The organism is Gelidibacter pelagius, assembly GCF_017581925.1.
Taxonomy (GTDB): Bacteria; Bacteroidota; Bacteroidia; order Flavobacteriales; family Flavobacteriaceae; genus Gelidibacter; species Gelidibacter pelagius.
In genome coordinates, this window is sequence record NZ_JAGEVG010000008.1 from 1 (window position 1) to 57,671 (window position 57,671).

49 protein-coding genes (1 of these 49 running past the window's edge) are annotated in these 57,671 nt (G+C 38.1%); 15 read left to right on the forward strand and 34 right to left on the reverse strand.

From position 1 onward, the window contains the following. Positions 1-317: 317 nt before the first annotated feature. From J4051_RS07885 to J4051_RS07900, 4 genes are all read right to left on the reverse strand, one after another. Positions 318-2,204 (reverse strand): vWA domain-containing protein, encoded by a 1,887-nt coding sequence (locus J4051_RS07885; protein WP_208233327.1) that lies wholly within the window; start codon positions 2,202-2,204, stop codon positions 318-320. An 81-nt stretch (positions 2,205-2,285) separates the two neighbouring features. After that, on the reverse strand, positions 2,286-3,356 hold the full coding sequence (locus J4051_RS07890) for an AMP-binding protein (protein WP_208233328.1): 1,071 nt from the start codon (positions 3,354-3,356) through the stop codon (positions 2,286-2,288). A 91-nt stretch (positions 3,357-3,447) separates the two neighbouring features. Further along, positions 3,448-4,434, reverse strand: coding sequence for a CPBP family intramembrane glutamic endopeptidase (locus tag J4051_RS07895; protein ID WP_208233329.1), 987 nt, complete (start codon positions 4,432-4,434; stop codon positions 3,448-3,450). A gap of 6 nt (positions 4,435-4,440) precedes the next feature. Further along, the gene (locus J4051_RS07900; RefSeq protein ID WP_208233330.1) at positions 4,441-5,475 is read right to left on the reverse strand and encodes an o-succinylbenzoate synthase; all 1,035 of its coding nucleotides are present in this window, start codon (positions 5,473-5,475) and stop codon (positions 4,441-4,443) included. Positions 5,476-5,614: 139 nt separating this feature from the next. On the opposite strand from J4051_RS07900, the gene J4051_RS07905 reads away from it, so the two are divergent. Together J4051_RS07905 and J4051_RS07910 are read left to right on the forward strand one after the other, a co-directional pair. Then, positions 5,615-6,613, forward strand: coding sequence for a sterol desaturase family protein (locus J4051_RS07905; protein WP_236027311.1), 999 nt, complete (start codon positions 5,615-5,617; stop codon positions 6,611-6,613). A gap of 110 nt (positions 6,614-6,723) precedes the next feature. After that, positions 6,724-7,515: an SDR family oxidoreductase gene (locus J4051_RS07910; protein ID WP_208233331.1), complete on the forward strand. Its 792-nt coding sequence runs from the start codon at positions 6,724-6,726 to the stop codon at positions 7,513-7,515. Positions 7,516-7,518: 3 nt separating this feature from the next. Here J4051_RS07910 and J4051_RS07915 read toward each other — a convergent pair whose 3' ends face one another. From J4051_RS07915 to J4051_RS07950, 8 genes are all read right to left on the reverse strand, one after another. After that, complete coding sequence (locus tag J4051_RS07915; RefSeq protein WP_208233332.1) at positions 7,519-8,196, reverse strand: metal-dependent hydrolase; 678 nt, start codon at positions 8,194-8,196, stop codon at positions 7,519-7,521. Positions 8,197-8,779: 583 nt separating this feature from the next. Further along, complete coding sequence (gene menA, locus J4051_RS07920) at positions 8,780-9,682, reverse strand: 1,4-dihydroxy-2-naphthoate octaprenyltransferase (RefSeq protein WP_208233333.1); 903 nt, start codon at positions 9,680-9,682, stop codon at positions 8,780-8,782. 18 nt (positions 9,683-9,700) lie between these two features. Continuing rightward, a complete protein-coding gene (locus tag J4051_RS07925) occupies positions 9,701-10,540 on the reverse strand; it encodes a 1,4-dihydroxy-2-naphthoyl-CoA synthase (RefSeq protein ID WP_208233334.1) in 840 nt (279 codons plus the stop codon). A gap of 21 nt (positions 10,541-10,561) precedes the next feature. Beyond that, positions 10,562-11,392, reverse strand: coding sequence for a CvfB family protein (locus J4051_RS07930; protein ID WP_208233335.1), 831 nt, complete (start codon positions 11,390-11,392; stop codon positions 10,562-10,564). 99 nt (positions 11,393-11,491) lie between these two features. Next, positions 11,492-11,833 carry a DUF2853 family protein gene (locus J4051_RS07935; protein WP_208233336.1) on the reverse strand — a complete coding sequence of 114 codons (342 nt, stop codon included), beginning with the start codon at positions 11,831-11,833 and terminating at the stop codon, positions 11,492-11,494. 85 nt (positions 11,834-11,918) lie between these two features. Beyond that, positions 11,919-13,676, reverse strand: a complete 1,758-nt coding sequence (menD, locus tag J4051_RS07940) for a 2-succinyl-5-enolpyruvyl-6-hydroxy-3-cyclohexene-1-carboxylate synthase (RefSeq protein WP_208233337.1) — start codon at positions 13,674-13,676, stop codon at positions 11,919-11,921. 169 nt (positions 13,677-13,845) lie between these two features. Next, complete coding sequence (locus J4051_RS07945) at positions 13,846-15,006, reverse strand: chorismate-binding protein (protein WP_208233338.1); 1,161 nt, start codon at positions 15,004-15,006, stop codon at positions 13,846-13,848. Between the two features lies 1 nt (position 15,007). Next, positions 15,008-15,433, reverse strand: coding sequence for a PaaI family thioesterase (locus J4051_RS07950; protein ID WP_208233339.1), 426 nt, complete (start codon positions 15,431-15,433; stop codon positions 15,008-15,010). Between the two features lie 261 nt (positions 15,434-15,694). On the opposite strand from J4051_RS07950, the gene J4051_RS07955 reads away from it, so the two are divergent. After that, entirely contained in the window at positions 15,695-16,339 is a 645-nt protein-coding gene (locus J4051_RS07955) for an alpha/beta hydrolase (RefSeq protein ID WP_208233340.1), read from the forward strand. Positions 16,340-16,379: 40 nt separating this feature from the next. Here the strand turns inward: J4051_RS07955 and J4051_RS07960 are convergent, their stop codons facing one another. From J4051_RS07960 to dnaK, 3 genes are all read right to left on the reverse strand, one after another. Then, complete coding sequence (locus J4051_RS07960; RefSeq protein WP_208233341.1) at positions 16,380-17,585, reverse strand: NAD(P)/FAD-dependent oxidoreductase; 1,206 nt, start codon at positions 17,583-17,585, stop codon at positions 16,380-16,382. Positions 17,586-17,758: 173 nt separating this feature from the next. Then, a complete protein-coding gene (locus J4051_RS07965; RefSeq protein ID WP_208233342.1) occupies positions 17,759-18,706 on the reverse strand; it encodes an NAD(P)H-dependent flavin oxidoreductase in 948 nt (315 codons plus the stop codon). A gap of 358 nt (positions 18,707-19,064) precedes the next feature. Next, positions 19,065-20,975 carry a molecular chaperone DnaK gene (dnaK, locus tag J4051_RS07970; protein WP_208233343.1) on the reverse strand — a complete coding sequence of 637 codons (1,911 nt, stop codon included), beginning with the start codon at positions 20,973-20,975 and terminating at the stop codon, positions 19,065-19,067. A gap of 175 nt (positions 20,976-21,150) precedes the next feature. Between dnaK and J4051_RS07975 the strand changes: the two genes are divergently transcribed. The 8 genes from J4051_RS07975 to J4051_RS08010 all read left to right on the forward strand — a co-directional run bounded on the left by J4051_RS07975 (position 21,151) and on the right by J4051_RS08010 (position 30,664). Continuing rightward, positions 21,151-21,672 carry a hypothetical protein gene (locus tag J4051_RS07975; protein WP_208233344.1) on the forward strand — a complete coding sequence of 174 codons (522 nt, stop codon included), beginning with the start codon at positions 21,151-21,153 and terminating at the stop codon, positions 21,670-21,672. 310 nt (positions 21,673-21,982) lie between these two features. Further along, entirely contained in the window at positions 21,983-23,407 is a 1,425-nt protein-coding gene (locus J4051_RS07980) for an L-serine ammonia-lyase (RefSeq protein ID WP_208233345.1), read from the forward strand. Positions 23,408-23,652: 245 nt separating this feature from the next. Then, positions 23,653-25,131 (forward strand): GDSL-type esterase/lipase family protein, encoded by a 1,479-nt coding sequence (locus J4051_RS07985; RefSeq protein WP_208233346.1) that lies wholly within the window; start codon positions 23,653-23,655, stop codon positions 25,129-25,131. Next, on the forward strand, positions 25,128-26,423 hold the full coding sequence (locus J4051_RS07990) for a GDSL-type esterase/lipase family protein (RefSeq protein WP_208233347.1): 1,296 nt from the start codon (positions 25,128-25,130) through the stop codon (positions 26,421-26,423). Before J4051_RS07985 ends, J4051_RS07990 begins: the two co-directional genes overlap by 4 nt. Then, complete coding sequence (locus J4051_RS07995; protein ID WP_208233348.1) at positions 26,416-28,074, forward strand: MBOAT family O-acyltransferase; 1,659 nt, start codon at positions 26,416-26,418, stop codon at positions 28,072-28,074. The genes J4051_RS07990 and J4051_RS07995 overlap by 8 nt, the downstream gene beginning before the upstream one ends. A 191-nt stretch (positions 28,075-28,265) precedes the next feature. After that, positions 28,266-29,084: a 3-methyl-2-oxobutanoate hydroxymethyltransferase gene (gene panB, locus J4051_RS08000; protein WP_208233349.1), complete on the forward strand. Its 819-nt coding sequence runs from the start codon at positions 28,266-28,268 to the stop codon at positions 29,082-29,084. 156 nt (positions 29,085-29,240) lie between these two features. After that, positions 29,241-29,948 carry an RluA family pseudouridine synthase gene (locus J4051_RS08005; protein WP_208233350.1) on the forward strand — a complete coding sequence of 236 codons (708 nt, stop codon included), beginning with the start codon at positions 29,241-29,243 and terminating at the stop codon, positions 29,946-29,948. A 155-nt stretch (positions 29,949-30,103) separates the two neighbouring features. Next, positions 30,104-30,664, forward strand: a complete 561-nt coding sequence (locus tag J4051_RS08010; protein WP_208233351.1) for a hypothetical protein — start codon at positions 30,104-30,106, stop codon at positions 30,662-30,664. A 67-nt stretch (positions 30,665-30,731) separates the two neighbouring features. Here the strand turns inward: J4051_RS08010 and J4051_RS08015 are convergent, their stop codons facing one another. The 14 genes from J4051_RS08015 to J4051_RS08080 all read right to left on the reverse strand — a co-directional run bounded on the left by J4051_RS08015 (position 30,732) and on the right by J4051_RS08080 (position 46,264). Next, a complete protein-coding gene (locus tag J4051_RS08015) occupies positions 30,732-31,625 on the reverse strand; it encodes an IS1595 family transposase (protein WP_208233352.1) in 894 nt (297 codons plus the stop codon). An 86-nt stretch (positions 31,626-31,711) separates the two neighbouring features. Next, a complete protein-coding gene (locus tag J4051_RS08020; RefSeq protein ID WP_236027312.1) occupies positions 31,712-32,575 on the reverse strand; it encodes a sensor histidine kinase in 864 nt (287 codons plus the stop codon). Positions 32,576-33,234: 659 nt separating this feature from the next. Continuing rightward, positions 33,235-33,738 carry a hypothetical protein gene (locus J4051_RS08025; protein WP_208233353.1) on the reverse strand — a complete coding sequence of 168 codons (504 nt, stop codon included), beginning with the start codon at positions 33,736-33,738 and terminating at the stop codon, positions 33,235-33,237. A gap of 205 nt (positions 33,739-33,943) precedes the next feature. Further along, complete coding sequence (locus J4051_RS08030) at positions 33,944-34,795, reverse strand: 5-oxoprolinase subunit C family protein (protein WP_208233354.1); 852 nt, start codon at positions 34,793-34,795, stop codon at positions 33,944-33,946. After that, a complete protein-coding gene (gene pxpB, locus J4051_RS08035) occupies positions 34,788-35,522 on the reverse strand; it encodes a 5-oxoprolinase subunit PxpB (RefSeq protein ID WP_208233355.1) in 735 nt (244 codons plus the stop codon). Before pxpB ends, J4051_RS08030 begins: the two co-directional genes overlap by 8 nt. 4 nt (positions 35,523-35,526) lie before the next feature. Beyond that, entirely contained in the window at positions 35,527-36,279 is a 753-nt protein-coding gene (pxpA, locus tag J4051_RS08040) for a 5-oxoprolinase subunit PxpA (protein WP_208233356.1), read from the reverse strand. 360 nt (positions 36,280-36,639) lie between these two features. After that, positions 36,640-37,866, reverse strand: coding sequence for an Nramp family divalent metal transporter (locus tag J4051_RS08045; RefSeq protein ID WP_208233357.1), 1,227 nt, complete (start codon positions 37,864-37,866; stop codon positions 36,640-36,642). Continuing rightward, a complete protein-coding gene (locus J4051_RS08050; RefSeq protein WP_208233358.1) occupies positions 37,859-38,980 on the reverse strand; it encodes a DUF2891 domain-containing protein in 1,122 nt (373 codons plus the stop codon). Before J4051_RS08050 ends, J4051_RS08045 begins: the two co-directional genes overlap by 8 nt. A gap of 83 nt (positions 38,981-39,063) precedes the next feature. Further along, positions 39,064-39,201 carry a hypothetical protein gene (locus tag J4051_RS08055; RefSeq protein ID WP_208233359.1) on the reverse strand — a complete coding sequence of 46 codons (138 nt, stop codon included), beginning with the start codon at positions 39,199-39,201 and terminating at the stop codon, positions 39,064-39,066. A gap of 134 nt (positions 39,202-39,335) precedes the next feature. Beyond that, a complete protein-coding gene (locus J4051_RS08060; RefSeq protein ID WP_208233360.1) occupies positions 39,336-40,874 on the reverse strand; it encodes a YifB family Mg chelatase-like AAA ATPase in 1,539 nt (512 codons plus the stop codon). A gap of 370 nt (positions 40,875-41,244) precedes the next feature. After that, the gene (locus tag J4051_RS08065) at positions 41,245-42,399 is read right to left on the reverse strand and encodes a hypothetical protein (RefSeq protein ID WP_208233361.1); all 1,155 of its coding nucleotides are present in this window, start codon (positions 42,397-42,399) and stop codon (positions 41,245-41,247) included. Positions 42,400-42,409: 10 nt separating this feature from the next. After that, entirely contained in the window at positions 42,410-42,811 is a 402-nt protein-coding gene (locus tag J4051_RS08070) for a hypothetical protein (RefSeq protein WP_208233362.1), read from the reverse strand. 4 nt (positions 42,812-42,815) lie between these two features. Then, positions 42,816-43,664 (reverse strand): hypothetical protein, encoded by an 849-nt coding sequence (locus tag J4051_RS08075; RefSeq protein ID WP_208233363.1) that lies wholly within the window; start codon positions 43,662-43,664, stop codon positions 42,816-42,818. Then, entirely contained in the window at positions 43,661-46,264 is a 2,604-nt protein-coding gene (locus J4051_RS08080) for a hypothetical protein (RefSeq protein WP_208233364.1), read from the reverse strand. Before J4051_RS08080 ends, J4051_RS08075 begins: the two co-directional genes overlap by 4 nt. Positions 46,265-46,620: 356 nt before the next feature. On the opposite strand from J4051_RS08080, the gene J4051_RS08085 reads away from it, so the two are divergent. Continuing rightward, the gene (locus tag J4051_RS08085; RefSeq protein WP_208233365.1) at positions 46,621-48,096 is read left to right on the forward strand and encodes an SLC13 family permease; all 1,476 of its coding nucleotides are present in this window, start codon (positions 46,621-46,623) and stop codon (positions 48,094-48,096) included. A 417-nt stretch (positions 48,097-48,513) separates the two neighbouring features. On the opposite strand, the gene J4051_RS08090 is transcribed toward J4051_RS08085, so the two are convergent. The 5 genes from J4051_RS08090 to pabB form a co-directional block, all read right to left on the reverse strand. Then, complete coding sequence (locus J4051_RS08090; RefSeq protein ID WP_208233366.1) at positions 48,514-49,476, reverse strand: YheT family hydrolase; 963 nt, start codon at positions 49,474-49,476, stop codon at positions 48,514-48,516. 266 nt (positions 49,477-49,742) lie between these two features. Continuing rightward, positions 49,743-51,365: an adenine deaminase gene (gene ade, locus J4051_RS08095; RefSeq protein ID WP_208233367.1), complete on the reverse strand. Its 1,623-nt coding sequence runs from the start codon at positions 51,363-51,365 to the stop codon at positions 49,743-49,745. After that, positions 51,366-52,676 carry a tRNA lysidine(34) synthetase TilS gene (gene tilS, locus J4051_RS08100; RefSeq protein ID WP_208233368.1) on the reverse strand — a complete coding sequence of 437 codons (1,311 nt, stop codon included), beginning with the start codon at positions 52,674-52,676 and terminating at the stop codon, positions 51,366-51,368. Continuing rightward, positions 52,676-53,311 carry a hypothetical protein gene (locus tag J4051_RS08105; RefSeq protein ID WP_208233369.1) on the reverse strand — a complete coding sequence of 212 codons (636 nt, stop codon included), beginning with the start codon at positions 53,309-53,311 and terminating at the stop codon, positions 52,676-52,678. The genes tilS and J4051_RS08105 overlap by 1 nt, the downstream gene beginning before the upstream one ends. A gap of 31 nt (positions 53,312-53,342) precedes the next feature. Further along, positions 53,343-54,632 carry an aminodeoxychorismate synthase component I gene (gene pabB, locus J4051_RS08110; protein WP_208233370.1) on the reverse strand — a complete coding sequence of 430 codons (1,290 nt, stop codon included), beginning with the start codon at positions 54,630-54,632 and terminating at the stop codon, positions 53,343-53,345. 81 nt (positions 54,633-54,713) lie between these two features. Between pabB and J4051_RS08115 the strand changes: the two genes are divergently transcribed. The 3 genes from J4051_RS08115 to J4051_RS08125 all read left to right on the forward strand — a co-directional run. Continuing rightward, positions 54,714-55,604, forward strand: a complete 891-nt coding sequence (locus J4051_RS08115) for an aldose 1-epimerase family protein (protein WP_208233371.1) — start codon at positions 54,714-54,716, stop codon at positions 55,602-55,604. A 190-nt stretch (positions 55,605-55,794) separates the two neighbouring features. Beyond that, positions 55,795-57,147, forward strand: a complete 1,353-nt coding sequence (locus J4051_RS08120) for a DEAD/DEAH box helicase (protein ID WP_208233372.1) — start codon at positions 55,795-55,797, stop codon at positions 57,145-57,147. A gap of 10 nt (positions 57,148-57,157) precedes the next feature. After that, positions 57,158-57,671 carry the 5' portion of a S1/P1 nuclease gene (locus J4051_RS08125; RefSeq protein ID WP_208233373.1) on the forward strand. The gene runs 266 nt beyond the window's last position, so the window shows 514 of its 780 coding nt (coding positions 1-514); the start codon lies at positions 57,158-57,160; its stop codon lies beyond the right edge, outside the window.

A 57,671-nucleotide genomic window follows, 5' to 3' on the forward strand; every position in this document is an offset into this window, starting at 1 on the left:
TCTCGAAAACAAGGAACAGGAACATTTCCACTCTCAAATCCTTAAAAAAGGATACCCTTTAAAATAGACATGCGGATTTTAGGAGCTATCGGGAAAGAACAAAGATTTGATTGAACTAAATAGACAACATCTGCTGTTTATATTATAATTGTCCAAGTACTCTCCTATAAGTAATTTCTAAAAAGAAATTGTCATTTTAAAAGTCCTGTAACAATCCATCTTTTTAATGGGTTTGTTAATTTTTATTTTTTTATAGGCCACTAATGATAGTTAGTAAAAAAAAGCGACTATAAGCCGCTCTTCTTTCGCCACATTTCTTATAAACTTTGATAAGACTCCACTAATCTTATAAATTCTGATCTGTAGCCGTTAGCATCACTTCCTCTACCTTGTTTCGCCATTTCTGCAACATCCTTTAGAGTCGCCTTATTATCAAATTTCGATTCTCTAAGTTGCATTCCCAACATGGCCACTGAAGAGGCAAATTTGAGATCTTCTGAAGGTTCAGAAACTTCATCCTTTTGAACGTGTACCATTTCGATACTCTTATTGCCATCGGGTTTTTTATATCTAAATTTTACCGTAAACAATTCATCAGAATAATTAGTTGTTACTGTTGGCTTCGTATACTTCAAATCGTCTACATCCTTCAAATAATCACTTTCTACACCCGTAGGAATAACTTCATAAAGCGCTGTAACTGTATGACCGCTTCCCAATTCGCCCGCATCTTTTGTGTCATCAATGAAATCTTCATCGGCCAACAATCTATTTTCATAACCTATCAAACGGTAGGCTTGGACTTTGTTAGGATTAAACTCAATTTGGATTTTCACATCTTTGGCAATGGTGTATAAAGTGCCACCAAATTCTTTACCGAAGGTTTTTTGTGCCTCTTGCATCGTATCAATATAAGCGTGGTTTCCGTTGCCCTTATTGGCTAATGTTTCTAATTTTGAATCTTTATAATTTCCAAAACCGAATCCCAATACCGATAAGAACACGCCGCTTTCACGCTTCTCTTCAATCAGTTTCTCCATGTCCTTATCACTGGATACACCAACATTAAAGTCGCCGTCAGTAGCAAGAATCACACGATTGTTTCCATTTCTAATAAAATTCTCCTGAGCAATCTTGTACGCCAATTCAATACCTGCACCACCAGCTGTTGATCCACCTGCACTTAAATTGTCCAAAGCATTGCTAATTTTTTCTTTATGTGCACCAGAAGTTGGCGGCAATACCATGCCAGCCGCTCCGGCATAAACCACAATCGCTATCTTATCTTTTTCTCTTAATTGATTGACCAATAGTTTAAATGCCGATTTCAATAATGGAAGTTTATTTGTACTATTCATAGATCCAGACACATCAATCAAAAAAGTCAAGTTTGATGCTGGTAATTCTTCATTTTTATAGGTTTTGCCTTGAAGGCCTATTTTTACAATTTTAGTATCTACATTCCATGGGGTTTTTGCAACCTCTGTATGGATCGAAAAAGGATGCTGATCTGTGGGCTGTGGATAATTATAGTTGAAATAATTGATCATTTCTTCAATCCTTACGGCATCTGCAGGGATTTTCTGTCCGTTATTGATCATCCGTCTAATATTACTATAAGACGCTTTATCCACATCAATTGAAAAGGTCGACAAAGGAGAAAGCGAAACACGTTCAAATTGATTTTCAACGATTTCGGCATAAGAATCTTCGTTTCCTATTTCAGGGTGATGTGGTTTATAATTGTCTCTCTGCGTATCAATAAGTATTCCCCGTCTTCTATACTCATGTGGAGCAACCTGACCATTCTTTCTTTTAGTGAGAGATGACGATTGTTCACGTCTTACTGAGCCTGTTAAAAACGACTTCCTATTGTTTCCATAACCCACAATTACCACTTCTTCCAAGGCAGCGCTATCTTCTTCTAAAGTAACATTGAGCACCGTTTCTTTTCTAAGCTTAAATTCTTGGGTCTTGAAGGCAATATAACTGAACTGAAGGATGTCACCCTCGGTCGCCATTATGGTATATTTACCATCAAAATCGGTTTGAGTTCCTGTTGTGGTCCCTTTTATAACGACATTGACTCCTGGCAATGGCAATCCATCAGAAGACGAACTCACTATTCCAGTAATCGTTTTTTGCTGTGCTTGTAATTGTATTGAGATAATTAATACAAAGACGAACTGTATGACTGTTTTCATAATAATTGATTTTAGTTTACAGTAAAACTATACTCTAAAACCATCTTATAAAACCAGAAATGAGTGAAGTGGACGTTTTGCTTAGTGAACGTCTGTTTTCAACAATTTAAGTGTTTCCTTACGTTGGATTTTACCAGTTGCGGTTTCCTTAAACTTAGGAAGGAAATAAATTTCTTTAGGAATTTCTAATTTGTCCAGCTCTCTAAAAGTTGAAGTTTTCAGAGTGTTTTTATCACTTTCTACAATAATGATGAGTTTTTCACCTAAGTCTGAATCTGGTTCAGAAGCGATAAAAAAGCGCTCTTTGATTTGATCCACAAGTTTGGCTTCAATTTGTTCGGGAAACAATTTCACACCTCCTGAATTGACCATATTATCAAGGCGACCAATCAATTCAAATTCTGTAGCTGAATGCAATTTCACCACATCAGTGGTAATTAACCGCTCTGACGTCACTTTTGGAGCGTCAATAATCAAACAGCCCCTATCATCTTGTGAAATTTTTACTTTTGGAAATACCTTGAAATAATCCATTTTATGTTTCCCATTCATCCGTTTTACAGCAACGTGGCTCACCGTTTCAGTCATTCCGTACGTGGCATATATTTTAGTTTTCAAGCCTTGGACGGATGCTTCCAACGATTTTGAAATAGCAGCTCCCCCAATGATCAAGGTTTTGATATTGTGGATGTATTTTACTGTGTTTTTCAATTGTATGGGAATCATGGCACAAAAATCATAGGTCTTGCCATAATCGAAGACAGGCTGTGTAGTTGGGTCAACAAAGTCAAGTTCCAATCCTAATACCATTGCTCGTACCAACATCATTTTTCCTGCAATATAATGGGTTGGCAAACAAAGTAAAGCCGTTTGGCCTGGTTCCATTTTAAAATAGTCACCCGTGGCAATTGAAGAATTGACCATGGCTTGCTTGCTCACTCTCATCAATTTCGGTTGTCCGGTAGATCCCGAAGTCCGTACGTTGATATAATCTTTGGCGTCCAACCAATCCATTAGAAAATCACCCATGACTTTTTCATAGGGCGCACCTTCCTTGACTAAGCTGTAAGCAACTTCTTTAAGTTCTTCAGCAGTGTATTTATTGGCATTTAATTTGAATTTTAAATGGATTTTATCAAATGTTGGCGTCATTTTGTGGGCTTTTTAATTATGATTATATGCGTTAACGAAGGTATTGATTTCATGCAGAATCCGATTGTTTATCCTGAAAAAATATTGAAATTTATTCAGTTCCAATCTCATTGATCTCTTCCAGTACTCTGTAATCTTCTTTTGCCGGCTCAATGACTTTTCCGAAAAGTTTCCCTTTCCAATCCGTCCATTTATAGAGTTTTGAGAGAATAAACAGAATAATAGGAAACATGACAAACACAGGCATAAAAACATCCATGAATTCTGCCGCTTGTGGATCTGACATGTCTTTAAAAATAGAATGGGTCTGAAATGCAGTCCAATCTGCAGTGACCAATAATGCTGTAAATAAATTGTTGGCCGCGTGAAATCCCAAAGACAGTTCCAAACCTTCATCCATCAAGGTCATGATCCCTAAAAACAATCCTGTGCCAATATAATACACCATGATAATTGGTCCTAATTTGTCCACTTCTGGATTGGCAATATGCATCAGACCGAAGATGACAGAAGTAATCACCAGAGGAATCCATTTGTATTTAGTAACCACCCCTATCCCCTGCATCAAATAGCCTCTAAACAAATACTCCTCAAAACTGGTTTGTAACGGCACCAAAAGAATGGCAATGACGCACAAAATCAAAAAAGGTTGTAATTTGAAATTGAAGACATAGTCCTCTGGTGACATGTAATAATCAACTAAAATCAGGCTTGAAGATAAAATACCCCAGAAGAAAAAGATGACCCAGAAACGTTTCCAATCAATCTTTGGTCGTGCCGTTGTCAGAGAAGTAATGGTCTGTTTGTGCAACCATTTTACGGCACCAAGCAAAAACAAGAATCCACCAACAAAAGGAAGTAATATAAATATTAAATTAACATTGGACTCAAACAATCCCATAAGATAGGCGGTATCACCCATTTGGGACGGATCTATCGAACCGCTTTGCATGGTTTTAAACATAATAGCAATACCATGTGGAATTGAAAAAATAAACACCCCCATGATGGCAATTATCAAACCGACCACATAACGCCACCACTCATGTAAACCTTTATACGCTTGAGCTATATACATATTAACCTATAAATTAAAATTCCAATTTGTTTTTTTATTATACTGCAAAGTACCATTTTTTACCTCCAACGGACTGGCAATATTATTGGCAAATAAACTTCCAGTTCCAAGTCCTTGAGGTCGATCATTTTGCAAAGTGTAGGTCCATTGCGCAATCGCATTCAATCCTACATTACTCTCTAATGCACTCGTAATCCAATAGTCTATTTTACCATCTTTAGCGGCTTCAATCCAAGAATTACTACCATGAAATCCACCTACCAGTGTTGGTTTTAAAATAATATACTGTGGTTTTATGGTTTGTAGTAAATCATACTTATCTGAGAGATCAAAAATGCCAATCAATTCTTCATCCAAGGCAATATCCAGCGGCGTGGTTTGGCAAAGTCTGGCCATCTCCTCCACTTGCCCCTGTCTAATGGGTTGTTCTATGGAATGTAAATGATAGTCTGACAAGCGCTTTAATTTTTCTAAAGCCTCGTCAGGAGAAAATGCACCATTGGCATCCACACGCAATTCAATATCGGTAGCTGAAAAATGGGTTCTTATGGATTTAAGCAAATCTAATTCGGTTTGAAAATCGATGGCACCAATTTTAAGTTTGATACAGGTGAACCCCTCATCAATCTTTGATGTGATCTGCTCTCTCATAAAAGCTTCCGATCCCATCCAAATCAATCCGTTGATTGGAATAGCATCATCACCGTTCGTGAATTTGGACGGAAACAATTCAAAATCGGTCTCGCTTTCAAAATCAAGAAAAGCCATTTCCAGTCCGAATTGAATACTCGGGAATTCTTGAAGCTTTGATAGAAGTACGTCCTTCCCCAAAAAAATATTTTTACAAACCCAAGACAGCACAGATTCAAAATCTGGTCTATCATCTACGGACAAGCCTCTAAACATGCCACATTCGCCAATGCCTTTTTTGCCTTCAGATGCAATCATAATGAACCAAGTGTCCTTTGTTTTTAGGATGCCACGAGAGGTTCCACTGGCTTGTTTAAAGTTGAGCGTGTGTTTTTGGTAGGTTGCTGTCATAATATGGTCAAAAATAGTCAAATAATTTTGTATTTTTAAGAATTGAAAAGAGGACTTACTCTCGATTGTTTATGTTTGGGACGATATATGCCAGGTATAACAATGTATATTAAAACTTAATTTTTATAACTCCTTAATAATGATGCCTGAGTTTCCAAATATTATTCTTTATGCCATTCCGTTTTTTGTCATTTCGATGTTGTTGGAACTTTATGTCAGCATCAAGGAAAACAAGAAAACCTATGAAACTAAAGATGCCTTTACCTCTATTGCGATGGGCTTGGGCAATGTGTTTTTGGGCTTTTTCAGTAAAGCCGTAGTGTTATTGGTTTTTATGGTGATTTATGAGAACTTCAGAGTTTTCACTATCCCCTTTGCTTGGTGGAGTTTTGTGCTCTTGTTATTTGCCGATGATTTTTCATACTATTGGTTCCATCGCATATCGCATGAAAACCGATTGTTTTGGGCATCTCATGTCGTGCACCATTCTTCCGAACATTATAATTTGAGCACTGCCTTACGTCAAACATGGTCTGGTGGATTTTACACCTTTATTTTCTGGTTATGGCTGCCCTTGATCGGGTTTCATCCCGGAATGATCTTATTGCAGATGTCGGTGAGTCTGCTGTATCAATTCTGGATCCATACCGAGGCGATCGACAAAATGCCCAAATGGTTTGAGAAAGTGATGAACACTCCTTCGCATCATCGGGTACATCACGGAAGCAATCCGCTATATTTAGATAGAAACCATGCAGGGATTTTTATTATTTGGGATAAGTTATTTGGCACCTTCCAACCAGAACTCCGGGATGAAAAAGTCGTTTATGGTTTGGTTTCCAATATCAACACCCATAATCCATTAAAAGTCGCCTTTCATGAATGGATGGCGATGGGAAAAGATGTATTCTCTGGGAAAAAATCGGTGTTTGATCGCGCGAAATATATTGTCAAACCACCCGGATGGAAACATGATGGCACCGGAAAAGTGAGTGATGATTTGCGTAAGGAATGGCAAGAATCAGTTGGCAGTAAACAGTCTGCAGTAGGCAGTCAGCAGCCCACCCGTACCGCCATCATGAACGAAGTCGAGGAAGAAAAGGCACTTTCGACAGGATCGGCAATCGGTAACAACTAATAAACTGACTAGTGTGTTCAGTTTCAACTTCAATTTCAACTTCATTTTGTCACACTAAGCGCAGTCAAGTGTCAAATTCAACTTCAACTTCAATTTCAACTTCATCATAAATGAATTTCAACAACAAAACCATCTGGATTACAGGCGCCTCAAGTGGCATCGGAAAAGCTCTAGCCTTAACGTTATCCCAATACAATTGCCAATTGATTCTATCATCAAGACGACAGGATGCGCTTGAAGCTGTCAAACAACAATGCAAAAATCCAGATCGTGTTGCAGTACTGGCTTTCGACTTAGCGGATTATAATCAGATGCAACCCATTGCACTTAAAGCCATACAATGTTTTGGTAAAATTGATGTCCTTATCAATAACGGTGGTATCAGTCAACGGTCTTTGGTCATTGATACCCATATTGATGTATATAAGCAACTCATGGATATCGATTATTTGGGTACGGTGGCGCTTACAAAAGCCCTATTGCCTCATTTTGTGGAACGCCAAAGGGGCCAATTTGTAACCGTATCAAGTGTCATGGGAAAATTCAGTAGTCCGCTTCGATCAGGATATTGCGGTGCCAAGCATGCTTTGCACGGCTTTTTTGATACTTTAAGATTGGAACATGACAAAAACAATATAAAAGTGACCATGATCTGTCCAGGTTTTGTCAATACTGATGTCGCAAGAAATGCTTTAACCGGCGATGGTAGCCAGCAAAAACACCAAGATGAATCCACCCAAAACGGATTGGATGTGGATGTCTTTGCCAAACGGATGCTCAAAGCGATTGAAAAAGAAAAGTTTGAAGTTTATATTGGCAAAACAGAGGTTTTAGGGGTTTATCTGAAGCGCTTTTTACCGAGGTTTTTACATTGGTATTTATTGAGGAGTGTGGTGAAGTGAGAATCACAACTCAATCCCCTCGCCAATCTCCAACAACATCAAATCCTTATTCTTATCAAAAAATTGACGTTTGGCTTCTTCATGATCGATTTCAATATAACCAAACGTGTCATAATGGTAGCCCATAATTTTATCACATTGGACGAAATCGCTAGCAATGATGGCGTCATCTATACCCATAGTAAAGTTATCGCCTATTGGTAAAATTGCCAAATCAAGCTTAAGACGCATAGGAATAAGTTTCATATCCATGGTCAATGCGGTATCTCCAGCAATGTAAATATTTTTTCGTTCGCCTTCAATAACAAAACCTCCTGGTTGTCCGCCATAAGTGCCATCTGCAAATGACGAGGTATGAATAGCGACAACATATTTGACCGTTCCAAATTCAAAATCCCAAGAGCCGCCATGGTTCATTGGATGGACTTCAAAACCCATAGCCTCAAAATGACTCGCTATTTCAAAGTTGGACACAATCATGGCATTGGTGCGCTTGACTATCGCTTCAACATCTAAAATATGGTCTTGATGTGCATGGGTCAATAGAATATAATCCGCTTTTAAAGTATTGATATCGATATGTGACGCCTTCTCATTGGCTGAAATAAAAGGATCCACTAAAATGTTGACGTCATTGACTTCAATACCTAAACTTGAGTGACCGTAATATGTGATTTTCATGATTTTGCAAATTTGTTGTATAAATTGTTTGAACGACTTAAATATATTCAAAATATTTATGAACGACTCCTTTTTTGGGCGATAAAAAGTGGTATTATAGGAAGATTGGATCGGTACGATGGACGTGGGATGGAATTTGAAACTTGACTTTAAAAAAATGTTGGAGTAACTGCTTCTTTTGATTACGTAGTTTCTGGGTCGTAACATAGAATTAAGAAAATCGGGGATATTAGAACCAATCTCGGCTTGCCATCCTGAGACCCCGCCCTTCGGCGGGGTTGGGAAACCAACTATTTTGAATGCGCATTTCATGCTTTTCAAAATAGGGTGCAGAAATATGGCGTTTGTTAGTTTGAGACCCCGCTAAAAAGCGGGGTTAGTTCAACCAGCTATTTTGAATGCGCATTTCATGCTTTTCAAAATAGGGTTTCACTAAAAAAACTCAGACAAATTGAAGAATGTGCCTGAGTTTTAAAGCCCCAAATTTTATAACCAACTAATAATAAGAAAATGAATGTTGGCTTAAAAATTACTCTTAAATGTACAATTTAAATCATTGATAACCAAACATTAAAGGTGGTTTTTACAAAATATAACCGACCCCCAATAAAATTGAAAACAAAAATGTTGATAGTGCCAACACCTTTAATTGTGAGTCGAAGTCAGAGGATACCTGAGCTTTTACAATCTTTTTAATGTGAATTGTCAGCGGAATGTAAGCTATTAGAAAGAGAAAGTTCCAAAGCGATGTGTAATACAAAATCGCAAAAGTAGCACCAACAAGCATAGCGCCTATGACTAAAAATAGATGGTATTTTTTAGATTTTTCCTTACCTAATTTCACTGCCGTAGTAATTTTATTAGAAAGTTTATCCGACTCAATATCTCTCATATTATTCAGATTTAACACCCCAACACTCAACAGGCCAACTGCAATAGAAGGTAATACTACAATATGGTCCAATTGCTTAGAGAACAGGAAATAACTACCAACAACACTTACAAATCCGAAAAAAATTAGCACATAAACATCACCTAAACCTCTGTAGCCATAAGCTGAATCCCCCATAGTGTATTTCATGGCTGCATAAACCGAAAGCCCTCCCAATCCGAAAAAAAAGATGGAATATAAAAAATAGCCGTGACCAAAAGCAGTATAAATGAGAAGCACCGTCAAGAAAATCACAATCAAAACGTTAATTTTTAAGGCTTCAAACATTTGATCTGGGGTAATTTTTCCACTTTGGACGGCACGCATTGGCCCTACTCTATTTTCATTATCCGTGCCTTTGGTGCCGTCTCCATAGTCATTGGCCAAATTTGAAAGAATTTGCAATGCAAGCGTTACCAATAAAGCCAATATAAAAACGATGGGATTGAAGAATCCATTATAAGCGGCAAAACAACTTCCTATAACAATTCCTGAAATAGATAATGGCAGTGTTCGTAATCTGAACGCTGAAAACCACAATTTTAATCTTTCCATTCTAAAGTTTTGGGTGGTTTATGGAATCCATTTTTTCTCAAAATTGGGCTTTCGCTTTTCCAAAAAGGCATTTCGTCCTTCAATGGCTTCTTCGGTCATATATGCCAAGCGTGTGGCTTCTCCTGCGAATACCTGTTGGCCTACCATTCCATCATCAGTCAAGTTCATTGCGAACTTCAACATTTTAATAGAAGTTGGTGACTTTGCCAAGATTTCCTGTGCCCATTCATAAGCTGTGTTTTCCAATTCGGCATGTGGAATCACGGCGTTGACCATCCCCATCTCATAGGCTTCTTGTGCAGAGTAGTCTCTTCCCAAGAAAAAGATTTCTCGTGCTCGTTTCTGGCCCACCATTTTTGCTAAATAAGCAGACCCATAACCGCCATCAAAACTGGTAACGTCGGCGTCTGTTTGCTTGAAAATAGCGTGTTCCTTGCTCGCCAGGGTGAGATCACACACCACATGTAAACTATGGCCACCGCCAACTGCCCAACCAGGGACGACAGCAATGACTGCTTTTGGCATGAATCTGATCAAGCGTTGTACTTCCAAGATATTTAGTCGATGATAGCCATCTTCGCCTACGTAGCCTTGCTTTCCTCTGGCTTTTTGATCGCCGCCACTACAAAAGGAATAAACGCCATCTTTAGACGAGGGGCCTTCAGCAGATAATAATACCACACCAATGTTTACGTCTTCATTGGCATCGTAAAACGCATCGTATAGTTCGCTGGTAGTTTTTGGTCGGAATGCATTTCTAACATCAGGTCTGTTGAATGCTATTCTGGCGACTCCATTACTCTTCTTATAAGTGATATCTTGGTATTCCTTTACAGTTTCCCAGTTAATTTGACTCATGTAATATGTTTTTAAAATGAATTAAATAAGATAGATGCCATCTTCCTTAATTTCGATTAATCGTTGCTTATATAAAGTTCCAACGGCTTTTTTAAAGGTCTTTTTGCTCATTTGAAGCACCGCTTTTATATCCTCTGGGTTTGATTTATCTGTCAAATTGAGATAACCACCATTATCCTCCAACTCATGCATGATGGCATCTGCATTTGGTTCGATTTTTCGATAACCAATCTGCTCTAAAGTGATGTCCAATTTGTTATCAGGTCTGATTTTTTTGACGACACCTCTCATGCGATCACCGATACTTAATTCCTTATAAATATCATCTTGAAAAATCAATCCAGCATGTCTGTTATTGACAATAACATTCATACCAATTTCTGAAGGATGTGAAATAATGATGTCCACTTCCTCAAATTGAGTAACCGTCAAGTCTTTATTATCCAAAAAGTGATTGGTTTTACTGGAAGCTGCCAATCGGCCAGTTTTTTCATCCAAATAACAATGCACCAAATACCAACCGCCAGATTTCATTTTAAAAGCTTGTTCCTTAAATGGGCAAAATAGTTCTTTTACCATGCCCCAGTCCAAGAAGGCTCCGTGATCAGTAACCTGATTACAGCGCAGCATTGCAAATTCGCCGCGTGTTATATAGGGTTTATCCGTTACCGCAACAAGACGTTCTTCATTGTCTAAATAAACAAACACTTCAATTTTATCCCAAATTTGATACGTTTCAGGAACATATCTGTTTGGCAACAAGACTTCATCCCCTTCTGTATCAGCAATATAGACGCCTTGCTCAGCCTCCCGAATTATTTCTAAATTATTGTATTCTCCAATATGTATCATGATGCAAAGGTAAGTATATTCGTGTTTATCCCACAAAAAAAGCGATACCGTTCTGAATTTTCAGGAGTAACGCTTTTTCGACTTTAAGGTTGGAACTTATTATTTGTAAACTGCTTCTTTTTTAAAGTGCGTTGTCAATAAATAATAAACCACTGCTCTATATTTATTTCTGTTGGATTTGCCATAAGTTTCCATAACTGAATCAATCGCTTTGTCTAATTCCGGACCGTCTTTCAATCCAAGTTTCTTGATTAGAAAATTGTTTTTAACGGTTGCGATTTCATTAGGATCAGTAGCTGAAACTGTTGATGCGTCAGCATTGTAAATTGATGGTCCACAACCAATGGTTACCTTGGTCAATAAATCCATATCAGCATTTACGCCACATTTTTCTTTTAAGTCTGCAGCATACTTTGTAATTAATTCATCTCTTTTACTCATTATTGAAAAGTTTTTAGTTACTTAATTAATGTCTCAATATACTAAAATTTAACATATCCGTAAAAATATTGCTCAGATTTAATGATTATTTAAGATACTTAAAATACTCTAACAGAATTTTATCGTTTGCATGTTCAGCGGTATTGATCTCAAGAATTTTTGGAGACTTGCTTTCTTTATAAAAAGAATTGAGTGCTACGTTCAAATCATTATGGGAGGACACTTTCTTATATTTAAAATTGTACATTTCGGCTAAATGTTGTGCGGTCAATTTATGCTTGGTTTCAAAAAACGTATCGAAATTCTCCGTGTTTTTGTGTCCTGGAAGAATTCTAAAAATACCGCCGCCGCCATTATTGATTACAATAATTCGGAAGGAATCCGGAATATAATTGTTCCAAAGGGCGTTACTGTCATAGAAGAAACTCAAATCACCCGATATAAAAGTGGTCTGTCGTTTATGGGCCAATGCACATCCTATCGCCGTTGATGTGCTCCCATCAATCCCACTGGTGCCCCTATTGCAATAAACCTCTATGGATTTATGAATGTCAAATAGCTGCGCATATCTAATGGCTGAACTGTTCCCTATCTGTAAAATCGTGTCATTTGGAAGTGTTTTGAAAAGCGTGTCAAAAACTTTGAAGTCGGAAAACGAAATGTCCTCCAAAAAACTGTTGTGCTTTTTGTTTCTCTCCATCTTAATTCCCGTCCAATAATTCCTATAGGAACTTTTTACTTGTACGGCCTTTGGCAAAAATTCACTAAAAAAATAATTGGGAGTTTCTTTAATGTGCTGGGTCAAACAAAAAAACGTATCATAAGCTCTGGTTTCACTGATATGCCAATGCTCTTTGGGTTGATATTCCCTTAAAAAAGCTTTTATTTTTTTAGAAACTACCATGCCTCCAAATGTGATGAGGATTTCTGGTTGAAGTTTGATAAACTCTTCCTTTTGTAAGGGTGCTATCAACTTGTCGATACTCGTGATAAATGCGCCATGATCTAAATTGGAGGTGGTTTCCGTAAGGACAATAACGCTATCATCTTTGGCCAATAAATTTAGCCACTTTTGTTCAATTTTATTAGGAGCGTACTCCCCTACCAATACCATTTTTCGCTTTGCTTTTCGCCAATCATTTAAGCATTGCTCCAAAATATAGGAATCCATTTTTGGTTCTTCAAATTCGATGGGAATGTTTTTGGGCGTCACTTTCAAGGTGTCAACCATCTCATAAAGCGGCTCATCAAAAGGGACGTTGACATGAACTGGTCCTTTTTTGAAGATGGATTTGTTTATGGCATCGTTCAATTCTTGTTCATTAAACTTTTGGATATCCTTTTGAAGCCCTAATAAACGCTCCAATTTGTCTTCAATATTCTTAAAGATGGGAATATCTTCAGTTACGGGAATATTCAGTTCGTCCTTTAAATCCAATTTTAAATTTGCTGAATGAAGAATATGGTTTTCAAAGACGTTTTTCTGATTGATTGTTTGCCCATCCCCAATATTTTGAAGGTGTTTCGGTCGGTCTGCGGAAAGAACAATTAGCGGAATCTCACTGTAAAATGCTTCCGCAACTGCAGGATAATAATTGAGCAATGCACTGCCAGAAGTACAGACTACCACAACAGGTGCCTCAATCTGCTGAGCAATACCAAGGGCGAAAAAAGCCGCACAGCGTTCATCTACAATACTGTAACATTTAAAAAATGGATCGTTGGAAAAACCGATGGTCAAAGGAGCGTTTCTGCTGCCTGGTGAGATGACAATATGTTTGATGTTTTTTGCTTTGCAAAGCTGAATAACGGTCTGAGCAAGCGGAATCTTAGGATATTTCATTCATGGATAATCTTATCACAAAAGTACGAATTTAGGTGAGCTAACTGAAAAATTATAGCCTGAAAAACGATAAGGTTTGAAAAATCGAAAATTCAAATTCCAAATTTCTATCTCACCGCTCGTCTCATACCTAAATTCCTAATTTATAATCCCTCATGCCTCATGATCTCTACAGCACACTTTTAATAATCTTCGACTTATGTACCGTTTCCTCCCATTCAGCCACAGCATCAGAGTCTTTAGTAATCCCACCCCCCACATAAATAAAGATATTTTGATCTTTCATCTGCATGCAACGCAAATTGACATAAAGGTCCGTAACCGATTTTTGAACCCTGTAGGCATTATTTTCCACATTGCGTCGGTTGGGGTTTCTTGTTATGGTTTCTTTCAAGTGTAATTCGCCCATAAATCCAGCATAAAATTCACGAGGATATCCTTCATTTTCAATAATATAGGCTTTAGCCTTGTCTTTCGGAAAACCACAGACCGCCGGGGTTGGATGCAAAGCCTCCAAGATTGGTTTCAAGTTTCTTGTTTCAGGTGTCAAACGCATTGAGATTTCCGTTTGAAGATGCAGGAGATTTCCAGCTTTTACAGTTTTTTGTTCAGAAACTTTCATAAAATCATCTGAAGATAACTGCTTGCCAACTGATTCACGCAGACGGTCAACAATAAAGTCAGTAACAATTTGCTGCTCCTCTTTCTCTTTTTCTTTCCAAACAACTTCCGCTGTTCCTTCAAAAGCCTGAGTCCCTGCCAAAGACATGGTATGCAATTGGTTACCTCGTACATTCAATAAAGTTTCTGGCGTTGCACCTAACCAAAGACCAACTTTTGGATGGTACCAACAATATACAAAGGCGGTTGGATAACGCTGTAATAGACGTTTAAAAATTTCAATGGGGTGAGTTTCTACATTCTCAACAATTTCCCGTCTGGAAAGCACTACTTTGGAAAAGCAGCCATTTTCGATAGCTGAAATCCCATTTTCAACGTGCCTGATATGTGATAATTTCTCTGATTCTTTATTGCTATTGACAATAGCGGACGTTTTACGATTCCTACTTTCTGATTCCGAAAAATCATCTTTATCAAATTCCACAGAAACGACATCAGCATGGTCTATGGGAATTATAAACGCATCTTGATTGCTATCAAAAGGAGCAAATACAAAGCCACTTTCAGTAAAATCAATAACCGTATGTAACGCATCATTATATTGAAGCATGCACTTCAGTTCTGACGAATTCGGTTTTTTATAAACCACAAAAGGCAACTTCCCATCATACTGTTTTTTGATCTGCTCCAAAAATTGATCCAGTGCCATTCTATTTGCTTTTTGGCAAGCTGATGGTAGATAATCTACAAATGGAGATCAAGTTATCATGATCATCTGTAATTCTTATATCCAACAATTGTGTGGTCCTTCCCTTGTGAATAAAGGTCGCTTTGGCATAAACGAATCCATCTTTGACAGATTTTAAATGGTTCGCAGTTATTTCGATGCCTCGGACAAACAACTTCTCAGTATCTAAAAATATATGAGAAGCAAAACTTCCAACACTTTCGGCTAATGCAGCGGTGGCCCCACCATGAAGTACACCGTCAGGTTGATAAACTCGCGAATTGACAGGCATTTTCGCCACTAAAAAATCGGGGCCATAGTCTATCATTTCAATATTCAAGGTCTCCATTAAGGTATTCTTACTGGCACTATTTGCTTTTGCCAAAATATCTTCTTTAGATAAATGCATATAAAAATTGGGTTTTAAAATATAGATTGTAAAGGTACAAAACAATCTTTCAGGTTTCAGATTTCTTGTTTCTTGTTTCTTGTTTCTTGTTTCTTGTTTCGGGTTTTTTAAAAAAAAATATGGTCATTTCTATATTGATTGTTGTTCTTATGTATTCAAAGTAGATGATTTTCTGTTTTGTCTTGAATCCTGAATCTTGAATTCTGAATTTTTTATCAATTCTTATCTCAGTATCTTTATGGAATAATAAATGTCAAAAGCATGAAGCCAACAGAAAAAGAAATCACCTACCAAACCACAAACTCCTACTCCACTCTAAACACCTTATCTGATAGCACAAAAAACGTATGGTTCGCCTGTCATGGCATGGGCTATTTAAGTCGGTATTTTTTGAAATATTTTGCGGATTTGAATCCCGAAGAAAACTATCTCATCGCCCCTCAAGCGAAAAGCAAATATTATGTAAGCTCCCGTTTAAAGCATGTTGGCGCCAGTTGGTTGACCAAAGAAAACACCATCAAAGAAACTGAAAATGTAATGCGTTATCTTGATGCTGTTTTTGAAGCGGAACATCTTTCAAAAAAACCAAATCTCATTATGTTAGGATATTCGCAAGGTGTTTCTATAGCACTGAGATATATTGCAAAAAGACAATTGAGTTGCTCGCAAATCGTGATGATGTCCGGAGGAATTCCTAAGGAATTAACTGTTGCAGATTTTGAATTTTTAGACCCATTGACAAAAATCTCTTTGATTTATGGAACTAACGATGAGTACCTAGACGAAGATCGTCTGTCCTTAGAAAAAAACAGAGCCTTTGAATTGTTTGGCCATTGTGATTTGCAAATTATACCATTTGACGGCAAACATGAAGTCAATACAACACTAATTAAGCAGATCGCTTGATGCAATTTTAAATTAAATGTTCCTGTTTCCAGCGAAACTTTTATCTTCCAAATTTAAAAAATTCTGAGAGTTTATGTGTTTTTCCCTTTAACATAGTCGATACCATTTCCATACCTATAACTGAAAAGGTAATCCCATTTCCTCCAAAACCCAGGACGAAATACGCGTTTTTAAAATCAGGATGCTTACCAATATAAGGTAATCCGTCATTAGTTTCGCCAAAGGTTCCTGCCCAGCCAAAATCGACTCTAAATTTATAATTGGGGAATAATTTAGACATGGTCTTTTCTAACTTACCCGCTTTCTTTTTGAGCAAACCATCCCTTTTATCAGCATTGACAAAGTCTTCATCTTCACCACCAATTAAAAAACGGTTATCGTCTGTGGTTCTCATATAATTGTACGGATCGGCAGTATTCCAAAACAAGGTGTTTTGAAAATGTGACTGGTCATCTTCATTCTGTTCGCCAACTATGGCGTAGGTAGACAAAAGATTGACAATTTTCTCAGGTATGATCTCTGTGCTTTCAAAACCATTGCAAAAGATGATTTTTTTGGCCTTAATGGTCTTTTCGAATTCGGTATGTACTAAAACGTCTTTATTGCGGTATTCAATCTTAACCACATCGGTTTTGTCGTAAATCTGCAAGCCCTTTTTATGATTATAATGTAGCAGATCATGCGCCAATTGAAAGGCATCGATACTCCCACCTTGATCTGACAGAATACCACCATGCGAATTCTCGAGCTGGTATTTTTTATGGATGATTTCTGATTCCAACCATTTTACGGAAAACCCATGTTCTTTTCGAGCTTCAAACTCTTGCTTTAACCACGGCACATCCTTTTTTCTTGATGCGAAATACAAGGATTCCTTTTTTGTGAAACCACACGAGGATTTAATGCTTTTTGAAATCTTTTGAAGTTGGTCTATGGAATCAAAACAAGCTTTATAACTTAACACCGCGCCTTTTTCACCTATCATATCGATAAGCTGAAAAAGTGGTTTATCAATTTCGTACTGGAGCATAGAGGTTGTCGCCGATGTACTCCCATGGCACACCTCCCGCTTGTCAACAATCACCGTTTTGTAGCCGTCGGCAATGCATTGATGTGCAATTAAACTTCCAGTGATGCCGGCGCCAATGATAACTATATTGGTTTCAATATCTTCAGTTAGCGAAGGATAGGAATTAAGAATGCCGTTTTTAACCAGCCAAAAAGGTTCTGCAGACGTTAATCGCATAAATTCTAATTTAATTCCCACCAGTGGGTTTTATCATACCCCAAGGCTTGCCTCAATCGAAAAGACGATTCCTTATTCATATATAGGGCAAGCCCACGAGGTTCTTGATTTTATGCCAAAATTAATCCATTTGGAAAACTCATTTACAAAAAAGACTAACCCATTAACTCTTTTTAAGTAATCAGATTCTGTATGATAGATTTTACAGGAAGAATTTCAGTCGTATGCTCAATACTTGGCCCCGCTACCCAAACAGTTTTATAAGTCGCTTCTTTTGCCGCCTTCTCTGTGGCCCGCATACCAATTGAAAAACGAATCATCTTCACCCATTTTTTGAGTTTTTTATTTCTATTCAAAACGGATTCCAACCACGACTCTTTAGTGCCAATCTTCTGAACATAAGGCGTGTTGATAACTGTACAAGGTGTACCAGAAATTCGTTGTGTCATCACAATATCCTTGGCGCCATAATCGACACAAGCTTGCTTATACTCCTCTGTAACTCCCGCTTCCACAGATGCGATAAACGGACTGCCGATAGAAACGCCATCGGCGCCATAACTTAACATGGCATCAAGATCTTCTTTGGTGCCAACGCCGCCAGCCGAAATAACAGGAATATTGCAATTGCTTTTCAAAAGTGCAATTAAATCTTTTGGAGAAATTTCTCCACGATGTCCTCCTGCTTCATTATTGACTGCAATAATGGCATCAGCTCCTAAAGCTTCTACTTTTTGAGCGAATTTTAGATCGGTCACATCACAAAGCACCTTAATACCCACCTTATGCGCTTGGTTGATAGTTTCTTCTGGACTTCCCAAAGAAGTGATGATAAAGTCACAACCTTCTTCACATAATACGCGGAGTTGTTCTTTATATTTTATATTGGATTTGTTGACAATCAAATTAAATCCAAAGGAACCACCTTCTACCTTAGCCGCTTTTAGTTCGTGAATGGCTGCTTTGAGCTCTGGCAAGGTTCTGTAATTCAATGCAGGAATACATCCCGCAATACCGCCTTTCATAGCTTCAATGACCATAGCAGTATTGGACACCAAAAACATTGGGGCTTGAATGATGGGGTATTTAATATTAAGGAGTTGGTTGAGTTGTGCTGACATTTGATTTATTTAAAGACCTGACGGATTTAAAAACTTTAAATCCTGATTGAGTCAGGCAAATATATGAAAATATGTTATGCGTGCATAATAAACTACAAGGTTATACGAATGTGAAAATTTCTTAAAAATGATCATTCATATTTAAACTAAAAAAGACCTCACAGGTTTTAAAAACCTGTGAGGTCTTGCCCAATGCGCTCTACTTTTGGTTTTGACTACGTGTCGGCAGACAGGGTTCAGGTTCTCAAAACCCTTTCAGGGTTTGAAACCCTGAAAGGGTCTGGATTTCGCATAAAAAAACGCAACCAAGTTAATGATTGCGTTTTTTTGATGAGATTCCTGCCTTCGCAGAAATTTGTTATTTCACCTCTTCAAAATCAACGTCCTCAACATCGCTGCCTTCATTGGACTGTCCATCTTGACCAGCTGCTCCAGCGTCAGGACCTGGTTGTGCACCACCCTGATCTGCTTGCGCTTTATACATTTCTTCACTTGCAACTTTCCAAGCTTCATTGATTTTCTCAAGAGCTGGATCGATTACAGCGATATCTTTAGATTCAAAAGCTGTTTTCAATTCTTCTAATGCTTCTTCGATTGGTTTTTTCTTATCATCAGATAATTTATCACCAAACTCTTTTAATTGACTTTCCGTTTGGAAAATCATAGCATCAGCAGCATTTAATTTTTCTGCTTTCTCTTTCGCTAATTTATCAGATTCAGCATTTGCTTCAGCATCAGCTTTCATCTTTTGGATTTCTTCTTCAGTCAATCCAGATGACGCCTCGATACGAATATCTTGTGTTTTTCCAGTTGCTTTATCTCCTGCAGTTACGTGAATGATACCATTGGCATCAATATCAAACGTCACTTCAATTTGTGGTGTTCCACGTTTTGCTGGTGGAATACCATCTAAATGGAAACGTCCAATTGTTTTGTTATCAGCGGCCATAGTACGTTCACCTTGTAATACGTGGATTTCCACTGAAGGTTGATTGTCTGCAGCTGTTGAGAATACTTGCGATTTCTTAGTAGGAATCGTCGTATTAGCTTCAATCAACTTCGTCATCACATTACCCATAGTTTCAATACCAAGGGACAACGGAGTAACATCAAGAAGCAATACATCTTTTACATCTCCTGACAATACACCACCTTGAATTGCAGCACCTACGGCAACAACTTCATCAGCATTCACACCTTTACTTGGTGCTTTTCCGAAGAATTTTTCAACCGCAGCTTGTACAGCCGGGATACGTGTTGATCCACCAACCAAGATCACCTCGTCGATATCGCCTTTTGAAAGACCTGCAGCTTTCATTGCATTTTGACATGGCTCAATGGTACGTTTTACCAAATCGTCAATCAATTGTTCAAATTTTGCACGTGATAATGTTCTTACCAAGTGTTTTGGACCACTTGCGGTAGCCGTAACATAAGGCAAGTTGATTTCTGTTTGAGCAGATGACGACAATTCAATTTTTGCTTTCTCAGCAGCTTCTTTCAAACGTTGAAGCGCCATAGGGTCTTTACGCAAATCGATATCTTCTTCTGATTTGAACTCGTCAGCCAACCAATCAATTACTTTTTGGTCGACGTCATCACCACCTAAGTGGGTATCTCCTTCTGTTGACAATACTTCAAAAACGCCATCACCTAATTCTAAGATAGAAACGTCATGTGTTCCACCTCCAAAGTCAAAAACCACAATTTTTTGGTCTTGTCCTTTTTTATCCAATCCGTAAGCTAAAGCAGCAGCGGTTGGCTCGTTGATGATACGTCTAACTTTCAAACCTGCAATCTCTCCAGCTTCTTTCGTTGCTTGACGTTGCGAGTCATTAAAATAAGCAGGTACTGTAATTACCGCCTCACTTACTGTTTGACCTAAATAGTCTTCAGCAGTTTTCTTCATTTTTTGAAGAATCATTGCCGATAATTCTTGTGGTGTATATAAACGACCGTCAATATCTACTCTTGGCGTATCGTTGTCTCCCTTTACCACTTTATATGGCACACGTTCTGCCTCATTTTTAGATTCAGAATACTTGTTTCCCATAAAACGTTTGATCGAAGAAACAGTTTTTGTAGGGTTTGTAACTGCTTGACGTTTGGCTGGGTCACCAACTTTAATTTCACCGCCTTCTACGAAAGCAATAACTGATGGTGTAGTTCTTTTACCTTCTGCATTAGGAATTACAACTGGCTCATTACCTTCCATTACCGAAACACAGGAGTTGGTTGTACCTAAATCGATTCCAATTATTTTACTCATAATATATGTTTTGTGTTGAATTATTAATTTTTTATTTCTCTTTGTATATGTCAATGACTGTGCCATGACAGAAAATATGACAAGGTGTCATTTATTTTAGAAAAAGTTCAGCGTAGATATAGCGTCAGATAAAAAAAGGATTTGTAATTTTACAAATAACCCAAAACAAAATCACATGAAAAAGATTGTATCCTTATTATTTGTCACAGCTATGCTAATGACCGCTTGTACTGGTTCACAGGGACCTCCAGGACCTCCAGGTCCTCCGGGAAATACAGGAACTCCAGGTAATGATGGTGGTATTATTGCTTCCTCTGCCTTTGAAATCGATGTTACTTTCAACGCTGACAATGAGTTTTCGTTCACAGAAAACTATGGTTTTGAAGTGTTAAAGTCTGACGTTACACTGGTTTATATTTTATGGGACACCATAGATGGTACTGACATTTGGCGCTTGATGCCCCAGATGGTAACTTTTAATAATGGTAACCTTATTTACAATTTTGATTTTACTCAAACTGATGTACGATTCTTTTTAGATGGCACTGTAGATTTCACAACCTTAGGTACAGAATGGACCAACAACCAAGTTTTCAGAGTGGTTGTCATCCCTGCCGATAATGTGGACGGAATTGATATCTCAAATCTTAATGAAGTCATGCAGTCGTATCACATTGAAAGTTTTGAGATGAAATAAACTCAAAGCAGTTCATTTTTTTATAAAGATGTTTCTTGCAGTTAACAGTCAGTTTAAATCTGCCTCGTCAGTAACGGGGCAGATTTAAATTGTCATTAAATTGTGAAGTAAGGGCATTTCTTATAATTCGTATGAATATTTCCCGTAGAAATCGTAGACTTCCCCAGATAGTGTTCACACTATAGCCTATTCTCTGAGCGTTGAACACTAAATTTTGAACTTAAAATTCCCAACTCAAAACTCATCCTCTCCACCACTGTGTTTTCACCTAAAAAGAGATTATCTTTGTCAATCTAAATCGTTTTCGTCAATGGAGTGTATTTCTGTATTTGATATGTTAAAAATTGGGGTTGGCCCATCAAGTTCCCACACCTTAGGCCCTTGGCGTGCTGCCGAACGTTGGATAAAAGAATTAAAGGAGAGCAACACCTTTGACCAAGTAGAGCATATAACTGTCGATCTATACGGTTCTTTATCATTGACTGGCAAAGGGCATGCAACCGACTACGCCGTCATGTTGGGATTATACGGTGCCGATCCTGAACATATTCCAATAGAGGACATCGAAACGATTATTGCGTCCATCAAGAACACTAATACCTTGCGGTTCAACAATGAACTTCCGATTGCTTTTGATGCTAAAACGGATATCGTTTTCAATAGAAAATTTTTACCATATCATGCTAACGGCATGATATTTACTGCAACCATCAACGGTCAAAAATCCAGTTCGACCTTCTACTCTATTGGTGGCGGATTTGTGGTCACAGAAGAACGTACAGTTTCAAAGAAGCAGGACGAAATATTCGAAAACACCTTCCCATATCCAATTCGATTGGGAACTGAACTATTAGCCTATTGCAGCGAATTAAACTTACCAATTTCAGGAGTGGTCTTAGAAAATGAAAAATCGATTAGGGATATGGAGACTATCGATTTTGAATTGAAACGCATTTGGGACACCATGTTGGAGTGTATGTATATTGGCTGTCATACGGAAGGCCATTTGCCCGGAGGATTGAACGTGAGACGCCGTGCGTTTGACATGCATAAAACTCTAAAATGTGATCTCCCCTATGAAAATCCACAGGAATGGTTAGAGACCATTAGGAAAACTGAAGTCAAATTCAGACAAATTTTGACCTGGGTCAGTTGTTTTGCCCTCAGCGTCAATGAAGTGAATGCGGCATTGGGTCGTGTTGTAACAGCACCAACGAATGGAAGTGCTGGGGTAATCCCGGCAGTTTTAATGTATTATATGGTGATTGAAAATCATGAAGCCGATTTTGAAGACATTAAGAAATTCCTTTTGGTGGCGGGCGAAATTGGCAGTGTCTTTAAGAAAGGCGCCACTATTTCAGCGGCGATGGGTGGCTGTCAGGCAGAGATTGGCGTATCGTCTTCTATGGCAGCAGGTGCCTTATGTGAATTGCTGGGAGGCACTCCAGATCAAGTGTTGATAGCCGCAGAAATCGCCATGGAACATCATTTAGGAATGACCTGCGATCCTATTGGAGGTTTGGTGCAAATACCGTGTATTGAACGAAATGCCATGGGTGCCATTAAAGCCATTAATGCAGCAGAATTGGCGTTGGGTACAGATCCCAAAAACGTGAAGGTCCCTTTTGATAAAGTGGTCAACACGATGTGGGAAACGGCTAAGGACATGAGTTCCAAATACAAGGAAACTTCAGAAGGTGGATTGGCAGTTGGCGTGAATTTGTCAGATTGTTAAGAACATAATTATCTTTATTTCAATCGGATCTCAAATCAGACTTTTAAGTAGTAAAAATTCTAATACATATAAATAGCAAGAGTTCCGACCGGAAATTAAATAATTCTAAAATCTTATTGTTTTACAACTTCTAATTTGAAATCAGTAAAGTATACCAGCTTCATTTTTTTTCGTTCCAACCATTTTTTAGGCCAATTTGTGACTATATTTCGGACATCAAAGCTTAACCAGTCCCCGAATCGCGAATGAGGTATTCACCTTTTAAAATACTGCTTTATATTGTTGCTGCACTTTTGGTGCTATTAGGAGTGACCTATCTCAGTACTTCCAAGCAGCTCGACAATGGCAAAACCCAAGAAGGTTTTTTTGTAGGTGATGTCCACATTAAGTATCCCACTCACGAAAGTTTTTTAGAAGTTCAAAGTCAGGATCCTTCCAAACTTAAGAGTATGGATAGTATCGTCGATAATATAGAAGGTTTGGTCAAAGACCTTGACAAAGACATCTCAGGATCCGATTTGAAACCTAAAATTCCGGATTTCACCAAAATTGACACTTCGAAAGTACAGCGCATCAAATATCCAAAAGATCGCCAGGTTTTTATAGCACAGCTACGAGAAAATCTACAAAGTGATCAGTGCCGCATCATCCATTATGGCGATTCGCAATTGGAGGGCGACCGGATTTCAGGATACCTGAGGAACAGACTTCAAGGTCTTTACGGTGGCACGGGCCCAGGTTTTATACCCATTGTTCAAGTTTACGATCAAATCAGTGCCAATGTCACACATTCTGATAATTGGATGCGACATGCCTACTTTGATCCTACCCAACAAAAATTTCCTCATAAAAAATATGGTGCCTACTCGTCGCTATCTAGATTTACTGAGGCTTATGAAACTGTGGACAGTCTGCTCTTAGATTCTTTAAAATTATCAAAAGCCACGATTGATATCGGCATTCCAACGAAATCCTATCCACTTCTAAGAACCTTCAACACTATTGGTTTACATTACGGAAACGCGCTCGCGCCAACTTCCGTAAAAGTGTATAATGATGGTCAGCTCATCAAGTCTGAACAATTGATTGCGGATGGCGCTTACCACAAATTAGCTATACACTTAGCCGAAACCCCATCCCATTTAAAAATTGAACTGGAAAGCAAAATAAGTCCAGATTTTTACGGTATCACCTTAGATGGTAAAGGTGGCATATCTTTGGACAACGTGGCCATGAGAGGATCTTCTGGAACAATCTTCGCGGGAACCAATAGCGGCAATTTTCAAAAAATGTATCAACAATTGCAACCCAAACTATTGATTTTTCAATATGGCGGGAATTCAGTTCCCTATATTAAAGACTCATTGGAGGTTGCAGAATACGCCAGCTATCTAAAAAATCATATCAATTGGGTCAAACGCAAAAGCAATAATGCCAATGTGATTTTTATCGGGCCGTCAGACATGACCACCAATGAAAATGGAAAGATGAGGACCTATCCTCTACTCCCTTATCTAAATCAGACTTTACAAAAGATGTGTACAGAAAACGGCATTGCTTTTTGGAGCATGTTTGATGCGATGGGCGGAGAAAATTCCATGCAGCATTGGGTCGATCAAGGTTTGGCGGCTAATGATTATACGCACTTTTCGCCCTCAGGTACAAAAATCATCTCCGAATTATTTTTTCTGTCCCTCTATTTAGATTTAAAGAACAAGAAATGAAACACCGTTTAGTATTACTTTTTATAGGATTTACCACGACTCTTTTGGCACAGAACTATGTTCTGGACAGTCTGACACCAAAATATGGCCATCTGATCAACTTTGAAGCGAACACCTTTAAAATGGCAGACAGCTCTCCAACCTTCCGTCAATTTTTCTCCAAATTGGATGCTGTCTATAGTGGTGAAAAACAAAAACTACATATTTTCCATATCGGTGGATCGCATATTCAAGCGGATATTTATTCCAATAAAATCAGAACCTATCTTCAAAACACCAATACCGTATCACAAGGTCAGCGCGGTTTTGTATTTCCATATCATTTGGCGCACACCAACAATCCGACCAATTATCGGATTGAAGCCACAAAGTCAAAATGGAAAGGCTATCGTTCTTCAGTCAGAAAAGATAGCATCGCTTGGGGATTGGCGGGTGTCACCGCTGCCTTTAGAGAGAAATCAGACACGATTATTGTGAAATCCAATTATCGAAATTATACCAATCAGCCTTATGAGTTCAACAAGCTCAGGATTTTTTACAATACGTGGAAATCAGATTACAATCTGACCGTTCTCGACCCTGAGCTTGTGATTTCTGACACTTTGAATTCAGATAAAATGTATCGGGAGTTTCGATTCAATAAGCTGATTGACGAAGTGGAGTTTTGTTTGGAATTAAAAAATGATAGTATTGCAAATCCTGAGTTTGCGTTGATGGGCATGGAATTCATGAACGATAATGACGGCATCGAATACACAAGCATCGGTGTGAATGGCGGGAGTTTTGCCTATTATGACCGCGCTGCCTATTTTGAAAAACAATTGCAACTTTATAAACCTGATCTCTTTATCATTGCTATTGGGACGAATGATGCCTATATGCCGAAAAGTGAATTTGATGCTGAAAAATTTCGAGAGTATTACGAAGCCTTTATGCGAATGATCCAGCGGGTCAATCCCGATTGCGCTATTTTACTGATGGTTCCCAATGACGATTATTACCAACGTAAAATCCCGAATCCAAATACGGCCACACAACAAAAAGTGATCATGGAATTGGCAGAAAAACATCAGATGGCTGTTTGGGATTTATATGACATCATGGGCGGTCTGGGCTCATCAAACAAATGGTACCAGAACAAATTAATGCCTCGTGATCGTATTCATTTTACACAATTGGGCTATAGCATTAAAGCCGATTTGTTCATGGAGGCGCTAATTGATGCCTGGGCAAAATCCACCCATAGAAATAAAGAAGAATTGTTAAAGCACTATAAAACCTTGAATGAATAGGCTGTACGATATTTTTAAATTTTCGGAGGATTATCCGTTGATTTTTACCCAAGCAAATTTTTGGATATTTTTCGCCGTGGTCTATTTCTTGTTTGCCCTTGTGCACAAGAAAATTACGCTGCGAAATTCCTACCTCTTTTTAATTTCCCTATTCTTTTATTACAAAACCAGCGGTTTTTTTATTGGGATCCTTATTTTCAGTACACTCGTTGATTTTTTTATCGGAAAGAACATTCATAAAAGCCAACAACAAACCAAGCGCTATATTTTAGTGACTTTAAGTGTCATCATCAATTTGACCGTGCTGTGTTATTTCAAATACGCCTACTTTTTTACGGACTCTTTCAATATGTTATTCCACACCAACTTTGAAGTGGTCAATTGGTTGGCGCATTGGGGAAACAGTTTTAATAATCAGAATTATTTCACGGTTGATAAAATTATTCTTCCGGTTGGGATTTCTTTTTATACGTTTCAGACCATCAGTTATAGCGTGGACATTTTCAGAAAAAAGTTAGTGCCTTTAAAGTCTATTCTCGATTTTGGCTTTTATGTAAGTTTCTTTCCGCAGTTGGTTGCTGGCCCTATTGTGAGAGCAGAGAATTTTGTACCGCAAATTTCCAAGCCAACGGTCATCACGAAATCTGATTTTGATGCCGGAACCTTCATGATTTTGAAAGGATTGATCAAGAAAATGATCTTTGCCGATTTTATCGCGATGCACTTCCTGGATCGTGTGTTTGACGCTCCCGAAATGTTCTCAGGTTTTGCCAACGTTATGGCCATGATTGGGTATTCACTTCAAATTTATGGCGATTTTTCTGGCTATACGGACATTGCTATCGGATTGGCTTTATTGATGGGATTCAAATTGCCCATCAACTTTAATTCGCCCTACAAAGCGACCAATGCCGGCGATTTCTGGAAACGTTGGCACATCTCCCTCTCTACTTGGCTTCGTGATTATTTGTATATTCCTTTAGGTGGCAATCGGAAAGGCACTGTAGCTTCTTATATTATTTTGAGCATTATTCTGTTGGGTGTTCTCTATGCTTATCAAGACATGTTGGTCGTATCGATTGTATTGGGTTCTGCTCTTCTCATTTATATTTTGTCACTTTTCAACACAGCTGTAAAAAATCAAATCAATACGAATATCAACCTCATGCTGACCATGCTCATAGGTGGTCTATGGCATGGGGCGTCATGGAAATTCGTGATTTGGGGTGGACTGAATGGCTTGGGAATTGTGGTTTATAAATTTTGGCGAAAAGTGAGTCCTTATGAAACCAATAACCAATGGTATGTGCGATGGTGGAAGATTTTGGTCACGCTGACCTTCATCACCTTCACACGGATTTATTTTAGAGGCGAAAGCATGGATCATATTGCGCGTTGGTATAAGCAAGTCGCTTATCACATGGATTGGCATTATGCCTTGGATATTTTGATCCACTATCAACTGGTGTTCTGGGTGATGATTTTAGGATATATCACACATTGGTTACCCGCATCTACCAAAAATAAAATTGAAAGCGCTTATGCAAAAAGCCCGGCATTTGCCAAGGTATTGATTGCAGCAAGTGTCGGAATCATTTGTTATCAGGCATTTTCTACGGATTTTCAACCGTTTATTTATTTCCAGTTTTAAATTAGAATCAAGAACATAGTATTAAGTATTAAGAAAATCATTTAGTGCATAAAATTATGTCTTGGCAACAAAAATTCGCAATTAAAAAGTCTCGAGTCCTATATCATCGTAGTCTATGTCTTAATTCTATTAGCTTTGTTCTAAATACTTCCCACTTAATTGTTATTTTTACATCATTAAAATAAAAAACTATGTCAGTAGCGAAAAAAGATTACAAGAGAATCACCGTAAAGACCTTGGTGGATATGAAAACCAATGGCGAAAAGATATCAATGCTCACCGCTTACGATTTTACCATGGCAAAAATTGTTGACGGTGCTGGTGTGGATGTGATCTTGGTGGGCGATTCTGCAAGTAATGTCATGGCAGGTCATGAAACCACCTTACCGATCACCTTGGATCAAATGATCTATCATGCTGCCGGTGTGGTGCGTGCCATTGAACGTTCATTAGTAGTTGTTGATTTACCTTTTGGAAGCTATCAAAGTGACCCTAAGGAAGCTTTGCGCTCTGCTATCAGAATTATGAAAGAAAGCGGCGGCCATGCTGTGAAATTGGAAGGCGGCAAAGAAGTCAAGGAATCCATCAAACGTATTTTACATGCCGGAATTCCAGTGATGGGCCATTTGGGATTGACACCACAATCCATTTATAAATTTGGAACCTATACCGTAAGAGCTAAAGAAGATGAAGAAGCAGACAAGCTTAAAGAAGATGCAATGATGCTTGAAAGAATAGGTTGTTTTGCGATTGTATTGGAGAAAATCCCTGCAAAATTGGCACAAGAAGTTGCGGAGAGCGTTTCCATTCCGGTTATTGGCATTGGTGCTGGCAATGGAGTGGACGGACAGGTGCTTGTACTGCATGACATGTTGGGAATGACCCATGAGTTCCATCCGCGTTTTTTACGTCGCTATATGAACCTCTATGAAGATATGACCAAGTCCATTTCACAATATGTATCAGATGTGAAAAACATAGACTTCCCTAATGATGAGGAACAGTATTAGTGTTTTGGGTTATGAGTTGTGAGTTCAGAGTTATGAGTTATGAGTTCAGGATTATGAGTCTAAAGTTATGAAACAGTCTTGATTCTTGTTTCTTGTTTCTTGTTTCTTGTTTCTTACTACTTAATTAATATTTCAAAATAAAACATACATCTATTCGTGGCAAAAAATCAAGAAAAAACCCTTTCCAATAAAGACAACCTCCAAGTTTTGTACGAAGACAATCATATCATCATTGTCAATAAACGAGCGGGTGATATTGTGCAAGGGGACAGAACCGGAGATAAGCCCTTGAGTGAAGTGGTTAAATCTTATATTAAGGAAAAGTACAACAAACCCGGGAACGTCTATTTAGGGGTTGCACATCGACTGGACAGACCGACAACAGGCGTCATCGTTTTCGCTAAAACAAGCAAAGCATTACCACGCCTGAATAAAATATTCGCCGAAAAGGATGCCAAAAAGACCTATTGGGCCTTGGTTAAACAATTACCACCAAAGACAGAAGACACGCTCATCCATTGGTTAAGGAAAAATCCAAAAAACAACAAATCCACAGCCTACAGTAAGGAAATTACTGATGGAAAAAAGGCTATTCTACATTATAAAATTCTAAAAAACTTAGATCATTATTATTTACTTGAGATTCAGTTGGAAACTGGGCGGCACCATCAGATTCGTTCGCAATTATCAAGCATCGGTTGTCCCATCAAGGGCGATTTAAAATATGGTTTTGACAGAAGCAATCCCGACGCCAGCATCAGTCTACATGCCCGTGGTCTTTCATTTATCCATCCAGTCTCAAACGAGAAGATTGATGTTGAAGCTCCCTTGCCCGAAGACCCGCTCTGGAAGGCGTGCTTATAACTTTTTAAAGAACTATGAGGATAGACCGCTTTGCTGCATGAAACAAAGACTTAAAGGCACAGAATACAAAAGCTTACACTTTTTTTAAATATCTGAATGTGACATTATATTTCTCTCCCTAAAACATGGTCTTATCCCAACCAAAACAGTAACCAATGAAAAAAGCCGTCCTACTTTTATTATTGACCATCGGATTTGTATCCTGTGAAAATCGCGAAAAGGAAATTGACAGAGTTGAAATTGCCAAACAATATTTTAAGGCTCTTGACAATTCAGACTATTCTAAAATGGCGGAATGGTTTGCAGATAGCCTAACTAAAATTGAAGGAGCGTATAAGCAAACCTATTCCAAAGGCGATTATTTGGAGTTATTAAAATGGGATTCGGTATTTGACCCTAAATATAACATACTTGAAATTGAGGAAGTGGAGGGAATTGTAAAAGCAAAAATTTTAAAGATGGACAAAAGAATCTCTTTTCTTCACGAAGAACCATTTTTAACAAATCAGACTCTAATATTCAAAAACGACAAAATAATTAGTGTAGAAATTGAATACGTGGACTTTAAAGAAGCAACTTGGGAAAGGAATAGAAACGGACTTTTAAGCTGGATTGATAAAAATCATCCTGAATTAAACGGATTTATATACGATCAAACTGAGGTTGGTGGAATGAAATTTTTAAAAGCAATTGATCTCTATAAAAACAAAAATTGACATTCTCAGAACAGACTAATTTTTACACTTAGTCGAATTTTTTAAATAATATTATAGAGGTCAGTAGTTAGTTGCTTATTAATTCTGTCTGATATATTTTGTCTCCTTCCACCATTTTCACAATAAGGTTGTTGAATATTGTGGCTTTACTTTGTGAGCGATTTATTCTAAAGCAGAACTCATTAAAATATCTGTTTAGATTATCTGGACTTACCCAAGAAAAGGTTGTCCTTATCCAAGATTTGACCTGATATATCATTGTGTGGAGCGCTTTAAAATTCAACCCCTTGTTACTTTTTATCTGTACGATGTTATAGACTTTTGCTATAGGCCTATAACCTCTCCATTCATCCGTTGTAACATTGGCTTCCCGACTTATATGGTCGACAAAGATGTATTGCAGGGATTGTGCTGAAAAATCATTTATTTTCTTGGCATACATCCGCTTTACCTTACCGTCCCTGGTTAGCTGAACCGCCGTGACCGCCTTCTTTTTCTTGCTGTCGTAGCTCCTTCCCGTCTTTCCTTCTTCTCTGCCGCCCAGCACAAACTCATCTACGTGGACATCACCATCCATAGGACTGTTGCCGCTTGAAGCCATGGCTTCTCGGACTTTCAGCATAAAAAGTCGAGCTGTCTTTTCCGTCACGCCATAGCGCACACCCATATAGCTGGCAGATAAACCTTTTGTTGATGTTGCCATTTCAAAACAAATAAAAAATGCTTTGCGAACTCCAAATTTAACCTTGTGAAAAAGTGTATTGGCCGCGGGAGATTCAATATGCCCGCAGATGTTGCACTGCCTTGCAAAATCTTTGCGGACTTGGCAAGCAGTATGATTACATCTCAGGCATTTATAGCCCATATTTGATTTGATTGAAGCTAGGTATTTCTTGCAATCTTCATCAGTTTTGAACCGATCAGAGAACTCTAGAAGATTTTGACCTTTAAAAATATCCATAATATCATATATTTACTGACAATAAAGATACGTATTTATATACTGACCTCTATAATATTATTTCAAGTTACAGGTGAACCAAGTATTTACAATATGTCGCCAATTTTCAGAGCACGTTTTGCAATTGGATAATGAATCTCGAGTTGTGTTCCCTGATTGGGTTGAGACGTCAAACTGAATGTTGATTCCGTCAGTTCTGCTCTATTTTTCATATTCAATAATCCTGAACTATCCTTTACTGCATCTAAATCAAAACCTTTGCCATCATCAGTGGCCTTAATAGTTAACAAGTTATCTTGGCTATAATCCAAAGAAATCTTTAGTACTTTAGCTGTTGAATGCTTTACGGTATTTGATATGAACTCCTGTAAAATTCGGAATAAGATAATCCCATCTTTTTTGTTGTAAAAGGGTATGACATCACCAATTACAAGAAAATTAGCAGTAATCAATTTCATCCGGTTGAGGCGTACAATCTCCGCATTTATCGATTTCTCAAAACCTCTGTTCTGTATCACATCAGTATTTAAAGATTTTGACAAGGCCCTGACTTCACCCAAACTTTCCTTGATTATTATTTGGGTCTCAGTGAATGGCTCTTTAATATCCTCCGTTATTTTGCCACCCAGCATTCCCATTTGCATACTTGCCAAAGAAAGCAACTGACCTATATTGTCATGAAGCTCTTGACCTAAATATTTAAGAGTTTGTTCTTGGATCTCTTCACTGGTCTTGGCTACGGTCTCTTCAAATTGCTTTTGTTGTTTTATCCTGTCCATCAGCAATTTGTTTTTTCGCTTCTGAAAAGCAACAAAAAATACAATCACCATAGTCGCCAGTAGTACAACCACCAATGTCATATAACCTATTAGGGCAATTTCCTCTTTATTTATCGTCTGCTCTTGTATAGTGGATATAAAAACGCAAAAGCGAAGCTTGAGTATGTACATATATTTATGAATAGTAAGAGTAAAGTTCTAAACCTTCCAAAATCTGAGCTTATTGATTTGAAATAACCATCAAAAATAAATAAGGGTATGACGCAAAGATACCAAAGTAGCAAAGTGATGCTTATATAAAATGAAGGTAGTTTATAATAATCAAGAATTTTATCGCTGTTTATTAATTGCAGAAAATACAATAGCACATATAAACAAATTATAGAAACGCTAATAAAAAAGTGATATGGCAGGGCGGTAATAAAAAATGCATCAGTTAATGTAAAATAAAGAATTGAAAATACGCTAAATACACCCATTGTTGATAATACGGTAATCTTGGATTTAATATTGGTCATTAAATTATAATAAAAAATACTTATAAATCCGATAGCCAAATAAGAGTAGATATTGTAAAGCCAAGTATTGCGACGAAATACACTGTTTTTAATCGCATTAAACCATTCGTTATCGAAATCATACAACATTAAATAACTATAGTTTCCAACAATTTCGACTATAACGGTAAGCCATAAGTAATGAACAAAAATTCTCAATTGATTATCTTTGACTTTTCTGAAATAATAACTCCCAGAAAGTGCTGCTATAATTTCAAAAAAAATAGTGATTATACCCTGATAATCAATTAAAAAGTCTTCCAACATAAAACTCTATTGAGGATAATTTGCACCAGGTGGATGTCCATGATTTCCAAAATCCAATCCACCACCACCAGGAATGTCCCCACCATCTGATTGCATGAAAAAATCTAATAAGCCCGCGTTTGCTTTGTTGGATTTACCAGTAGGCATAAAGAACATCGTGGTATAACCAGCTTTTCCGTTTTCATTTGGATGTGCACCAAGATAAATTCGAACACCGTCCATGGTATATCCTAAATCTTTAGCTTCATTCTCAGCATAGTTGAGATAATTTCTTACTTCATCCAAGCCATACCACGACGATCGGTTATCGCCACCCTCTCTTTTCACTAAAGAATCACTGATTAATCGGTACCTTTCATTGTAAGCTTGATCTAAAGTTTTTGCTTGATCAGGCGAAATGAGTCCTTTGGGAGTACTGACCATCAATTCTGTTTTGGGTTGACAACAATAGAAATACACTGCCAAGGCCCCAATAACAATTCCTAAAATGAGCATTATAAAATTTTTCATAATGGGTTGGTTTTAATTGTTTCGACCATGAAATTATAGAAAATTTCGATATAAGCAGGTAAAATCCTGATGAAATTAATAAATGACGCTTCCATGATTACAAGTTTCAAAAGTTTTTCGGATTAAAATTGGTTAAAACGGAATAAAGAAACTTTGGATATTAAAACCAGTTTATGGACTATCAAAATTCTATCATTTTTTATCATTATAATGTCAACAGATGAAATCGAAATGTTTGTCCCGGAGTTTTTTGTGACAATCGGTTAAAGGCCATTTCTGAAAGCTGTAGAATTCTTGGATACCCTCCTGTGGTCTGACAATCGCGCATCAGTATCATCAATTGCCCTGCAGGTGTCAACTGTACGGTCCCAGGTAAAACGGGTGATGTTATGATGGGGTCCATTGCGTTCTCAAAACGCTCATCCAATTGATAAGCCATGCGATTACTATCTTTTGAGATGGTAAATTCGTTATTAAACAATCTGTTTTGGTTGTCAGCCTCAAGCAACTCATATTCAATACTTTTAAACACTTCAATTACTCCCGACTCAAAATGTGTTTTAGGAGTTTTTAAAATGGAATGTGATCTTTTTATTGGTATTGGAAGATCAGTTAATTTTAAGACGTCTCCAGTTTTTAAGCGTTGCTGATTGGTTATGCATTTGTAAAAACTTCTGCTCTCCATGATTCTTTCCGATTGAAATCCGCCAAGTACTGCCAAATACCCTCGGCAGCCAAATTTCCTTGCGCCAAAGGAAAGGACATCATTCTTTCTAACTACGGTATAGCTATTGTTTCCAATAGGTTTCTCATTAATTTTAGCTTGACTTTCCATTCCCGTTATGCAAATGGCAGTGTCACTCTGAAATTTAAGTCTTGGTGCCATCAAAGTGAACTCCAGCACAGCAGCGTCATCTTGATTTCCCAAAATAGCATTTGCTAATTTTGCCGAATAGTGATCCATAGCTCCAGAAATCGGGACACCAAACTCCTGATACCCAAGACGCCCTAAGTCTTGAATACTGTCATATAGCCCTGTTTTTAAGATTTCAACCATCTATTGCCTCACTTTCTATTTTATAAGTTTTATTTTTCACATGTGATGAAATTTCCTGATGGGTTTTAAAATCGACGGGGACAAACTGAATACAATCTCCAGCTTTGGCAAAACAAGGTTGTTCTAATTTGGGATTGAAAAATGCTATTGGCGAATTTCCGATAATATTCCAGCCTCCGGGACTCGCCATGGGGTAAATTCCCGTTTGCTCACCACCAATTCCCACTGCTCCCATTTCAATATGCTGTCTTGGACTCTTCCTTCGTGGCATGAACAAACCCTTGTCCAATCCTCCCAAGTATAAAAAACCGGGAAGAAACCCAATGAAATAGACCTTATAAATGGCTTCAGAATGTAAACGGACAATTTCTGGAATTGACAGGTTTTTCTCTAATGAAAGTTCCTTTAGATCCAAAGCAAAACTGAGGTCATAACAAACTGGGATTTTCCATAATTTTTGGGGTCGAATTTCAAAATCCTGTCTTGAATCATATTTAGATTTCAATGATGCAATTTGTGCATCTATATCGACACTATTAAATCCATAAGTAATTAAGATAGAACAATATGCACTGGTTATTTGAATGATTGATTCACTATCATTTTTTAATAAATAATTTTTGAACAATAGGACATCATTAAGGATTTTAGGTGAAATGTATGGTGGCCATTCCACTAAAATGGAAGTTTCTGAAAACCGCGAATATGTCAATTTAAATTTGTTCAAAATTCTATTTAATCTGTATCCCTTTTCTATTTAATTTTTCTGTCAGAACCTGTAAATGATGTTCGGCTTGAGGGTGATCACCATGAATACAAATTGTATCTGCTTTGATGTATTTCTCGGCACTATTGATAGTCTTTACTTTGTGATGTTGTAACATAAAAAGAACATGGGCGCTTAATTCGGCCGCATCCTCAATGAGTGCATTTGGATGTGATCTTGATACCAAGGTTAAATCCTCATTATAATTCCTATCGGCAAAAACCTCATATACAACCGTAATACCGTTCTTTTCTGCCATTTTGGACACCATCGATCCAAATGGAGCATAAAGCTTGACTGACTTGTCGTAGTGCTTCATTAGAGAGATGACGACTTCAGCATAAATCTTCTCGGTATTGGCAAGATTATAGAGTGCGCCATGAGGTTTGATATGGTGTAGGGGTTCGTTTTTAGTTTTCAGAATCTTGACAAGATCGTTTACTTGAGATTTTAGAGATGCCAATAATTCTTCTGGAGAGATGTCCATTGGAAGTCGTCCAAAATTTGCTTTATCAGGAAAAGATGGATGCGCACCAATCTTAACCTCATGTTGTTTTGCCAATTTCACAACGGAGGTCATGGTCATTTCGTTTCCTGCATGTCCACCGCAGGCAATATTGCAGGAGGATAGATACGGCATGAGTTGGCCTTCGTTATTGAGGCCTTCGCCGACATCGGCATTGAAATCTATAGATGTTATTTGGTTTTCTTTAGACATTGATTTTTAATAGGATGCTGATCTGCCCGTCCGTTCAGGATGATAACACTGGTGATTTACGCTGATTTTTTTAGATACTTACCGATAGAATCTATCGGGATCACAAATTGTCACTTACTGCTTTGATGAAACTTGGTGCTACCATTTCAAGATGATGATTTTCTAATAACTGGTTTTGGTGAGTATTTCACGAATTCGCAACTCATTATTTTACTTATCTGTGTCTTTTAGCCTCTGCGTTTATGCGCCTCTGCGAGAAGAGCTAAAAATCCATCATATTATGCCAATTTCACCAATTACTAACTATTCAACCGGAAATATAAATTTTGGAATTATAAACTCCGTCTCTGTGAGAGAATTTTAAATCACACCAAACACCAATAGTATGCTCTTCGCACCTAAAAACACCGCCACTCCCACAATAATACACCCAATGATATTCTGAATTATAGTATTCTTATACTTCCCTAAAATACTGGATTTATTCATTACCCACAATAAAAACCCCGCGATAATGGGCAACAGCAATCCATTGGTGATTTGAGCAAATTTGATAATTTCAATAGATTTAAATCCGATGGACGAAAACAAAACACCCAAACCCAAAATGAACATCCAAACCGCTCTAAACTGTTTAGATTTCATACTCGTTGACCAGCCCATACACCCAGTAGCTACGTAAGCCGCTGCCAAAGGCGCGGTAATGGCACTGGTGATTCCTGCTGCAAATAGGCCAATCGCCAAAAAATACTTAGCAAAACGACCAAATAAGGGTTCCAAGCCTTTGGCCAAATCGGCAGCACTAGAAATGTCCTGAGTGTCAATAGCAGCAGCCGAAATGATGATACTCATGGAAACAGTGCCGCCCAAAACGACAGCGATTATGGTATCCTTTCTTGCGTATTTTAAGTCGGATGCCTGATGCCATTTTTCTTTTACCAGCGAGGCATGTAAAAACAAATTATAAGGCACGACCGTGGTTCCAATCAACCCGATAATCGTCAGTAAATTTTCCTCCGAAACCTGAGGTACAAAAAGTCCGCTGAGAATATCTGAAAGATTTGGTTGTGTGATTATTGCAGTCACTAGAAAAGACATACTCATCAAAATGACCAACGATACTAAAACTCGCTCCAGAACTTTATAATTCCCCACATAAAGCACTGAAAAGGCTATAATTCCAACGATAACACTCAATACATTCAAATTAAAACCGGAAAAAATCACTGTAGGATTTCCGAAAATTGTTTCCATTCCCAAAACGCCGCCACTGATATTTCCAGCTTCATACGCTGCATTGCCAATAACAATTGCTGAGAGAATCAAAAGAATTGTAAGTCCTCTAAGTATCGGATTTTTAATTTCTGATCGAATAATTTCCGAAAGTCCCTTTTGTGAAATAAGGCCCAAGCGTGCGGACATTTCCTGGAGAACAACGGTTGCCATGATGGACAAGCCCATGGCCCAAAGTAAGGCAAACCCGAAATTGACACCAGCTAAAGTGCAGACGGTTACTGTTCCTGGCCCTATAAAAGCTGCGGCAACTAAAGGACCAGGACCAATATTTTTAAACCAGTTTTTAATCACGCGCTACAGTATTTAGCGCATAGATGGCAAAACTACCTAACCAGTGACCTCCTTCATAACTATCTCCCACAATACTTGGCAGGGAATAAAGAATGTGAGCGTTGGCAATATTTTTCAGATGTGCATATTCCGGCAAGTCTTTAGAAATCTCATATAAACTCCATGCTCTCGAAAAATTGACTCCGTCAAGATGCACCAATTTCCCATCGGTTCTGTCGCTTACCTTTCCAGTTTCCAAAGCAAAATTTCTGTCTTTTAATTGGGGAAGAAAATCAGATAACCAATTTTTAAACTCTTCTGCAGGAAGGATACGTTTCATCAAGGCAGCTTCTTCCAAACAAGGAGACAAGAAGTCAAAACCACTTGGCTCCCAGGTCAAAGGACAATTCGCATCTTTCAAATAAAAATCTTTTGATCGCTGCACGATTAAGGATTTTAGTGTTTCGTTCCCAACAGAATTCGCATAATCATAAGCAAACGACAATCCGAAGGCCGTATTGGGATGTTCCCCAACCCGAATGGGATATTTGAGCTTTGGTAAAAATTCGATGTATTTTTCGACCATTAAATCGGTTAAAGGTTGCAAATTGGATTCCAGCTCCCTTGCCAACGGCGCATCCCATGTATGGAGCTCTTCTGCAAGTTTCAATAGCCAAGCCCAACCATAAGTACGTTCGTAAGTAGCGTTGTGTTTTCCAAAAAAATAATCCACTTCAATTTGAATATTTTCTTTGGATATGTTTTGCAACAACATCTGCTCAATATCTGCCTTTTTATCGAGCTCTGGAAACTGCTTCAACAAGCTCACTAAGCTCCAATGACCATGTACCGAAGAATGCCAATCAAAACACCCATAAAATGCGGGATGAAGGGCTTTAGGAGATTTTAAATCGCCGGCACTGCCGATGGTTTGATTGAGTTTGTTGGGGTATTCAACTTGCACACAATTAATGGGTAATTCTGCTAAGCGATTGGCTTCTTCCAAATGTAAGGTTGGGGCTTCAACGTGTACAATTTCTGGTTTTTCTTCTGCTATGGGTTGTTCTTTTTCTTTGGAATTGTTGCAGGCAAAAAGGAGGAGAATTGGGATTAGGTATCTTAATGAGTGGATCATAGTGAGCGTATTGATTTTTATGTAATTAAAATTGTCTTTTTGATAATGAGATTAACTTTGTTGAACCTAAAGGTTTCCTGTCTTCACAGGAATTTGGTCAGACTTCGGTGTTGAATGGCACTTCTGATATGGACGCCACTCAAATATTCAACGTCTACTATATTGACAAAAATTCTTAACACTTTGAAAATTCCGTTACTGCCTCGATCGGAAAGACTCATATTTAAGGATTTGATTATAGGTGAACGATTTTTTTTATAGAATTAAAATTATCTTTTTGATCATGAGATTAACTTTGTTGAACCTAAAGGTTTCCTGCCTTCGCCTGTCTGCCGGACAGGCAGGCAGGAATTAGTCAGCCTAACCATCCTTCTCTGTCCAAACTTCGGTATTGAATGGCTTCACTGATATGGCCCCCATTCAAATCTTCAACACCTTCTAAATCAGCGATGGTTCTTGAAACTTTTAGGATCCTGTCGTAGGCTCGAGCCGAAAGATTTAAGCGTTCCATAGCTGTTTTTAAAAGATTCTTTGAGGCGTCGTCCATCACACAGTGCTGACGGATTTGTTTGCTGCTCATCTGCGCATTGTAATGAACATTTTCATTCGCTTCAAAGCGTTTGGTTTGTCGCTCTCGGGCCATGGTCACACGTTTTCTGATTTCGATGGAAGATTCGCCTTTACGCTCATCCGATAATTTCTCAAAAGGTACTGGCGTCACTTCAATATGAATATCGATACGGTCCAAGAGTGGCCCTGAAATCTTACTTAAATAACGCTGCATTTCTGCTGGCGAAGAGGTTACCGGGGCATTCGGATCATTGAAATAGCCACCCGGACTCGGATTCATACTCGCTACCAACATAAATGACGAGGGATAGGTGACCGTAAATTTTGCGCGTGAAATGGTCACCTCCCGATCTTCCAAAGGCTGGCGCATAACTTCCAAAACATCGCGTTTGAATTCAGGCAATTCGTCCAAAAACAGGACGCCATTATGAGATAGTGAAATCTCTCCGGGTTGCGGGTAACTCCCCCCACCAACAAGGGCGACGTTCGAAATTGTATGGTGAGGACTTCTAAACGGTCGTTGCGACATTAATCCCGTATTATCCTTGACACGTCCAGCTACCGAGTGGATTTTAGTGGTTTCCAATGCTTCGCGTATGGTCATGGGTGGCAAAATACTTGGCAAGCGCTTGGCCAACATGGTTTTTCCTGCGCCTGGAGGACCGATCAGAATGATATTATGTCCGCCAGCCGCCGCAATTTCCATACACCGTTTGATGGATTCCTGACCCTTCACATCCGAAAAATCAAATTCTGGAAAATCTAAACTTTTATAAAACTCTTCTTGAACATTAATGATGGTGCGCTCTAATGGCTCATTTTTATCAAAAAAATCGATGACCTGCTTAATGTTTTCAACACCATAAACCTCTAAGTCTGAAACGATGCCCGCTTCTTTCGCGTTCTGCATCGGAAGGATAAAACCTTTATAGCCTTCCTCCTGTGCTTTAATAGCTATGGGCAATGCACCTTTGATAGGTTGCAAATTGCCATCCAAGGACAATTCGCCCATAATCAAATACTCCTCTAAATTCTCGGCCTGAATCTGTCCAGTGGCGGCCAAAATCCCAATGGCCAAAGTCAAATCATAGCTGGAGCCTTCTTTGCGTAAATCGGCGGGAGACATGTTGATGATGATTTTCTTTCCAGGGATTTTATACCCGTTATTTTGAAGGGCCGCGGCAATCCGAAAATTACTTTCTTTTATGGCATTGTCCGGTAAGCCTACAAGGTGGTAGCCAACGCCGTTATCCACATTGACCTCAACGGTTATGGTTGTTGCCTCAACGCCAAAAACGGCACTTCCGAAAACTTTTTTGAGCATAGCAGGATTGGTTTGGTTAAATGTATGAAGAATGCCTCTAACTTCAAAGTCGAAAGTTTGAAGTGGGGTTCCTTCTTGTTGAAAACACCGAAATTGGCAGTCACTTATATACAACAAAAAGGAAAGATTCGTAACATTAGCCACTCGATTTCGGTTAAGAATATATTTCAAATACAAAAACTTAACCGCAAAGGAACGCAAGGAAAATCGCAAAGAATGCAAGGTTTCAAAAAACAAATAGAGTAAAGTAATACGAGCTTGGCGTAACCCTTCGTGACTTTTCCTTTAAAAAATATATCTTGTTAACTTTAGATTTTTCGATATTATATTTCCTACTGATTAGTTACTAAGATTCCAATTATCCCTAAATCTACTTATTCGGATCCAAAACCACCGAACTGTCAAAATCCAATCCCCATTGGATCCCAAAAAGCGCTACGGTTGACCCTTCGCTCCTAAAGTTTTTTCCGAAGCCACCGTTTATCGTAAAGGCCTCACTGATTTTATATCTGATGCTACCTATGGAGCGTTCTTCGTTATTGTTTTCTGAATCTCTTGCAATGTATTCATAGCCAAAAGACAGCTTATCCAATTCCAAAGCAATCTTAGCCCCGTAGTCGGTGGCATTTTCAATTCTTAAATCGCCAGAATCCGGATCTAGATTTAAGCCATCCCTAAGGTATCTGAATACGCCATAAACATGAACATGGCTTTGTTTTCCAATGGTTGGGGTATAAAATGCCAGATCGCCCGTGGCCCAAACACCCAGTCGTCCAAAGGCATCATCCATATCCTGACTTTTATCGCCCATAAAATGACTGTAAGCAACGGCCACATCCAACGCAAAAAATGGTTTTCGCTGCAGGGATTGCTCAAAATTTTGAACTATGGTCTGGTAACCTTCCAAGCTGGTGATGGCGGTGTTTATCTCCGATAGACTTAAACTTGGGTTTGCAAAGATCGCAATGACTTCAGGGCTTGACATAAATTGCTCATACGAAGTATATTGAGATTTAATATCGGCTAATTGATTTTTGGATTTAACCGACAACAACCGTGTTCTCGCACCAACTGAGACATAAGATTGTGGTACTTCAAAGACATCAAAGATACCGTTCATCAAGGCCAAAGAAACAGATGCTTTTTTCCAAGCATCTCCAAATATATTATAACGGGTATAATCATTGGCACTTATATGCTCTCCTTCAGGTTTATCTGTTTTAAGATTATTATATTTAAAGAAGTTCATCTTTTCTCGTTTCACATACCAATACGGTTGAAATTCCACAGCGTAATTGTTGTTTCCCAATCCGTCCTTACCATTTCCTGAAAATGCATTGATCGTCTGAATAGAAAATGCCTGGATATTGTCGGGGACAATAATATTGGAAGGTGCAATATCCATTAATACAAAAGCTGGAGAATTTGGAGGCGCGAGGTTTTTCAGCCCAACTGTCGGACTCGTATCCGATTGTGCAACCAATATCGATGTTACCAGAAGACTCAAAAATTTTAAATAGTACATAGGTCTCGTTTTAAGTTAGTTCAATAACACTCTCTAAAACACAGGTTTTTGTCTCATAAAATGCTTTCAATTTAAATGGCATAATGTAAGGGCCATCATCGCCGCCATTGACACTAGACTCATAAGTGTCTTCCACTTGTTTTATGGCTAGGTTAAAAGTTTTCTCATCGGGGAACTTATTAAAAAACCTCAAAAAAGTAAGAACCCTAAAAACCGTTCCATTCACAGGATTTCCACTGTCCAATTGTTTCCAGCCTGTTTTTTGGGTGGGGTCAAAAGGTGGAATGGAACTATAAAAAGCTTTGTCGTTAATAGAATGATATAAAAATGCATAGCTCATGGGTATGGCTTCAGTTTGAATTGCCACTTTTAGTTTTATGGGAGCGTTTGTCCCTACATGATAAGACTCCATATTTCTATTTCTTTTGTGATTTATGATTATAGGATTTTAGTACATCATCAATTACAGATTCCAAATCATGGTCATCCTTAATGCTATTGATCCAGTTTGAGGTGTCCATATTATCTAAAAAGGAATTCAATGCTTGTCTCACTTCTTGCTTATTGGCAGTTGGTAAAGTTTCTATCACAGCTTCCAAGTTAGCGAGCAATTGGATTGGGGTAACTTTGTCTTCACTTAGTTTAAAAGCGATTTTAGCAGTCATGTCCAGAAATTTTAAATAGTTGACTATGGTCGTAATGGGTTCTGTAATTTTCAGTCGTTGAAAGACTTCCTTTGTAAATCCTCTGGTCTGTGGACCGGAAATACCGTCGATAATTACTGATTTCCCATAGATATACTTTAGTACCATCTGAAGGTAAAGGGTTTCTGATTTTGAAGATTCGTGATAATCGACCGAAACGCTCGTATCTAAATGCCAATGGTCTGCATGATTTGGATAGAGATGGTTCAGGACAATTCCGAAGTGTTTCCGAAGGATGGATTCGATACCCAAATAGAGCAATTTTTGGTGGACAAAGTTTAAGGTGACCAATGTTTTATCCTTCCAAAATATGGCATCCAAATCGAAGGCCTGGCCGTGGCCATGCTGTCCCGATTTTGCAACAAAAATCCCTGCAGTTGTTATGGCTTCAGGCGGCCCCAAAGGACAGAGCGTAAAGACTTCATCAAAAGCGCTTTCAAGAACCTTTAAAAATTTATTCTCTATCATAAAATTGCGCTGTTCGCCAATGGTTCCGTAAGGATGACTGGTCAATCTGGCATAATGTAACGGTATGCCGTTAATGGAATTAATTGATTTCATGGTCGATCGGTTTTAGTTTTTAATTCAGCTTTTATTTCCTCAATCTGATCGGTAATTAGTTCGCTTCGGATCACGCGATCATAATACATAATCGTGCTTTTACTTAAATGTCTGGCCAAAGTAGGTTCGTAAGTCTGCCAAACAGTACCGTTGTCGTCAATCTGCTTTTTCACCTTCGCATTTTCATGATCCAAAAAATAGTTGAGCTCTATAATTTGATCACGATCGGTCAATTTTCCTCCCAAAAAGCCTTCTACTTCTTTTAATTCAATCTGAAAAGGCAGATAGATAGGAATATAACTGACCAAGGGATTCTTGCTCCAATCGGTTAGGAAATCACTTAAATAATTCGGGATTTTATCTAAGTTCAAACCTGTTTTAAGATCAGCCACTATATTATCCTGTTCCTTTTCTTCAATTATAAAGTGATCTACATCCTTCTCTTTTTTAAATTTCTGAATGAGATGCCAGATATAATTGTCCCGTCCGTTTATAATTTCAACAAATACTTTTTTGGTGGTATTCAATGTGGAATCCTTAAGCAAATAATTATGCAAGTCTATAGAACTTAAAAGTCCACTATTGTCAATGGCGCCAGCATCAATATAATGTCCGTAATTCTTGATTTTTGCTGCAGGACTGAGCGCAGGAAACCTATTGGTCGACGATACGGCTTCATAAAAGGCAATAGCGCCATTATGCAGTTGCGATAAGTTGTCTGAATTATAAAATAAGGTGGAATCCTTTGGGTATTTCACCGAATAGAAGACCCCTCGCCTACCATTGGTTTTGGCTGTATTGATAATTAACGAGGGAAAGTATTGATTTTTATTATCGAAAATATTGGTTTTCCAATAGGCATTGAACGATACAGAGTCCAAGGTCATCGTTGTTTTGTTCTCTAAAGTATTTCGGTAGGTCACCATTGAGTAATAGGATCGATCGCGATATTTTCCCAATTTGTTGAAAGGGAACAATTTTCTAAACCCATCAAAACCAAAAGTCAAGGCTAAATCCTTAGAGGCAAAATTTTCTGTGGCCACTTCATTTATTTTCGCTTCTATGGCTTCAAAATTGCCAGTGTATTCACCTGCCAAAACCGAATATAGAGAGAGTCCCATCATACCTCCTGAAGCTCCAGAAAACGAAATCGTCTGATTAAGAAATTCACCTTCCGTTTTCATCTGTATTTCGTTCAAAACCTTCATGGTCCAGATGTTTGCCTTTAACCCGCCCCCATGTGCGGCAACAAAAAACAAAGGTTTTTGGGTGCGTTCCCTGAGTTTTAATTTAAACGCGTCCATATCCATGAGTTTCTCGTTCTTAACATTTTGGTACACTTGAAGTTCATGGATGGCACTTTCTGAGTTTAATGAAATAATGCCTAAAACAATGACCAGCATTGTAATTACTGAAGCGACCAAACGTCTGCGCTTAGAGAAGGATTTTTGTTCCGTGAGAGGAACCAGATGATGTCTGTTTTCTTTTTTTACACCTGATGTATATAAGTAACTTTTGGTTGTGACATGAGGAATTTTTTCCAGGTCTTCTTTCTGCGTATTGAAAATTGACAACATAAAATAGTATTTCACCAAACATGCCAATACATAATAGAAAATAAAGAGATAACTCAACAATATCAACATAGCGTTGGCTTGTTTCCAAGCGAAATAGACAGCAAGATTGCTATACACTAAAAACAGGAAAACCACAATGGCGAAAACAAAATAATACCTCAAATAACCAACACTACTGCTCAAGGCATTTAACTTGTAATATACCGTGATGACCTGCACTCTAAACACCCTGAATAAGATATACATCACTGCCAATAAAAATGTAAATACCTGAAGCAACCAATAGCCTGTATAGCTGAACTTTAAAGTGATGACCAAAATAAAGACATAAAGAATCACTATACAGATACTCAACAAGAGTGCTGTGACACCTAAAGTGGTGAATTTCCTTTTTTCGGCTTTTGCTTTTTTAACTTCTTCCTCGTCATCTTCAACATCAACTATTTTATCTTGATAATCATCAAACTTATCCAACAATACAATTAAAAGAATTGCTGGAATAAGGATAAACAAAAGTGACATACCCTGAATAAACCCAATATTGTAGTCACTAAAAACCAGCTTTGGATAAAAGGTTTGGTAAATATAATAATGCCAAATGATAAAAATAATCAAGCCCAAACAATGTCTGAAAAATTTTGCCTTATAATCCTGTTTATAACTTCTATCTATTTTTGAGAAAATAAAAATAGGATACCCCAACCATTTATAGGCGTACCATTGGTGGTCGTCACGACTATCGTTAATGTTTTCGGCATAGTAGATATAGCGAGGATAGTGAGACAGTACAGAGGCAAAAACAGAAATCAGGATAAAACAACAGATCAATGACACCTTATCATGCTCTATCATATCCACCAATAATGTATTGGCCTGTTCCATGGCCTGAACCAAGAGCAAGATGATGCCAAGAAAGAGAAGACTCAGATATGAAGACTTACCAAATTTCCCAAAGGCAGAAATAATATTGTCGACAAAATTAAGAAGGCGAAGTGCTAATTTTCCTATATTGTTTAGAAACATAATAGCTTGTTTAAAATTACTACTCTTGTGGGAATCAAGAATTAAATTTTAATTAATCATTAGGGAAGTCATAACTCTAATCTACGAAAAAATCAGTTTAAAACTATCTATTTCACTAATTATTATCCGCATATATGAATGATATTCAAAATGATAGATCAATCAAGGACCTCGTGACAAGCCCTCTAAGCATGGATAGAAAGTTGTCTTTTTGGGCTTGGCAAGCCTCAGGGTATTAAAACCATTGGTGGCAATAAAAACATTTAATAACACTGTAACATATAAAATTAATAGGTGAACAAAACAATTTGAAACCGCTATAAATTTATATCTTAGATGCACTAATCAACTTTCAAATGAACCTTACCAAACGCATTGGTTTTCTCTTCGGCCCTTTGGCTTTTATCCTGATTTTATTGTTTTTTAAACCTGAAGGCCTTTCGGAAGAAGGCAGGGCCGTATTGGCATCCACCGCCTGGGTGGCCATCTGGTGGATTACAGAAGCGATTCCTATTGCTGTTACCGCCTTATTGCCCATCGTGCTTTTTCCTTTGTCTGGCGGATTGGATCTGGGAACGACAACAGCATCTTTCGGACATAAATATATTTTCTTGTACATAGGCGGGTTTATCATTGCCATTGCCATTGAAAAATGGAATCTCCATAGGCGAATTGCACTCAATATCATCAATTTTATAGGTTCTGACATTAAGAAGATCATTCTCGGATTTATGGTAGCCACGGCATTTTTGAGCATGTGGATTTCCAATACGGCGACTGCTGTGATGATGTTGCCGATTGGCATCGCCATCATCACTCAACTTAAGGACAATCCAAATACTGTTGAAAACGAAACCAATTTATTTGGAAAGGCCTTAATGCTCGCCATAGCCTACAGTGCATCCATTGGTGGGATTGCCACATTGATTGGCACACCACCAAACTTAGTTTTGGCTGGGGTAGTCTCGAATATTTATGATTATGAAATCTCCTTTTTGCAATGGTTCATGTTTGGCTTTCCTATTTCAGTCGTGTTACTTTTTATTTGTTGGAAATATTTGACCACTTATGCCTTTAGTTTTAAACAGAAGGAATTCCCAGGAGGCAAAGCAGAAATCAAGCGTTTAATGTCATTGCTTGGTAAAATAAGTTATGAAGAGAAAATGGTAGCTGTTGTTTTTGGCACAACGGCCTTCTTTTGGATCACCCGTTCGTTCTTGTTTGATAAGTTAATTCCAAAATTGGATGACACGATCATTGCGATAATTTTTGCAATTGTCCTATTTCTAATCCCGGCAAAAAATAAAAAACAAAACTTGATGACCTGGGAGGACGCTGTAAAACTACCTTGGGGTATTCTCTTGCTATTCGGAGGAGGCTTGGCAATTGCTAGCGGATTTGAATCGAGTGGATTGGCTGTTTGGATAGGAAATCAGATGACTACTTTTGCAGGCATGACCACTATTATTCTCATCCTCTTGCTCATTGCGGCAGTTAACTTTTTAACAGAAATAACTTCTAATACGGCCACAACAGCCATGCTATTACCAGTCCTGGCGCCAATGGCAGTGATTGTAGATATCCACCCCTTCATTTTGATGGTTGCCGCTGCCGGAGCTGCATCTTGCGCGTTTATGCTACCTGTGGCAACGCCTCCAAACGCTGTGGTTTTTGGGTCTGGATATTTGCGAATTCCAGATATGGTAAGCAAAGGGTTTATTATGAATCTAATTTCAATTGTTGTTTTGACCCTGTTTGTATATTTTCTATTACCGATGCTATGGGATTTGACGGTGGAAGGTTTTCCGGAGGCTTTGAAGATAGTTGAATAGGACGCTGATATAACTGATTATCATTGATTTTTTGTGGATAAAAACTTAACAATAATTTCTAAAAATAACTTTGCGACTTTAAGCTTTTGCGTCTCTGCGATAATTGATCGCTGGGAACACAGATGTAACTGATTATCACTGATTCTTTTTCTTTAAACTGAAAGTCCTTACTTTGTAGCTCGTAACACCCATTATTTCCAGCAGATTCCGCAGATTCCGCAGATCTCGTAGCGCGCTAATTCCCTCAATTCTCCTTAAAACAACCTATAACCCTTTTTCCCTTACCAATCCACTAATTCCTAATAGCTAATCCCCAATGTCATACCTAATGCCTCATACCTAATGCCTAATTCCCAAAATCTCTGTGCAACAACCTATACGTCCATTTTTCAATAGAGACTTTAAGTTGATCTTCACTTATTTCGTATTTTCCTTCACAAACTCCAAAGCTCTTTTCTCATTATAATACACGCCACCACGATTAATAAACCCAACGTGACCTCCATGCTTCGGCATTTCCAAATAGAGATTCGGATTGTTTTTTGCAGCTTTTACAGGGAAACATTCTGGAGTTAAAAACGAGTCGTTGAGTGCATTTATAATTAAGGATGGCACTTTTATATTAGGCAAAAACTGGAGACAGCTGCTTTTTTCGTAGTAGTCCAAGGCGTTTTTGAATCCGTGGGCTCTTGAAGTGTACACCTCGTCAAAATCGTTTAAGGTTTTTATAGAATCCACTTCCGCTTCTGATATTTGGTCTGGAAATTGGCTTTGCTTGACTCTTAAGCTATTCACCAATCTCTTTTTAAATCGGTCGTGGAAAGGTCTATTTATAAAACTGTGCAATTGCTTTGCGGAATGCTGCAAACTACAAGGCACTGAAATTCCAATACAGGCTTTTATTTGAGATGGCACATCATCGCGCTCTCCTAAGTATTTCAAGGCTAAATTTCCACCTAAGCTGATGCCATATAAATAGATTTCAGCATAGTTTTTATCTTTAATAGCATGCATTATAATGGTATGTAAATCTTCAGTTGCCCCTGAATGGTAGGCGTAATATTTCCGGTTGGGTTCGCCACTACAGCCTCTAAAATTAACACTGATGGCATCAATCCCATTCTTGTTGAATAATTTTGCGGTTCCCGTGAGATAAGGTCGCTGGGCATGACCTTCCAATCCACTGAGTAGAATGATGACTTTTTCAGATTTTTTCTGGGCATAGCTCCAATCCAAATCGATGAAATCGCCATCTGCCAATTCCAAGCGTTCGCGCGTTTGTTCTAAATTGACTTTTCTGAATAATCCTGAATAGACTGTAGCGACAAAACTTTTACGGAAATAAAAGGGTGGTTTGAATATGGAATCGAGGATGGGCATTTCTTAGTTGTATGTTGTTGGTTATTACACAGAGTTACGCGGAGAAAACACAGAGATACACGGAGTTTTTATTTAATTTCTACTTCGTGCCTTTTGTGACTTCTTGGTGTCTTTTGTGGAATAGCTCCAAATTATAAGTTTTAAGTATAATCGAAATAGCGTTCTGAGTCATCTGCGTGAGATCTCATCAAAATTATGCAATTTATATTAGACAAGCTATTACACAAAAATTTGCAAAGAAAACACAAAGTTACTCAAAGTAGCATTTAATCAATTTCTACGCTAGTGAACTTAAAATCCTTTCCATTGAATAATCCTTTATCGCTGAGTTTCAACGCTGGAATCACTAAAAGCGCCATAAAAGACAAGGTCATATAAGGTGCCTTTAAAGTACTGCCCAATTCTTTGGCCATATGATCGAGTGCAGCATATTGCTTTCCTACGGTTTTACCATCTTGATCGCTCATAATTCCGGCAACTGGCAATGGTAAGATCTGTTCCTCAGAATCAGAAACGGCGCAAATACCGCCTTTGTTTTCGATGAGCAAGTTGACGGCTTTACAAATGGCCTCGTCGGAAGCTCCCACAGCAATTATATTGTGCGAGTCATGACCAACAGAACTAGCAATCGCCCCAGTTTTCAATCCGAAATTTTTGATGAATGCGATGGCCGGCGGTTGATTTTGATAGCGATTGACCACTGTCATTTTTAGAATATCATTTTCTACGTTTGAAACTAAATTACCATCTTTAATCGAACTACTTACCATAATTTCGTTGGTCACCAATTGACCTTCCATGGCTTCAATCACACGGATATTCTTAGAGGTGGATTCAAACCTAAAATCGCTCACGTCCTTTTTAGACGTGTTGAAATTATTAAGATTTTTAAAAGATACTCTTCCAATCAAAGAGGCACCCTCATCAAAAACCAATTGACCATCACTATAGGTTTGTATGGTTTTAAATGTTTTTAAATCCTCAACCACAATGAAGTCTGCGGCATCTCCAACGTTTAATGTACCAACATCCAAATCATAATGTTTTACGGGATTGATACAGGCCACTTGTAAAACTTTGAAGATGTCCATATCTTTTGCGACCGCTCTCGCACAAAGGTGATTAATATGATGCAATAGCAAATCGTCAGGATGTTTATCATCACTGCAAAACATCATATTTTCAAAATGCTGCGGCAGCAAATCAATCAAGACTTCAAAGTTTTTGGCAGCACTACCCTCTCTGATCAGGATTTTCATACCTTTTTGAAGCTTTTCAAGGCCTTCTTCATAAGTAAAACACTCATGATCTGTAGTAATGCCTGCATTGATGTATTTAGTAATGTCATCTCCCAAAACTCCTGGCGCGTGACCATCCACGGGTTTGTTAAAATGTTTCGCCCATTCGAGTTTCTTCATCACTTCGGGATCATCAAATAGAACTCCTGGGTAATTCATCATTTCTGCCAAGTATTTGATCTCTGGATTTTCAAGAAGCTTTCTGATCCCTTCAGAATCGATAGTGGCTCCAGCCGATTCAAATGCTGTCGCCGGAACACATGAAGGTGCTCCGAAATTGAATTTAAATGGCACTTTCTTTCCATTATCAATCATAAATTCGACGCCTTCAATGCCAAGCACATTCGCTATTTCATGTGGATCTGAAACGGTGGCCACAGTACCATGTTTGACTGCTAAACGAGCAAATTCGCTGGGCACCAACATGGAGCTTTCAATATGGATATGTGCATCTATAAAACCTGGAAGAATGAAATGGTTAAGCTCATGATCTGTTTCTTCAATACTGCGGATTTTTCCATTTTGTATCGTGATTTCTCCTTTGAAAATCCGTCTGTTATATATATCGACTATTTGACCTTGTAACTTCATTTAGTGTACTTCTATTTTTAAAATAGTTGTTGTATTATCTGTAACTTTGAATCGCTCATCGGGACGTCTTCCGATCACCCAAACCACATCATCGCCAGAAAAAAGGATCCAAACATTTTCCTTATCTATCAATGAGAGTTTTTCATCCTTAAAATACTTGCTCAATTTCTTTTTGCCTTTCATTCCAAGAGGATAGAACAAATCGCCCTCGATCCACTTCCTTATGGATAAGGGATATTTGAGTTGATCGGCATCAACAAATATCCTATTTTTTGAGGTTTCTGAAATGGCATCCACTTCATTAAAAGTCAACCTGCCAAAAGCTGTTGTGATTTCTTTATCCTCTTTTTGAACAGAAATTGGATGATCGTCAGATTCAGAATTCAATTCGCTCAACAACAAAAACTCGCGATCTTTTAATATTCTGTGAGTTGGAGAAAACACTTGTTTTCCAGATTGCGCATTCAATAAATTGACGACATCATCCCAAGCAGTAAAATTAAAATCTTTTAGGAGCTGATATAGATATGCTTTGGGATTGGACAACTTTTTCAATTTTCGGATATCCAATTTGATCTGATCGTCGTCTACCGTCACAATCTTTTTCTGGATTTTTACGACCGCATCGTCTATGAGATCCTGACTGTCCTGCAGATTGGAAATCGTGGTTTGAAAATTTTGAAGCAACTGGGGATTCATCTGTTTCAAAATCGGAATAACATCATGTCGTAACTTATTTCTCAAATATTTTGTGGACGCATTCGTGGCATCCTCTCGCCAGTCAATTTGCTTCTTTTGCGCGTAGGTTTCCAAAGTTTCTCTTGAAAATGGCAATAAAGGCCTCACGATTTTATCGGATACTTCAGGAATTCCGGTTAAACCTTCCAAGCCCGTACCTCTTGTCAAATTAATCAAAAACGTTTCGAGATTGTCATCGGCATGATGCGCGGTGAGAATATAATCAAAATCCAATTGCTCTGCCAATTCAAAAAACCAAGTATAGCGGAGCTCCCGTGCCGCCATCTGAATGGAAATCCCCTGCTCTTTGGCATAGGTTTCCGTTTCAAAACTTTCTACAAAAACGTCCAATTCCAGATCTTCCGCCAACGCTAACACAAATTCCTCATCGGCATCACTTTCAGTAGCCCTCAAATTAAAATTACAGTGTGCCAATGACACCTTTAACTTTAACTGATGACATAAATGCGTCAAAACAACACTGTCCAAGCCTCCAGAAATAGCCAAGAGCAGTCGGCTGCCGTGGAGCATGTCTAAATTCTTATCAAGATGTTTCTGGAAAGTTTGTAACATTATTCAAATTGTATAGTATCGAGCATTTTATAGAGTTCTTGCTGATCTTCAGGATTATCATAAGAAAGTACCATTGAAATGGCAAAACCATTGCGTAAGGTTACAAAATAGTCTTGCGTTAAATTATAATCTTGATTAAAGATTTCCATACCTATAAATTGTTTGCCTCCAATAGTTTTAGTGTACGGTTCTTTTTCATAAATCAGCTTGAGTGAGGTTTGGTCAAGAAGTTCACGTGCTGCGACCATATAGTCTCTTGGAGTTTTTACATTTGGAAAACTTTTTAAGTTTTCAGCATTGATGATCAAAGAAGCATTACCACCCGTAACGGATCCAACTGGAAACTTAAAAATTGAAAATAAATCGGCTACATTGATTTGAGATGCCTGCAACGTATTTTTTAAATTTTGATTATTTCCAGCCATAGTATTTCGGCTGTTTTCGCTCATTTGATGCATTTGCTCTTTTGTCTGAACACTCCATTGGTCGTTAAATGCCAATTCGAAATTGAAGAATTTGTTATCATAAACCCCGTTTTCTATTTTACCATAATCGAAGTTTTCAGGAATTTTAACGTCGTCCTTACAAGACAATAATAGCAGCACAGCACAACAACTCAGGATGATTTTTTTCATAAGTTCAAAATATACTCAATACTAAATATAACTAATTTTCAAGCACTTCTCGCATGGCTTTCGCTTTTATCAAACACTCCTCATATTCTTTTAAAGGGTCACTCTTGGCGGTAATGGCGCCACCTACGGAATAGGACACATAGTTGTTTTGCGCATTGTATAGGATACTTCTGATGACGACGTTAAAATCAAAATCACCGGTCGGACTAAAATAACCGATGGCACCAGAATAGAGTCCGCGTTTGGTTTCTTCAAGATCTTCAATAATTTTCATTGCAGAAATTTTAGGCGCACCTGTCATGCTTCCCATAGGGAACGTAGATCTTATAATGGTTACAGGAGGTGTTTTTTCTCCAACCACAGATGTGATGGTCGAAATCAATTGATGCACCTGCTCAAAACTATAAACTTCACATAATTCTTCAACCTCGACACTGCCCTTAATGGCGGTTTGTGAGAGATCATTCCGTACCAAATCCACAATCATAATATTTTCACTGCGTTCCTTCTGATTGCTTTTGAGCTCCTCTTTGAGATGTTCATCCTCTATTGGATCTGTTGAACGCTGAGCTGTTCCTTTTATAGGTTGTGAAATCACCATTGTGCCTTCCTTTTGCAAATAGCGCTCGGGAGATGCCGATAATGCATAATAATGCTGATTTTTAAAAAACGTAGCAAATGGCGCTTTTGAGATACTGTTCAGCTTTTGATAGGTTTCCAACGGATCAATTTGCGTGTCTTCAGCATAAAACTCCTGACAAAAATTAGCTTCATAAATATCGCCTCTATGGATGTGCGCCAACATCTTATTGACCTTTTCAGAATATTGGTCCTTGGTCAATCTTAGTTTTATGTTGATTTTTTCTGAAACAAGATCAACTTTATTCTTTGTCCATTGTTCTATTTCTTTAAGATCAGACTCAAATTCGTCATCCACCATTTTCAAGTAGTGCATTTCAATAACATCCTCTTTAATCAGAAAAATTTTCTTCGGTTGAAAAAAGAATAATTCAGGAAAGTTTAAGCCGTCAAAGTGATTGGAGTGTAAATCTTCAAGGTCATTTTTTAAATCGTAAGTCAAATAGCCAAAAATCCAATCCTTGGTCACGCTTTGATACTCGTGCAGTTTATCGAATGCCTGATGGCTATCTGTAGTGATCCCTGTAAATGCATCTACAGCCAAAACCGCATCATAGCTGCCATGTTTTTGAAAATGCTTATTGGAATCCAACCAAACAACTTCTTCAAATTGTTGGCTCCATTGCAAAAGCTGGGTCTTAAAATTAGGGGATTGGATGGTATAGGTGTGCTGTGTTCTCAAGGCTAAATTTTCCGAGGTAAAGTTAATGAGATTCTACAAACTAATTAAGAACTTTGTATTTTAGTTAAAAATAGCAAATCCATGTTTACATTAAAGAATTCATTTCTGGAAATAGCCATCCATCCTGTAGGCGCAGAATTACAAAAAGTTTCAGCTGTGAAAAATGGCTTAGAATTTATGTGGGATGGCAATCCTGAAATTTGGAGTGGGCATGCACCCAATTTATTTCCAATTGTGGGCGAATTGAAGGATGGTAGATTTACCTATGAAAACAAAACCTATCACCTATCAAGACACGGTTTTGCAAGACGCAACGACGCTTTTGAATTAACTGAACAAAGTGAAAACCTCTTGAGTTTTAAATTGACATATTCTGAAGAAACGCTACTCAATTATCCGTTTAAATTTGAGTTTTTGGTGAGATACTCATTGGTTAAAAATCAAATTAAAATCACCTATACCGTTAAAAATATAGATGATAAATCCATTTATTTTTCGGTCGGTGGACATCCAGCATTTAAGTGTCCTTTATATCCTGGGGAATCTTATGAGGACTACAGTTTGCAATTTGAACATGCTGAAACTTCCCCTACGCATTTACTGAATATAAATACAGGGCTATTCACATCGGAAACAGAAACTGTTTTTAAAACATCAGATACGATTCCGCTACATGCACATCTCTTTGATAGGGACGCGTTGGTTTTCAAAGATTTAATATCGAAAAACGTTGCATTGATTAGCAAAAATCATGGTGAAATTTTAAATTTTGGATTCGAGGATTTTCCTTTTTTAGGAATTTGGGCAAAACCGAATGCCAACTTTGTTTGTATTGAACCATGGCAAGGCTTAGCTGATTCTGAGGATAGCAATTATGTATTTAAAGACAAAGAAGGTATCGTGGCTTTAGGAAAAAACAAGACCTACAGCGCATCTTACAGCATTGAAATACACGATAGGCATTTAGTATAAGTTGTTTATTAGTTTTAACTTTGGCGAGAATAAAGGTGGGTTGTCGGTTGTCGGTTGTCGGTTGTCCGTTGTCGGTTGTCCGTTGTCGGTTGTCCGTTGTCGGTTGTCGGTTTGAAATAAAATCATACGCTCTATCAAATTAAAAGTTATAACCCATCAATAATTTAACATAAAAAAAACATCAAACACCTTGAGCTTTAAAAACCTTAATTTAAACACCCCGTTATATAACGCCTTAGACGATTTAGGTTTTACCTCGCCTACCCCAATTCAGGAACAAGCATTTAATGTAGTAGCTTCTGGAAAAGATGTGGTGGGTATTGCACAGACTGGTACGGGCAAGACGTACGCCTATATGTTGCCCATTCTTAAAAACTTGCCGTTTTCCAAGCAGGACAATCCGCGAGTGATGGTTTTAGTGCCAACACGTGAATTGGTCGTGCAAGTGGTTGAGGAGATTGAAAAGCTAACCAAATATATCAATGTGAGAGTGCTTGGTATTTATGGTGGGGTCAACATCAACACTCAAAGACAGGCTGTTGCACAGGGGTTGGATATTATTGTGGCCACCCCCGGTCGTTTATTTGATTTGGCGGTGAGCCATGTATTACCATTAAAGTCCATTCAGAAAATGGTGATCGACGAAGTGGATGTCATGCTCGATTTGGGATTTAGGTACCAACTTTTAAATATTTTCGATATTCTTCCGGAACGTCGTCAGAACATTATGTTCTCGGCAACGATGACCGATGATGTGGACGCATTGATCACTGATTTTTTCACCGAACCAGAAAAAATTACTATTGCAGTTTCAGGGACACCTTTAGAAAACATCAATCAAGGGCGTTATAATGTGCCCAATTTTTATTCTAAAGTAAATCTTTTGGAGCATTTGCTCAGCGATAAGGAAACTTTCAACAAAGTCTTGATTTTTGTCGCCTTTAAAAAAATGGCGGATTTATTATTCGACAAAATTGAAGAGCTTTTCCCTACTGAAAGTTGCGTCATCCATTCGAACAAAACTCAAAATTACAGATTGCGGAGTATCGAGCAATTCCGAGAAGGTAAAAATCGCATCTTGATTGCTACGGATGTTATGGCCCGCGGACTCGATATTGACCACATTAGTCACGTCATCAATTTTGACACGCCACACTTTCCAGAAAACTATATGCATCGTATTGGACGTACTGGTCGTGCGGAACGTGAGGGACAAGCTCTATTGTTTTCAACAGAAGCTGAACAAGAGTGGGTCATCGCTATTGAGGAGTTGATGCAAATGGAAATCCCGTTAAAAGAAATTCCTGATGCTGTATCACTTTCAACAGAATTGATTGAAGAAGAGCGTCCGCAGAACAAGGAGCACTATAACCCCATAAAAAGACGTGATGAAGATCTTCCAGGTCCTGCCTTTCATGAGAAAAAAGAGAAAAACAAAAAGGTCAATCAAGGAGGTTCCTACAAAAGAGACATCGCGAAGAAATATAAAAAACCTAAATCAAGAGGTGACAAAAATTTCAATAAACGAAATAAGAAAAAATAGCTATAGAATTATGAGATCGATATTTGTTTTTGTTTTTACAGCAGTCCTGCTTTTTAACTCCAATAGTTACGCCACTAAAAAATGGGGTCCCACCGGACATCGCGTTGTAGGCGCAATCGCAGATCAGCATACCAATAATAAAACAAAACGTCATCTCAAAAAAATATTAAATCATCAATCTCTGGCATTGGTATCTACTTTTGGTGATGAAATCAAAGCAGATCCACGCTATAAGGAATTTGAAACATGGCATTACGTGAACATGTCCTTTGACGAAAATTATGAATCGTCCAAAAAAAACCCAAAAGGCGATTTAGTAACCGGAATTGCCTATTGCAAAAAAGTCATTAAGGACGATAATGCTTCTGATGCCGACAAAACCTTTTATTTAAAGATGCTGATTCATTTGCTGGGCGATTTGCACCAACCTTTACATATTGGTCGTGAAGAAGATCGAGGTGGCAACGATATCAAAGTAAAATGGCATTATAAAGATACCAATCTTCATCGCGTATGGGATAGTC

What these genes read in the sequence shown, in the direction of transcription:
- J4051_RS07885 (WP_208233327.1), bottom strand. Translation starts at nt 2,204, where the DNA reads ATGAAAACAGTCATACAGTTCGTCTTTGTATTAATTATCTCAATACAA.
- J4051_RS07890 (WP_208233328.1), bottom strand. Translation starts at nt 3,356, where the DNA reads ATGACGCCAACATTTGATAAAATCCATTTAAAATTCAAATTAAATGCC.
- J4051_RS07895 (WP_208233329.1), bottom strand. Translation starts at nt 4,434, where the DNA reads ATGTATATAGCTCAAGCGTATAAAGGTTTACATGAGTGGTGGCGTTAT.
- J4051_RS07900 (WP_208233330.1), bottom strand. Translation starts at nt 5,475, where the DNA reads ATGACAGCAACCTACCAAAAACACACGCTCAACTTTAAACAAGCCAGT.
- J4051_RS07905 (WP_236027311.1), top strand. Translation starts at nt 5,615, where the DNA reads ATGATGCCTGAGTTTCCAAATATTATTCTTTATGCCATTCCGTTTTTT.
- J4051_RS07910 (WP_208233331.1), top strand. Translation starts at nt 6,724, where the DNA reads ATGAATTTCAACAACAAAACCATCTGGATTACAGGCGCCTCAAGTGGC.
- J4051_RS07915 (WP_208233332.1), bottom strand. Translation starts at nt 8,196, where the DNA reads ATGAAAATCACATATTACGGTCACTCAAGTTTAGGTATTGAAGTCAAT.
- menA (WP_208233333.1), bottom strand. Translation starts at nt 9,682, where the DNA reads ATGGAAAGATTAAAATTGTGGTTTTCAGCGTTCAGATTACGAACACTG.
- J4051_RS07925 (WP_208233334.1), bottom strand. Translation starts at nt 10,540, where the DNA reads ATGAGTCAAATTAACTGGGAAACTGTAAAGGAATACCAAGATATCACT.
- J4051_RS07930 (WP_208233335.1), bottom strand. Translation starts at nt 11,392, where the DNA reads ATGATACATATTGGAGAATACAATAATTTAGAAATAATTCGGGAGGCT.
- J4051_RS07935 (WP_208233336.1), bottom strand. Translation starts at nt 11,833, where the DNA reads ATGAGTAAAAGAGATGAATTAATTACAAAGTATGCTGCAGACTTAAAA.
- menD (WP_208233337.1), bottom strand. Translation starts at nt 13,676, where the DNA reads ATGAAATATCCTAAGATTCCGCTTGCTCAGACCGTTATTCAGCTTTGC.
- J4051_RS07945 (WP_208233338.1), bottom strand. Translation starts at nt 15,006, where the DNA reads ATGGCACTGGATCAATTTTTGGAGCAGATCAAAAAACAGTATGATGGG.
- J4051_RS07950 (WP_208233339.1), bottom strand. Translation starts at nt 15,433, where the DNA reads ATGCATTTATCTAAAGAAGATATTTTGGCAAAAGCAAATAGTGCCAGT.
- J4051_RS07955 (WP_208233340.1), top strand. Translation starts at nt 15,695, where the DNA reads ATGAAGCCAACAGAAAAAGAAATCACCTACCAAACCACAAACTCCTAC.
- J4051_RS07960 (WP_208233341.1), bottom strand. Translation starts at nt 17,585, where the DNA reads ATGCGATTAACGTCTGCAGAACCTTTTTGGCTGGTTAAAAACGGCATT.
- J4051_RS07965 (WP_208233342.1), bottom strand. Translation starts at nt 18,706, where the DNA reads ATGTCAGCACAACTCAACCAACTCCTTAATATTAAATACCCCATCATT.
- dnaK (WP_208233343.1), bottom strand. Translation starts at nt 20,975, where the DNA reads ATGAGTAAAATAATTGGAATCGATTTAGGTACAACCAACTCCTGTGTT.
- J4051_RS07975 (WP_208233344.1), top strand. Translation starts at nt 21,151, where the DNA reads ATGAAAAAGATTGTATCCTTATTATTTGTCACAGCTATGCTAATGACC.
- J4051_RS07980 (WP_208233345.1), top strand. Translation starts at nt 21,983, where the DNA reads ATGGAGTGTATTTCTGTATTTGATATGTTAAAAATTGGGGTTGGCCCA.
- J4051_RS07985 (WP_208233346.1), top strand. Translation starts at nt 23,653, where the DNA reads ATGAGGTATTCACCTTTTAAAATACTGCTTTATATTGTTGCTGCACTT.
- J4051_RS07990 (WP_208233347.1), top strand. Translation starts at nt 25,128, where the DNA reads ATGAAACACCGTTTAGTATTACTTTTTATAGGATTTACCACGACTCTT.
- J4051_RS07995 (WP_208233348.1), top strand. Translation starts at nt 26,416, where the DNA reads ATGAATAGGCTGTACGATATTTTTAAATTTTCGGAGGATTATCCGTTG.
- panB (WP_208233349.1), top strand. Translation starts at nt 28,266, where the DNA reads ATGTCAGTAGCGAAAAAAGATTACAAGAGAATCACCGTAAAGACCTTG.
- J4051_RS08010 (WP_208233351.1), top strand. Translation starts at nt 30,104, where the DNA reads ATGAAAAAAGCCGTCCTACTTTTATTATTGACCATCGGATTTGTATCC.
- J4051_RS08015 (WP_208233352.1), bottom strand. Translation starts at nt 31,625, where the DNA reads ATGGATATTTTTAAAGGTCAAAATCTTCTAGAGTTCTCTGATCGGTTC.
- J4051_RS08020 (WP_236027312.1), bottom strand. Translation starts at nt 32,575, where the DNA reads ATGTACATACTCAAGCTTCGCTTTTGCGTTTTTATATCCACTATACAA.
- J4051_RS08025 (WP_208233353.1), bottom strand. Translation starts at nt 33,738, where the DNA reads ATGAAAAATTTTATAATGCTCATTTTAGGAATTGTTATTGGGGCCTTG.
- J4051_RS08030 (WP_208233354.1), bottom strand. Translation starts at nt 34,795, where the DNA reads ATGGTTGAAATCTTAAAAACAGGGCTATATGACAGTATTCAAGACTTA.
- pxpA (WP_208233356.1), bottom strand. Translation starts at nt 36,279, where the DNA reads ATGTCTAAAGAAAACCAAATAACATCTATAGATTTCAATGCCGATGTC.
- J4051_RS08050 (WP_208233358.1), bottom strand. Translation starts at nt 38,980, where the DNA reads ATGATCCACTCATTAAGATACCTAATCCCAATTCTCCTCCTTTTTGCC.
- J4051_RS08055 (WP_208233359.1), bottom strand. Translation starts at nt 39,201, where the DNA reads ATGAGTCTTTCCGATCGAGGCAGTAACGGAATTTTCAAAGTGTTAAGA.
- J4051_RS08060 (WP_208233360.1), bottom strand. Translation starts at nt 40,874, where the DNA reads ATGCTCAAAAAAGTTTTCGGAAGTGCCGTTTTTGGCGTTGAGGCAACA.
- J4051_RS08065 (WP_208233361.1), bottom strand. Translation starts at nt 42,399, where the DNA reads ATGTACTATTTAAAATTTTTGAGTCTTCTGGTAACATCGATATTGGTT.
- J4051_RS08070 (WP_208233362.1), bottom strand. Translation starts at nt 42,811, where the DNA reads ATGGAGTCTTATCATGTAGGGACAAACGCTCCCATAAAACTAAAAGTG.
- J4051_RS08075 (WP_208233363.1), bottom strand. Translation starts at nt 43,664, where the DNA reads ATGAAATCAATTAATTCCATTAACGGCATACCGTTACATTATGCCAGA.
- J4051_RS08080 (WP_208233364.1), bottom strand. Translation starts at nt 46,264, where the DNA reads ATGTTTCTAAACAATATAGGAAAATTAGCACTTCGCCTTCTTAATTTT.
- J4051_RS08085 (WP_208233365.1), top strand. Translation starts at nt 46,621, where the DNA reads ATGAACCTTACCAAACGCATTGGTTTTCTCTTCGGCCCTTTGGCTTTT.
- J4051_RS08090 (WP_208233366.1), bottom strand. Translation starts at nt 49,476, where the DNA reads ATGCCCATCCTCGATTCCATATTCAAACCACCCTTTTATTTCCGTAAA.
- ade (WP_208233367.1), bottom strand. Translation starts at nt 51,365, where the DNA reads ATGAAGTTACAAGGTCAAATAGTCGATATATATAACAGACGGATTTTC.
- tilS (WP_208233368.1), bottom strand. Translation starts at nt 52,676, where the DNA reads ATGTTACAAACTTTCCAGAAACATCTTGATAAGAATTTAGACATGCTC.
- J4051_RS08105 (WP_208233369.1), bottom strand. Translation starts at nt 53,311, where the DNA reads ATGAAAAAAATCATCCTGAGTTGTTGTGCTGTGCTGCTATTATTGTCT.
- J4051_RS08115 (WP_208233371.1), top strand. Translation starts at nt 54,714, where the DNA reads ATGTTTACATTAAAGAATTCATTTCTGGAAATAGCCATCCATCCTGTA.